Here is a 56694-nt window from a genome sequence, read left to right as displayed (position 1 = left end):
GGATCGGCCGACAAGTTGCACGCGTTCGCCTCGGTGGCGCTCGTCGGTGACAACGACACCGATCTGCTGCGCAGCTACCGGGCCGTGAGCGACGCCTTTTACATCAACGGTGTCGACGTGGAAGTCTCGGGGCTGCAGGCCATCGGCGGCACCCTCAACGACACCATCGCCACCGACGTCCACCGGATGGAACTGCTGGCCATTCCCGCGGTGGCGGTGCTGCTGTTCTTCATCTTCGGTGGCGTCGTGGCCGCCGCGCTGCCGCTGATCATCGGTGGGCTCACCATCTTCGGCGCCAACGGCATCGTCATGGCGATCACGAACTTCACCGACGTCAACTCGTTCGTCTCCGCCGTGGTCTCGATGATCGGTCTCGGCCTGGCCATCGACTTCGCGCTGTTCATCGTCAGCCGGTTCCGGGAAGAACTGGCCGACGGCTACGACACGCACGCGGCGGTCCGGCGCGCGGTGATGACGGCCGGCCGCACCGTCGTCTCCTCGGCGACGATGATCGTCGCCAGCCTCGGCGGCATCCTGCTGTTCCCCCAAGGTTTTCTGCGCTCGGTCGCCTACGGCACCATCGCGACCGTGTCCCTCGCCGCCCTGACCGCGGTGACGATCCTGCCTGCGATGCTGGCCGTGCTCGGGCCGCGGGTGGACATGCTCGGCATCAAACGCTTCCGCAAGACCAAGTCCGCCGAGGAGATCGAGAACGGCTTCTGGGGCAGGCTCCCCCGCTGGGTGATGCGGCACCCCTTGAAAGTCGCCGTGGCGGTCACGGTCGGCCTGCTGTTGCTGATCATCCCGATCAAGAACCTGGCCTTCGGCGGCATCAACGAGAAATACCTCCCGCCGGACAACGGCACCCGGCTCGCCCTCGAGCATTTCTACGAGGTGTTCCCGCTGAAGAAGACCGACCCGATCCAGCTGGTCTTCGTCGGCAAGGACACCACCGCCATCGGCGCGGCATGGAAGCAGGCGAACCAGGCGCCTGGGCTCGTCGGCCAGTTCGGCGTGCCGAGCAACACCGGCTCCAACGATCCGGCGGTGTACCGCACTTCGGCCACCCTGGTCGATCCGACCGGCAACGCCGAGCCGACGATCGACTACCTGCGCGCCATCGACGTGCCCGACGGGGTCGACATGTATGTCGCGGGTCAGCCCGCGATCATGGCCGACAGCATCGACACCCTGCTCGACCGGATGCCCCTGATGATCGCGCTGGTCATTCTGGTCACCACCCTGCTGATGTTCCTCACCTTCGGCTCACTGGTCCTGCCCATCAAGGCGGCACTGATGAACGCGCTCGGGCTCGGTTCCACGCTCGGCATCCTGACCTGGATCTTCATCGACGGGAACGGTGCCGGAGTACTGAACTTCACGCCACAGCCGATCAGCGCACCGGTGCTGATGCTGATCATCGCGGTGATCTACGGTCTGTCGACCGATTACGAGGTCTTCCTGATTTCCCGCATGGTCGAGGCGCGAGCCCACGGCGCGTCGACCACCGAGGCGATCCGCACCGGCACCGCCCAGACCGGCCGCATCATCACCGCGGCCGCGCTCATCCTGCTCGTGGTGACCGGCGCGTTCGCGTTCTCCGATCTGGTGATGATGCAGTACATCGCCTACGGCATGATCGCGGCACTGTTCATCGACGCGACGATCCTGCGCATGCTGCTCGTCCCCGCGATCATGAAGCTGCTCGGTGACGACTGCTGGTGGGCACCGAAGTGGGCCAAACGCATTCAGGAGAAGGTCGGTCTTTCCGAGCCCGTCCTCGCCGACGACCGCCCGAACCAGGACGCGATGGTCGACCTGGTGCAGACGACGCCGATCACCGACCCGCCGACCATGCAGCTGGCCGCGGTCCCCGACAGCAAGCTGGCACGGACTCCCCGCCGCCCGCGCACTGTCGCCGAGATCGAAGCCGAAGCACCGACCCATCGACTGGGCAGAGTCGCAGGCAGGCCGCCGAGGTAGCCGATCTGCCATGGCCTGCGACGCGGCCTAGCGCGGTGCGATGAGCGCCAGGGTGGCGTCGACCAGATCCTTCGCGTGGGCGGGGGTGAAACGCCCCGGCTCCACCGGATACAGCAATGCCCATCCGTCACCCATAGCGCTGAGCTGGTCGGACAGGATGTGCGCGGGAATGTCGTCACGGATCGCGCCGCGCTCCTGCGCGGCGGCCAGCACCGCGGCGTAGTCCGCGCGGAACTTCGCATAGCGCGTGACGATGACCTCGGCGATCCTCGGTTCGGACCGCGCCGAAATGAGCAACTCCGGCATCAACGGCCAGAACTTGACGTCCGTGCCCAGCTGGAACCACTGCGCGAGCAGCTCGCGGACGCCGGTCGTGTCGCGGATCGCCTCGATCATCGCGTCGTAGCGGTCGAATCGGCTCAGCACCAGCGCCAGGACCATGTCCTCTTTGTTGGCGAAGTAGTAGGTGACCGCGCCGGTGGTGTATCCGGCGTGCTCGGCAACGCGTCGCATCGATGCCTTGGCATATCCTTCGGTCGCGATCACCGCGGCCGCCGCCTCGAGCAACTCGGCGCGCTTGGCCGCGTGATCGCCTGCGGGTCGACCGCGCGGCGCGGTCGCATCCCGCGCCTCGACGACCGGAGCCTGCTCCGCCACGCTCCGCTGCTGTTTGCGCGCCACGTCCACAGTTTCGCACAGCGATTTCACACAACAGCCGCACGGTAAAACCACGGCGGGTCCCTGCGCGCGTTTGACAACACCCGAACGAGGGACCCATACTCGAATCCGATTCGAGATTCAGTTCAGCGCGTGCAAAGGAACGGCGAAATGGTCACAGTGTTCGAGGTCCTGCTCGTCACCTGCACGATCGCGATCGTCTGGTTCGCCTGCTATGTCATCTATCGCCTGGTGACCGACGACCCGCCCCAGCGCTGAGTGGTCAATCCGACCCGTCCGCCATGGCGCCTCGGCCCGATCTACCCAAGCGAGCGGCGACCAGCGGCGCGCCGATGCCATGCAGGAGAATGCTGGCGCACACGACGACCAGCGTTGCTCCCACCACCAGTTCCGTGTCCGGCGAGTCGGCCATGCTGTTCATCGCCAGCAGCCCGAAGACGATGGACGCGACTCCGCGTGGGCCCAAACAGCACAGCATGACCCGTTCGGCCCGCGTGAAACGCGACCCGATCAGGGCGATCCAGGTGGGCACCATACGAAACACGGTGAGCGCGAGCAGGCCGTAGACGACGACGGTCCAGTGCAGCCAGGGCCCGGCCACCGCGATCGCCCCGACAACGAACCACAGGCCCAGACCCAGGAACTGACCGAGGCGTTCGGTGAGTTCCAACGGTTCGTCGGGGATGTCGCGATGGGTGGCCCGGTAGGCGATTCCGGCGAGGAACGCAGCCACGAATCCGTTGCCGTCGATGGAGATGGCCATCGCGAAGGTGAGCACCGGAATCGCCAGGATGCCGCAGCGGACAGCGCGCGGGTCGGTCCAGCCACGCGCCGCTGCCGCGGAGAGCCCGACGCCTGCGGCGACCCCGATCGGGACGCCGACCAGCACCGACTTGACCACGGCCGACAGTGCGTGTCCGAGCGCCCCCAGCGCATCCTCGGAGTCGATGGCGCGCCGGTAGGCTTCCAGGGCGAACAGTATGACCGGCGCGACGAGCCCGTCGTTGAGCCCGCTCTCCACATTGAGCGTGTCGCGCACCCGCTTGGTGATGCGATTGTCCCGCAGGATCGATTGCGCGGGAACCAGATCGGTCGGCATCACGATGCAGGCCAGAATCAGCAGCAGCGGCCACGAATCCAGATTCAGCACGAACTTCCCGGCGACCGTGGCCAGCAGCAGACTGGCACCGAAGGCCACCAGCATCCTCGTCACCCCGGTGTTCGGGGCGATGCGCTCCCGGATCTCGGTCGCGTCACTGAACAGGAACAGCGCCAGCCCGAACTCCACGACGCGCAGGGCGGTGCTTGTGTCGATCGACTCCAGCAGCCACTCGTCGTCGGTCAATCCGACAACGGCGCCGGCGATGATCATGGCGACCGGCTCGGTCACGCTCCACCGGGTCAGGGTTCCCGACACGCACGCCCACGCCAAGATGACGGCCATCGTCAACGCGATCGCGAGAAGCATCGTCCTCCCGCACGTGCTCGAAATGGTCGTGACATTGCCGTCCACCACAAGGTAGCAGGACGCCCGGCAGCCTCCTGGCAAGCGAGCACCGCGTCGATCGAATCAGCTGACCAGCGGAATTGCCGCACGGGGCGCTGTCGGGGCACAGCGCTGACCAGATGGTGTAATCGGCGACCAACCTGGCCGCCGAGCAGCCGCAGGTGGGCGTCGGCGGCGCCGAAGATTTGCCCCGTTCGATTCACGAATTGTGTTGTACGGTAGGGGAAATACCGGCAGCCGGTCGCGCGGACACCTTCCGCGCGACCGGCTGATTCCGGATTCCGCCGGTCAGCCCAGGCTGAAGGGCTGGCCCCACAGCGTCACCCAGCTGGTGACGCTGTCGGTGACGATCTCGACGCTGACGAAGGCCCTGGCCTGGGCGTAGCCGCCACAACCGGTCAGGCCGATCGTCTGATCGGCCCAGGCCACCGAGCCGCTCCCGCCGGAGAACACGTTGTAGACCTTGTGCGACTCGTTGCCGAAGTCGTCGGCCTTTTCCCGATCGAGGATGTAGAACGACTTGGCCTGGCCCGGCCCGAGCGACAGTTCACCGCTGGTACTCGCCCCGACGCTCGCGTTACCCTCCCAGTCCGAGGCGCCTTCCACGCCGCCACCGGCACCGCCACCGGCGATATTGACCTGGCAGCCTACGGTATAGCCAGGGATGATGAGCCCGCCCGCTTCCGCGCCGGTGCCCGCGAGTTCGACCTGGGCGGTGCCCGAGACCCACGCGTTGCGGTGCACGGGTGTGGACCCCAGCGACGGATTGATATCGGCGGACTCACCGACGAGCCGGACCGTCACCACGGTGCCGTCGGAGAGGGTCTTGACCACCTCACCGCCCGGCAACGGCACGAACGTATCGGCGTCGGCCGGGGCGGTGGCGAGCAGGCCGATCGCCAGCGTGGCGACGGCGCCGAAACTGGTACGCGCGAGATTCTTTCGGTTGAGCACAGGAAACACCTTCGGATTCGGGTTCGCAGACGCGAAGGGACACAAGGAATGCGGGAAAAGACGTTCAGCCGATACTGAACGGCGCGCCGTACAGGGTGGTCTTGGAGTAGTGATCGCCGATGATCTCGACCACCGTGTAGGCGCGGGCCTGGGCATATCCCGCACAGCCCTGGATTTCGATTTCGGCGTCCTGATATTCCACCGAGTACCGGCCCGGCTTCAGAATGTCCTTGTAATCGATCTGGACGAATTTCACCTCGCCGGGACCGAGATTCACGCCGATCGAGCCGCCCGCGCTCACCCCGCCAGTGGAGACGCCGCCGGACACCCCCGCGCCGATCGCGTCGTCGGCGATGCTCACCTGGCAACCGACCAGATAACCGGTATTGAGCTGCGACGCACCGTGCGTGGACGAATTGTTGCTGCCCGGCAGACCCGCGGGCCCATTGGTCGGGCCGACCTCACCTTCGGGGGTCACGGTGACGTCGGCAGCCGCGTTCCCCGACACCCACACCACCCGGCCCGCACCGTTGGCGGCCATCGACGGCGAGACGATCGCGTGTTCGCCGGTGCGGGACAAGGTGACGCCGGGGCCCGCCTTCGACCCGTCCGGCAGTGGAACGAACGTATCCGCGCCCGCCATGGTCGGCATCAGCACACCGACGGCTACCGCGATGCCCCCGGATAGCCCGGCGACGGTGGCACAGCGACCGGATCGAATCCGGGTCCAGCGAGAACTCATGATGATCAAATCTCCTTCAACCTGCTGGGCCGCCAGCCATTTCGGAAAGGGCTGCCGGAAATAGAGTCGGATATGCCGCACGAAACGGCATGGAGAAGCCATTTCGGCATCGACCGACTTGCGCGAAGCGATCAGCGCTCTGCGCCGCTTCGTCTGTCACCCGCCGCTGTCGCGTATCAGGGTGGCGTGCATCACTGTAGTGAGGTCTACGGGTTCACACAACAGTTGTTGTGAAATTATTTCGGTGGGGTCTCCCCCAGCACCGGACGGAGGAACCCGGCGACTCGCGGGCCCAGGTCATCGGCACGGGTGACGAGGCCGAGATGACCGTCCGGGTAGATGTGCAGGGTCGACCGGGGCATCAGCCGGTGCATGATCTTCGCGTTGATCACCGGCACGATCGGGTCGTCGGCGCCGGCCAGGATCAGCGTGGGCTGCCGGATCATGGGCAGGAACGGCAGGCTGGACCAGCCCGCACCAGCGAGCAGCTGCAGCGCGTAGCCGAGGCCGGGGGCGTGGCCCGCGTGGCTGTACAGGATCTCCTCGGCGAGCCCCGGTTCCGCGCGCAAGCGGCCCCCGTAGATCGTCGGAGCGATCGCTGCCGCGTGAGCGGGATCGCGGTAGCGGCGCGGCGTGATCATCTTGCTCAGCACCCGGGGATGCGCCGGGATCATCAGCGAGCCGGTCGCGGTGGCGACGAGCACCAGGCGACGGCACCGCCGGGGATGCTGGAAGGCGAACTGCTGAGCGAGGCCGCCGCCCCACGAGATGCCGAGCACGTCCGTCTCCCCGTACCCCAGTTCGTCGAGGACCTCACCGAGCAGACAGGCCAGAGTCGCGAAATTGTAAGGTACACGCGGCAATTCGGAACCGCCGATGCCGGGCACATCGAATCGGATCACCGGGATCGCCGGGTCGAGCCGGTCGAGGAAGGGCGCCAGCAACTCCAGCCTCGCGCCGATCCCGTTGCACATCAGCAGCGGGCGGCCCTGACCCGCGCGCACCGCCACGCGCAGGCGCCGTCCGCTGATCCGCAATTCCCGAACGGTTTCGACCTCGGCCACGTGGCCTCCTTCAGGTTGGGGACGACGCTCTCAGGTGTCGAGTCGGTTGCCGAGCTCCGGAAACGCGCGGATGGCCTGCAGGGCGATGGTGAGGTCGCTCAGTACCCGCGGGTCGTCGAGCGAGCCACCCAGGCGTTCTTCGACGCGACGGATGCGGTGCCGGACGGTGTTCTCGTGGCAGTAGAGCAACCTGCCCGCCTCGGCGGCCGAGCCACGCGAATCGATCCATGCCGTCGCGGTGGCCAGCAGCGTCGTCCGTTCGTGGTCGGGCATGGCGAGCACGCCGTGCAACACGCGCACCACGAACCGGCGGGTGGTATCCCGGTCGCGCACAAGGAGATCGATATGCGGGTCGTCGTCGAGGCGCCGAATACCCTTCGTGCCGGGCGCCGAGGTCTCCAGAGCGACCTGTGCCAGCCGCAATGCCCTGGCCGCACCATCGAGCCGGTGGAACAGCGGGCTCACGCCGACGCGACCGAGCGCCACCTGCGCGACCGAGGCGAGCACCTCCGCCTGGTCACGGCGTTGTCCCAGAGAGAGCACCCCGATCTCGTGCTGCGGTTGGGAGCGCCATGCCGAACCGACGTCGAGCTGCCGGAGGCGGTCCTCGAGTCGCGGCAGCGCCGAGGAGTGCGAACCCGTCACCTCCGCGACGACCACGAGGAAGGTGCCGTCGTAGGGCAGGTCGAGCAGCTTCGCGACCTCCCAGGCGCTCAGCGAACCGGTAGCCGGCCCGTCCAAAATCGCCGAGATGATGCCCGATCGCCTGCGGTCGGCCGCGATCATCCGTTCGCTCATCGCCTCCCGGTAGGACTCGGTCAGGGCGAGGGAGAAGTCGTCGGCCAGTTCCCAGATCGCCGTCGCGGTATCGAGCAGCGCATCCACCGACTTCTGGCCCGAGTCACGGGCCGCGGCGAGCAACCGCTCCCACAAGAACGCGAAGCCGAGGCGATAGGCGCGCAGCACCTCCGGTAGCGGCATATCCTGCACGGCCCGGGTGCGTCCGATATGCCGGGGCGCCGAAAGGTCGGGCCCCAGTTCGCCGCTCAACCGGGCCAGGATCTGATTCGTGTTGGCTATCAGCGATGTGCGCAACTCGCCGCGGCCGACAATGCTCTCCATGCGGTAGATCTCGATCTGCTCGGAGATTCGGGCGAGCAGCTGGTCTGCCAGTTGATCGGTCTGCCCGAGCAGGTCAGCGGCCAGTTTCGCCACCGGCGGAGCGAGGCTTGAAGGAGGCACCTGGACAGGTTATCCACCAGGTGGCAGGCCGCGCCGCATCGAGCGAACAGACTGTGGGTACCGACACGGTCTCCGGTGATGCGTTGTCGGCGCCGACATTGGCTGAACCGGCGCGATGCGCGACTGTTTTAGTACGCGTTCGGCACGGTGGCCGCACTGAGATGCGGGTCATCGTGCGTTCGCCACCGAATTGCGAACAGCAGACCCACCACTCGGTCGTCGACCACCGCGCCACCGCGATCTGGCTACCAGATCGACGCGGACCCGACCAGTGCACGCTGCGCGGACTGTGCCCGCGCGGCCGACGAGAGTGGAGCGCCATCATCAATACCCGCACGACCAGTGACAACCCGGAGTTCGCGGTTCCCTTCGACCACATGCTGATCGACGCCGCGCTGGGGCCCGCCCACCGGTGGCTGCCCGGCAATTCGGGAGTTCGCTTCCTCGACGCTCTCGCCAAACGCCCCGACCGGGTCAAGACACGGGTCGGCAAGCTTGTCGACGAACTCGGCCGCATCGTCACCGGCACCTCCGAGCTCGCACCGCCACCGAAGGACCGGCGCTTCGCCGACCCGGAATGGTCGAACAACCCGCTGTTGAAGCGCATCGTGCAGGCCTATCTGGCCGCGAACGAGCTGGCCGAAGGGCTCGTCGAGGACGCGCCGATGGAGTGGCGCGACGCCGAGCGAATGAAGTTCGTCCTGTCCAACATCCTCGAAGCCGCAGCACCGAGCAATAATCCGCTGATCAGCCCCGTCGCCTGGAAGACGTTCTTCGCCAGCAACGGCTCCAATACCGTCTCGGGCCCACGCAACCTGCTGCGGGACTTCGCCAGCTCGCCGCGGATCCCGGCGATGGTCGAGCCCGACGCCTTCAAGGTGGGCGTCGATCTCGGGATCACGCCCGGCGCCGTCGTGTACCGGACAGAGATGTTCGAACTGATCCAGTACCTGCCGCAGACCGAAACCGTGCGCGAATTGCCGCTGCTGATCGTTCCGCCGACCATCAACAAGTACTACGTCCTCGACCTGGCTCCTGGCCGCAGCCTCGTCGAGTACCTGGTCCGGCAAGGCCAGCAGGTGTTCATGATCTCCTGGCGCAATCCCGACGAACGCCACCGTGACTGGGGCACCGATGCCTACGCCGAAGCCGTGATCGACGCGTTCAGCGTGGTCGACCGGATCGCCGGCGTCGGCGCCGTGCACACCATGGCCGCCTGCTCGGGTGGCCTGATCGCGTGCATGGCGGCGGCACACCGCGCGCAGACCGGAAGCATCGGCAAACTCGCCAGCCTCAACCTGCTCGTCACCATGATCGACCAGAACCGGGCAGGCGTCGCCGGCTCGCTCATCGACGAAAGTATCGCGCATGCCGCGATCGCCCGGTCGCAGAGCAAGGGATACCTGGACGGGCGCACTCTCGCGGAAGTCTTCGCCTGGCTGCGCCCCGCCGATCTGGTATGGAACTACTGGGTCAACAACTATCTGCAGGGCAAGACCCCACCCAAGTTCGACATTCTGTTCTGGAACGCCGACACCACCCGGATGCCCGCCGCACTGCACCGCGACTTCATCGAAATCGCCCTGCACAACAAGCTCGCCACCGCCGACGCGGTCACCGTGCTCGGCACACCCATCGACCTGGGCAAGATCACGGTCGACTCCTATGTCGTGGCCGGCTCGGCCGACCACATCTGCCCCTGGACCAACTGCTACCGCAGCGCGCAACTACTCGGCGGCAAGGTGCGTTTCGTACTGTCGACCAACGGCCACATCGCCGCCCTCGTCAACCCACCCGGCAACCGCAAGTCCAGTTATCAAGTGTCGGAGAGCAATTCACTCGACCCCACAGACTGGCGCGGCGCCGCGGCAACCGTACAGGGTTCGTGGTGGCCCGACTACGCTGCGTGGCTCGGTGACCGATCTGGACAAACGAAGCCAGCCGCGGCCACGCTGGGTAACGTCGACTTCCGCCCGCTCGGTGTCGCGCCGGGCAGCTACGTCATGGCCACCTGAGCGTCAGGCGCATTCATCGCCACAGTGATCGCGTCGAGATCGGTGGTCTCGGATTGGGCCGATGCCGGTTTCATCGGCCAACCCGCCTCGAGTAGCTGACAAGACGCACGATGGCGTCGCCGACATCGTGCTCGCCGGATGGCGCCGGGGCGGTGGCCGACCCGGCGTATTCGGACTGTGCGGTGTCGAGCACGACCGCGTCGACCCGTACGGTCGGCGAGAGCTCGACCGCCAATTGTTCGGTGAGGGATAGCAGCGCCGCGTTGGCCGCGGCGTACAGCCCGAGGCCGGCATCGGATCCGGTCTCGCCGATGGTGTTGACGACCACGCCGCCGTGCTCGCTCATCCAGGCGCGCGCCACGAGTGAGGTCCAGAGGATCGGCTCCCACAAGGTCACACCACAGGTCTTGGTGAATCGCAGGTAGTCCTGATCGATGATCCGGCCACGGGCGTGGTTGGTGCCCGCGGTGTTGATCAAGATGTCGATGCTGCCGAATCGCTCGATCGCCGCGTCCACACATCGTTGGGCTGCTGCTTGGTCGACGGCTCGGGCAGCCATGCCGACAGCGTTGCCACCCACTTCGGCGGCAGTGGCGTCCGCGGCTTCCTGGCTGCGCGCGATCAGCACCACGTTGCCGCCGGCGGCATCAATCGCTTTCGCCGCAGCAACACCGACGCCAAGGGAACCACCGGTAACGATGGCTGTGCGGCCGGACACAGTGGTGACCGGCGCTTCGCGTGTGCTCGCTACACCCATCGGGCCTTCTATCTGGTGATGCCGGACGATACCGCGCGACAGGCTCACAACGGACATCGTCGGACTTTTCTCAAAGTCGAATCGTGTTCGAGTTTACCGGCCCGGCGGTGCGTCGTCAACGGTCAGGCGCGACCTCGTCGCTCAACGCCCGCGGCCGCGGCTCTCCAGCTGTGGCGAGTACGTGTCGAGGTAGGCGGTGACCAGGCGTTTCAACTCGGAGATGGTGGGCCCGTCGCCGGACACCGACCGTCGAAATGCCACGTCGAACAGCCGGCTACCGGCTTCGAACGCGAGCTCGACGGCGAGCTCAGGAGTGTCGTCCGCGAGGAAGCCCCGGTCGATCAGATAGCGCCGGATCCTCTCGGCTTGCGCTTCGTCGAAGGCTTGGACGACCTCGCCGATCGCCGGGGAACGCCCGAAATACCAGAGTTCGACGAAGCTCGGGAACTCCCGGCAGTACGCGAGCGACAGGTCGACGATCGTGTCGATGGCCTGGCCCAGGTTCTTCGAGGACCGCTGCTCGAACGCAGCGGTGATACGGAGGTTCAACTCCTCCGAGTGACGGCGCGCCAACTCGACGTCGACATGGTTGCGATCGGCGAAGTAGTGGTAGATCGATGCCAGCGGGATGCCCGTCCGTTCGCCGATCGCCTTCAACGTCGCCGCTTCGTAGCCTTGCTCACGGAGCAGCGCCTCCGCCGCTTCCAGTATCGCCTGCACACGCTCGACTCCGCGGCGCTGCACCGGCGCCGGACGCGCGGAGGCCTTCGGACTCACCGAGTTATCGAACACGATTCCAGATCGTATCAACGAAACTCCTGACGGCGCCGGCATCGGATATCCGGTACCGGACGTGCAGGAGGGGCGGCTGGTCGGACCGCGTAGCCCAGGCGCTCACCGGACCACTGTCAGATGACTGGATCAACGCAAACGCTCGGCGGGGAATCCCAGCCGAGCGTCTGCGTGAGTCGACTCCGATTCGACAGGGGCACAGTGCGATTCGGCGAACGTAAACCTAACGGCCGACGCGGCGGTCACCGATCCGGTCGGCCAGCCAGGCCGCTCGCAGCACCGGGTTGTGCAGGTACAGCGAACGAGGGAAACGGTTCTCCGACTGCCACCACGGCATCATGTCCTCGTGGATCTCGTCGCTGGTCAGGTGATCGGCAAGCAGGCTCCCGAGGTAGGGCGCCTGGCCGAGACCGTGACCGTTGCAGCCGATGGCGTAGTAGACGTTCTTCGACGCCTTGCCGACCACGGGTGCCCGCGAGGACGTCATCGCGATCCAGCCGCCCCATGTCTTGGTCACGGCAACATCGCGCAGCGACGGGAACCGAGCACGGAAGGCATCGGTGAGGTCGGCGACCACGTCGGGATCCGAGATACGTTCCACGACAGGGTTCTTCCCGATCTTCAGCTGGCGAACACCCACTGCGATCGTGCCGGCCGGGGTCAGGTGGTAGCTCTCCATCACATTGTGCTTGGTCGCCAGGCCCGCGCGGCTGGTCCAACCGGTGGCGACGATGCGCTCGCGCTCGACCGGCGCGGTCTCGATCATGTTGACCCACACCGGCCGTGAGAGCCGTCGCGGCGTGATCGCCAACTCGGGAGCCCACGCGTTGTTGGCCAGCACGACCTTCTTCGCGCGTACCCGGCCCAGCGGCGTGATCACCATCGCGGCCGAACCGACGTCCTCCACCGACTGCACGGGTGACTGCTCGAACACCCGCACCCCCGAACCGAGAAGCGCCCCACGCAGACCCAGTGTGAACAGGCCGGGGTTCATGGTGCCCCCCGCAGGGGTCAGCATGCCACCGAGAAAGGTATCGGGCAGGCCGAGTTCGTGCTGGTCACCGACTTCCAGGTGCGCGCCGGCGGCGAGCAGGGCCTGCGCGTCGCGCTGTGCCTTGCGCATCTGGCCCTTGCTGACCGCGGCGCCCACGTTGCCGACCGCTTCGTATTCGCATTCGATGCCGAGCTGCTTGATCAGATCTTCGGCGAACCGCACCGAGGACGCGGAGAACCTGACCAGGTCGCGCAGCAGCTGTGGGTTCACTTTCGCCAGGATCTGCGGTTCGCCGGTCGGCTTGGCCGAGAGCTGTCCGGCATTGCGCGAACTCGCGCCATAGCCACAGAAATCCGATTCGAGCAGGACGACGTCGGCCCCGCGCTCGGCCAGCCGCAGCGCGGTCGCCATGCCGCCGAGACCGCCACCGACCACGGCGACGTCACAGCTCGTCGTGGCGTCCAACGGCGCGGTGCTGTCGGTCGGCCGGTCGACCCAACCGGTGAAGGTGGTGTACCGGGGGCCACAGTCCGCTAGTGGACTTCCATTCATGTTGTGCTCCTGTCCTTTTCGGATGACGGCGCGGAGGTTCAGATACCGAGTTGCACGGGGGTGTGCAGGCCGCCTGGCAACGACCCGAACGCGCCGGCGGCGTGCACGATGCGTGCCGCGGTACCCGGATACGGGTCGGGTGCGGGAGTGATCTTCAGGGTGCATGCGGAGCCGTCCCCGCCGGTCGCGGTGACGAACATCGACCGCTGGTAGCCCTCGAACGATCCTTGGGGCAGGCCCTTCCAGGCGATGCGGACACGTTCGCGACCGTCGTGGATCACCACGGCGGCCTGATCGAATCCCACCCGGTCGCCCGGGCTTATCTCGATCCCGATCACCTCGGTGGCGGCGTCGGCGACCACGAAGCCGCCCTCCACCTTCGTCTCATACCCGGTGAGGCCGAGGACGTCGGCGATCATCGCCGCGGACTCGTGCAGCACACCGCCCACCGGGCCGGGCGTGCCCGGGGTGGCCGGTGTGCCGAGACCCATTTCGTCGGCCAGCACGCCCCGGCCCCACGGGGTGATGTCGGACCGGGATTCGCCGACGATCGATACGGGCGAGGGCAGCGCGCTGCTCAGCAGCGCCGGCAGTACATCGAGCCAGAAGCCGGGCAGCATGCCGGTGCCGACGACCCGGGCCCCGGTTTCGGCGGCGCGCGTATTCCACCGGGTGTACAGCTCGGGATCGAGAGTCACCCGGGGATGGACGAAGCAGGCGTGGACAAGGTCGACGCCTGCATCGACGCACAGGTCGATCGCCCGGTGCAGAACTTCACCTTTCAGGCCCGCGTAGGCCAGGACGTCGAACTCTCCGGAACGGATCGCGCCCTCCAGATCGGTGGTCGCGGTGACGCCGAGGGCCGGGCCACCGGTCAGCGTGCCGATGTCGCGACCCGCTTGCTCGTCGAAGAAGACGATCGCGGTGGTCAGCGTGTGCGGACTGGCCGCGATCGCACCGACGAGCTGGGTGGCCGCGCGGCCGGTTCCGTAGAGACCGATCCGTCGTGCCTGCGTCGAATCCACTACCGCTCCTCAGTCGTTGGCGTAGGCGACGACGCGGACTTCGCACAGGAACTCCGGGCGGGCGAGGTGAGTGACGCCGATTCCGGTCCAGCACGGGTACGGCGCCTTGATGTACTCGTCCTTGACCTTGCCGAAAACCTCACCGTCGCGGGCCATATCGGTGTGGTAGGTGAGCAGTTCGATGATGTTGTCCATCGAAGAGCCCGCCGCTTCCAGCGCCTGCTTGATGCCCTCGAACGCGAACCGGGCCTGCGCCTCGATGCCCTCGGCGGGCGCCGAGGTGGCCGGGTCGATACCGACCTGACCGGAGACCCAGACCAGGTCGCCGACGCGGGTGGCCGTCGCGAAATGCAGCTCGTCGTGGTAGCGCTCGGCACGAGCTCCGGGATTGAAATACTGACGCTTGGACATCGAAAACTCCTGGCGGTGAGGGTCAGACGAGCTGCTGGAAGACTGGTGAGCGGAACGGGTCGCCTTCGTTCAGCTTCGCCATCTCCTCGGTGAAGAGCACGCCGTTGCGGACATAGCGGGGGTTGGTCCTCGGCAGTTCCCGGAATTTCGCGTCGTCACCGAAGAAGCGAAGAACGAGGGTGTGGCGGTCCGGGCAGTCGGCATCGACTGCCGCGCCACCGTGCAGCGACCGCGGGTGCAGGAACACCACGTCGCCGGGATTCACCTCGAACGAGACGAGATCCCATGAGTCGGGGTCCTTTTCCAGGTCCTTGTCGATCCACGGCAGCCGTGGCAGCGATCCGTCGCCGTAGAGCGGGTCGGTCGGATCGTCGGCGTTGGCGAAGCTGGCACCGTCGTACTCGATCCCCTTCCAGCTGCCACGCACGACCTCGAGCGAGTTCTTCTTGGGGATGTGCTGGAACGAGACCCAGGCATTGCCCCAGTGCGGGCCCGCCCACGGCAGATTCGAGGTGTCCTGATGGAAGGGCCCACGTCCGCTCGCGCCGTTCTCCTTGACGAAGACCTCTTCGGCGAAGTACCAGACATGCTCGGAATCCCACAGTTCGGCGAAGAACTCGCCGAACGGCAGCCGGGTCATCAGCTCGTCGAGCCGTTCCTTGGCAGCGGGATTGGCATTGTCGATGTGGGTCTGCAGGCTCGTCCCGTCGAGCCGCCGGAAAACGAACGGGCCCGGGTTGGCGACGTTCCACTGGAAGACCTCGTACAGCTCCGCTAGCTGTTCGGGGTCGAGGAAGTTGCGGACGACGGTCGCGCCGTCTTCCCAGAAGGCCTTCTTCACCGATTCGTCGATCATGGTGTCTCCTGACTGCTTTGGGGTGACGTCGACCACGCTAGCGACCACCCACGATTTGCACAACAGTTGTTTTGTAAATTATTCACGTCGATCCCGGCAGCGGCATCGCAGGCCACTACCCAGCGACGAGCAGCGACTTCTCCACTCCGGCCAGCGGGCGGCCGGCGGATCGTTCACGATCCCAGGCGACAACCACACTGACGGCGTCGACCACTACGACCCCGGACGCGGTCAGTAGCCGTTCACGCAACCTGACACTGGACGAACCGACGTGCTCCACCGCGAACGAGCCGAACAGCGTCCACTCACCCAGGGCGGCGGGGGCACGGAAGTCCACCTCCAGTCGGGCGACGACATAGTCCCAGTTCGACGTCTGCAGACCGACGACGCGCTCGAGCCAGCGACCCCGCCCGTCGTCGAGGAGCCCGACCAGAGCCATGTGCGAGACATGTCGATAGGCATCCACGTCGGTCCAGCGCACGGGAATCTCGATGAGCTGCGATGATCCCATTTCTCCCACCTCCCACTTTTCAGGACCGCGAGGCGAACGACGTGCGCCGGGTCGCCAGCGCGGCCGGTGGCCAGAGTTTACACAACTACTGTTGTGCAAATCACGGCCGCCGGTTAGTGTGGTGTGGGTCACCCGTTGAACCGAGGGGTATCGCCCCGGTACGGGAGGCCATTCCGCTCGCAGGCGTCCCCTTTCGTGCCGACGCCTCCATCCCCATCACGCCGCGAAGGCGTGATCGACTTCAGTGAGCACACCGTGACACAACAGCCCACCCTCACCGACCGTGTCAGCCCGCGTCCGCACGGACCCGACATCGTCGCCCGGCTCGACCGGCTTCCCGTGTTGAAGCCACACATCGTGTGGATCGCGCTGATCGCCGTCAACCTGATGATCGAGTACTACGACAACGGCCTGTTCATCTACATCGCGCCCGCACTCCAGTCCGACGCGAACCTCACCACGGGCCAGATCGGCACGATCGGCAGCGCATTCTTCGTCGGCATGCTCATCGGCGCGCTCATCGGCGGACGGCTGGCCGACCGATTCGGCCGCCGCACGGTGCTGGTGTGGGCGACAGTGGTCTATTCGCTGGCCTCCCTGATGTCGGCGGCCCTGCCCGAGTATTCCTGGATGCTGCTCTCCCGCATCATCACCGGCATCGGCGTGCAGGCGGCGACCTCGATCCTGCTGGTGTACATCGCCGAGATGTTCCCCGCGAGATCCCGGGGACGATTCGTCGCCGTCGCCACGATCGCCTTCACCGTCACCGCGCCGGTCCTCGGCGCGCTGGCGCTGTTCCTGCTGCCCAACAGCGCTCCCGGCACGTGGCGTTATCTGTTCCTGTTCGGCGCCATCGGTCTGATCATCGCTCCCGCCATCCGCTTCCTGCTCCCGGAATCGGTGCGCTGGCAAGTCGCCCAGGGTGACCTCGACGCGGCCGACAAGCAGGTCGCCGACCTCGAGGCTCATGCCGTGCGCGCGGGGAAGCCGTTGCCGGAGCCGATCGTCCGCGCCGAAGCCGGCACCAACTTCACCTTGCGTGAACTGCTGCGGAACCGGAACATCCTGCGCCTGGTCGCCATTGTCGGCTTCGGCTGGTTCGGCGCCACGCTCGGCCTGTACATGTATCAGAACTGGTCGGTGTATGTGCTGATCGATTCGCTGCACTACTCCGAGTCCGACGCCTACAGCCTCCAGTTCGTCTGGTCCCTCGTCTATGCGGTCACCCCGCTGGCCACCGCGCTCCTGATCGACCGGGTGGAACGCAAGACGCTCATTCTGTGGTCGTCGCTGGCCTCGGCTTTGCCGATCCTGGCGCTCGGCCTGGCCACCAGCAACCTCGTCGTGGCCATCGCGGGCGGCGCGGCGGGAATTCTCACCGGTGTCGTCTTCTCCGTGTACTACGCCTACATTCCCGAGACGATGCCGACCGAGGCACGTGGTCTCGGCACCGGCGTGATCTTCAGTATCGGCCGGTTCGGTGGCGTCGTGTCCGGCGTTCTCGGCGCCGCCATCTACAGCGCCGACGAGTGGGGGCTGGACCGATCCGGCCTGATGATCGGGGCTGCCGCGGTGTACGTCGTGTCCGCGCTCGTGGTGTTCGGGTTGGGTCCGAAGACAGCCAACAGATCGCTGGAAGAGGTATCGGCGAACGAGCTCCGAACGACCGACTGATCACGCCCCGACGCAGGTGGGCCGCCGGGCCAGGAAAGGCCCGGCGGCCCGTTGCCGTCGACAGCAGCTGGATCACATCGTCGTGCATTTCCTGCACCGCCACGTGCCCGAGAGTCGAACAGAGGCAACGACGATGTGATGATGTGAACCATGCTGACGCAGAACAGCCCGGAGGACCCCGCGCTACCGGCACGTCCGGCGCGGGGGCCCGGACGCCCGGTGGGCGATCACGAGGAGAAGCGGGCTGAGCTGCTCGCCGCGGCGACCAAGGTCATCGCCGAGCACGGGTTCGCCAAAACGTCCCTGCGCAAAGTCGCCGAACGCGCGGGATACACCACAGGCGCGGTGACCTACTATTTCGCCAACAAAGGCGACCTCGTCCTCGCGCTCGCGGAGAGCCGCTTCGACCGCTTTGACAAGCTGCTCGATTCCGTCGCGCCGGAGGCCGATATCCGCACGCTGGTGCAGCGATGGTTCGAGATGTCGGTCGGGGAACCCGAATTCTCCATCGTGATGTCGCAACTGCTGGCCAACCTGCAGTTCGACGCGAAATTGAAAGACACCCTGGTCCGGCGCTATGCCGACTACCGGGCGCGCTTCGCCGAGATCGTCCGGGAAGGCCAGCGCCGCGGCACGATCCGCGACGACATCCCCGCCGCAGTCCTCGCCGATCAAATCGGCGCGATGGGCGATGGATTCGCGGTCGTCACACCGCTGGAACTCCAGGATTTCGGACCCGAGAGGATCGACGAGATCCTCGACGGCGTGATCCGGCTCCTCGCTCCCGTCGGGAACGGATGAGCCGGACCGAATTCAGCCCCGGCGCAGCTCGCGCTTGAGAATCTTGCCCGTGGCGCCCTTCGGGAGCTCGGGCATCAGGTGGAACGTGCGCGGGTATTTGTAGGCGGCCAGATGCTGTCTGGTGTAGGCGGTCAGCGCCTGCTCGTCGACGGTGCTGCCGGGTCGCAGCACCACGAAGGCCTCGACCTCCTCACCGAGACGCGGGTCGGGCCGACCGATCACCGCGGCTTCCACGATGTCGGGGTGATCGTAGAGGACCTCTTCGATTTCGCGCGGATACACGTTGTAGCCGCCGCGCACGATGAGGTCTTTGAGCCGGTCGACGATGAAAAAGAATCCGTCGCCATCGCGATACCCCAGATCGCCGGTGTGCAGCCACCCGTCGCGGATGGTCTGCGCCGTCGCCTCGGGACGGTTGAAATACCCCTTCATCACGCAATGGCCGCGCACGACCACCTCACCGACGTGCTCGGCACCGGCAGGCAGCGCCGCGCCGTCCGTGCCGAGAATCGTCATCTCCACACCCCAGATCGGCTTGCCGATCGAGAGCACCTTGCGTTCGGCCGCACTGATGTTGAAGCACGCGCTGCTCGACGTCTCGGAAAGGCCGTAGCCTTCGAGGATCACCACGCCGGGGAATTTCTCCTCGAATCCGCGAATGACCTCGCCGGGGATCGACGCGCCGCCGGACACCGCCGCGCGCAACGAGCCGATCTCGCGGTCGGCGAGATCGGTGCCGAGGAAGGCGGTGAACATCGTCGGCACCCCGATCAACACCGAGACATTGTGCTTCTGCATCGCGTCGAGGGCGGCCTCCACCTCGAAACGCGGCAGCAGCGCGACGCTGCTACCGAACCGTGCGGCGGTGTTCAGCACGCTCGACAGGCCGAACACATGGAACAGCGGCAGCACGCCGAGGGTCACGTCCTCGGGGGTCATGCCGAAATGGCGGGGCGCCATCGTGCAATTCATGAAGAGCGAGAAGTGCGTGAGCTCAGCGCCTTTCGGGCGCCCCGTGGTTCCCGAGGTGTAGAGCAGGACCGCGGTGTCGTCCGCCGTCGCCGGATGCAGGCCGTCGAAAACCTCAGCCTCCAGCAGGCGATCGAAGGCTTCGGTACCGACCGACGGATCCTCTCCGACGACCACGATGTCGGTGACGCCGGCGCGTGCGGCGCCGTCCAGCGCCGAGGCGGTCGAGAACGTGGAGGTGACCAGCATTCGTGACCCACTGTCGGTCAGGTGGTGTTCGATCTCCCGCGCGGTGAACAGCGGATTCAACGGCACCATCACCAACCCCGCTTTGAGGATGGCGAAGTAGGTGGTGACGAACTCGGGGACATTGGGCAGCTGGACGGCCACCTTGTCGCCGGGCGCGAGACCGCGGTCCCGCAGCGATCGCGCGATCCGACCGGAACTCTCGTCCACGTCCCGGTAGGTCAACGTCCGCTCCCCCGCGTGCAGAAAGGGCGCGTCGGGCCGTTCAGCGGTCGAATCTCGCAGGATGGTGGCCAGGTTGAACGACATGTCGATGTCCTCTCCGATCAGATCCGAGCACCCGGTCAGGACAGCAGTAGTCAGTCATTCCCTCACCCGGCAAAATCACTAAGCGCTTGCTTAGCAATTAAGATAACACTCGATTCGTAAACCCGTCACAGGTTTCGCGCACCGATTCGGATGAGATGTGTTCGAACCATCGCTCACCCTCCTGAAGGTTCAGCGATGGTGCGAGATCGCGACACGCGGTCGCTCGGTTACCAGGTCACTTCACTGGTCATCTCGGACGGGTCTGTCCGGCCGTGTGGCATCGTCGTCGCCCTGCTTCGGCCCGATTCTGCGCGGCATCACCCTCGGCCGAGCACCCCTGGGCGCATCGTCGGTACCGGCACGTCGCCGGCGCGACGCGCCGAGGTCGATGACGTTGTGTTCATGCTCGGCGTTCTCGCCCGCCTGCGCCGCGGCGTCGACCGGCCACGAACCCGAGCTCTGCAACTCCGCTCGAGTCACCGGACGGGTAGGTGCCGGATCGTAGACAGCCTCCGGGGGCCAAGGCCGGCGCCGGGCTTCGCCGACATCCTCTCGGCCTCGGCGCGGCCGCCTCGGCAGCCGGACAACGTTCGACGCCCGGCCCTCGGACGCACCAGGACCATCTTCGGAGGCCTTCATCTCTTCTCACTTCCGCCGCAGCCGCTCCAGCGCATCGAATCGACTTCCGCCAGGTTCCCTCGCGAACCTGCCCCGGCATCCTGGTCCGACATCGAACTAACCGCTGACAGGCGTCGCGGCACCCGCCGTTCCCAGAACGGACAGTGCCTCGAACTTCGGCTTCGGTCTCTCGATCACCTCCACATTCTGCCTCAAAGCCCCTATCACCCGCCTTCGACCCGGTGGGAGCCTGCGGGCCGCCTGCGTCATCGCCGAGGGCTCACGCCCCGCTGTGACGGCAATTACGCAGCGCCGTGCGTAATCGAAGACACCGCTGATCAGGGCGAATACGGGGTTCGCCGGGCGGTAGCGTCGAAGCCATGCAGCTGACCGCGTCGACCGATATCGGCCTGCGCGCCGTAATGCGACTGGCCGCGGCCGACCAGGCGGGCGACCGGGTGACGATCAAGGCGATCGCCCACCAGGTCGGCGCCTCCGAACGCACCGTGTCCACCGTGGTGGCCCGGCTCGTCGAGATCGGCGTGATCGCGACGACCCGCGGCCGCGGCGGCGGGCTGGTGCTCACCGACACCGCGCGCTCGACGACGCTCGGGACATTGATCCGGCACTTGGAACAACGTCCCGAGGTCGTCGACTGCGCGGGGCCGCCGTCGTGCCCGATGATCGCGGGGTGCCGTCTGCGCCATGTCCTGGCGCAGGCCGCCGAGGCGTTCTATCGCGAGCTCGACCGGTTCACGGTGGCCGATCTCGTCGCCGGTTCGGCCGGACAGCTGCTGCCGTTGCGCGCGCGGACATCGCACCGCGCGCCCGCTGACGCCGAGGAGCCCTGATGACCGCACCCACCCGCTCACACCCCGAACTCGCTCCGGCGCAGGCCGAGATCGTGCGCGCGACACTCCCGGCGATCGCCGCCGCCGTCGACGAGATCACCACCGTCTTCTACCGGACCCTGTTCGGCAACCACCCCGCATTGCTGCGCGATCTGTTCAATCGCGGCAACCAGGCCCAGGGCAGTCAGTCCCGCGCGCTGGCCGCCTCGATCGCCACCTTCGCGACCTACCTCGTCGACCCCGCCCTGCCACATCCGTCGGCCATGCTGTCCAGGATCGGGCACAAGCACGCCTCCCTCGGCATCACCGCCGATCAGTACCAGGTGGTGCACGACAACCTGTTCGCCGCGATCGTGGAGGTTCTCGGCGCGGACGTGGTCACCGCGCCGGTCGCCGACGCGTGGGATCGGGTGTACTGGCTGATGGCCGACGCGCTGATCGATCTGGAGAAGCAGCTCTACATCGAGGCCGGGGTGCAGCCGGGTCAGATGTTTCGCACTGTGACGGTGACCGAGCGCAGCGACGATCCGGCAGGTGTCGCCGTTTTCCGGGTCCGTGCCGTCAACCCGGCCGAAGAACTCCCTGGATTCATTGCGGGGCAATACATCTCGGTGGGGGTGCGACTACCCGACGGCGCGCGGCAACTGCGGCAGTACAGCCTGATCGAGGCGGGTGGGGACGGCACGCTGGCGTTCGCGGTCAAACGGGTCGCCGCGACACCGGGATGCCCGGCCGGTGAGGTGTCGACCTGGCTGCACGAGCGGGTCGCGACCGGCGACACACTCGAGATCTCGCTGCCTTTCGGCGATCTGACGATCGACCCGGACGCCACCACACCGCTGGTGCTGATCTCGGCGGGCGTCGGCGTGACTCCGATGGTGGGAATCCTCGAACATCTCGCGGCCCGTGATCCGGGTAGGCCGGTTCAGGTGCTGCACGCCGATCGCAGCGCCGACACCCATCCCCTGCGCACGCGGGTGCTCGCCCTCGTCGACCGTCTCGACCGAGCTGAGGTCGCGTTCTGGTACGCCGAGGAAACAGACGGCGCGCATCGGGGCCGGCTGGATCTGTCGGCGATCGCCCTGCCCGGCGACGCCGAGATCTACGTGTGCGGTGGTGACGGTTTCCTCGATACGGTGCGCGCGCAACTGACCGCGGCAGGAATTCCCGCCCAGCGGGTGCACATCGAACAGTTCACCCCCACCGATTGGCGCCGATGAGAGTTACGCGCCCGAGACGTGGTGCGCGGCGGTAGCGCCGCCATCGCCTTCCGTCGTCTTCGCGAGGATAATTGTCAGCGGATGACGGGTTCGTCTACGACCAGGAGTCAGCGATGATCCACAGCCATCGGGCGTTCTCCCACCTGGTCCACGCGATGGGTGAGGAGTCGTTCGACGACGACCAGTTGCGTCATGCGGCCTGGATCGCGCGATGCGCCGGCCGCGGTCCGACCGCGCCACTGAACCTCGGTGAGTTCACCGAACTCGCCGACCGGGTCGAGATCGGGCCACTCGCGGCCGGGACGCTGGTGTTCTCCGCGGGTGCACCCGCCGACGGGGTGTGGATGGTCAAGCAAGGCCGGGTCGAATTGTCGGTGGGCTCCGAGCGGGGTCGTACGGTCGTCGATGTGCTTCGTCCCGGCGACGTCGACGGTGACATCGCCCTGCTGCTGGGGATGCCACTGGCCTACACCGCGCGCACGCTCACCGAAGCGAGCTGCATGTTCCTGCCGGCTTCGGCCTTCGAGGCGCTGCTCGCCAACGATCCCGCGATCGCCCGCCGCTGGTTTTCCAGCGTCGCCCAGCGGGTTTCGGCCGGTCAGGGACGATTGATCAACATGCTCGGCCGCCCGCTGCCCACCCAGGTCGCCCAGCTGCTGCTCGACGAGGCCGTCGACGGTTCGGTCCACCTCGCCCAGCGCACCCTCGCCGCCATGCTCGGTGTGCAACGCCCGTCGTTGACCAAGACCCTCAAAGAGTTCGAACGCCACGACCTGATCAGCATCGACGACGACACCATCAGCATCATCGATGCCGAACGACTGCGCCGACTCGAGTCGGCACACTGAACACACTCGGTTCACCCGTTCCGGGTGATGTCGCGACCGGTCTGTAGGTGGTTCGCTTGGCCTCGGATCTCTGTGGCCCACCCATCGAGGAGTGCTTGTGAGCGCGCACCCACCGACCGCCGAACACGGCGAACTCGATCGCGGCGTGGCCGGGACCAGACCGACGGCCGGGTGATCCGGTGTCGCGGACGAGCGGTCCCGAAGTCATGAGCGCCCCGCGCGGGGTGCTGATACCACTGGCTTCGGCGCAGTTCATCTGTAGCTTCGCGGGCTCGAACATGAATGTGATGATCAACGACATCAGCGTCGACCTCGACACCACCGTGCAGGGCGTGCAGGTGGCGATTACGGTCTTCCTGCTGGTGATGGCCGCGTTGATGATCCCCGGTGGCAAACTCACCGAGCGATACGGGCGCAAGCGCTGCTTTCTGGCCGGACTGCTGCTGTACGGCATCGGAGCACTGCTCAGCGCGGTGGCGCCGGGGCTCGGTGTGCTGATTCTGGGCTACTCCATTCTCCAAGGTATCGGCACCGCCCTGCTGATACCTCCCGTCTACATCCTGACCACCCTGTTGTTCACCGACACCGCATCGCGCGCCAAGGCATTCGGGGTGGTCATGGCGATGGGCGGCCTCGGCGCGGCGGCGGGACCGCTGATCGGTGGCCTCATCACCACCGCACTGAGCTGGCGTTCGGCGTTCCTGTTCCAGGCCACTGTCGTCCTGCTCATCGTGGTGCTCGGCCGCCGCATCGACGACCCGCTCCCACCGGATCCGAGCAAGCCCTTCGACATCACCGGCGCGGTGCTGTCGGCGGTCGGGCTGACTCTGATCGTGCTCGGAATCCAGTCCGCCGACAACAACATTCGACTGATGGTCGCCTCGGTGGCCCTGGGTGCGGCGGTACTCGCCTGCTTCGTGCTGAGCATCCGCGCCAAGGAGCGCGCCGGGCGTGAGCCGCTGATCGCGACGAGTATGTTCACCGATCGCGTCGCCGATCTCGGCCTGGTCACCCAACTCACGCAATGGATGCTGCTGATGGGCACCTCCTTCGTGGTGGCGGCCTATCTCCAGGTCGTGCGCGGGTACAACGCCATCGAGACCGGAGTGATCTTCACGGCCGCGACGCTCGGCCTGCTCGCGACGTCGCTGGCCGCAGCACGTCTGGCGCGCAGGCACCCTCAACGCACTCTGATCAGAGCAGGCTTTGTGGTCAGCGTCCTCGGCATCGTCGTCCTGCTCGCGCTGGCCGGCCGTTCCCTGAACCCGTGGGCCTTCGCACCGGGGCTCCTGTTGATCGGACTCGGGCTCGGACTCATGCTCACCCCGTCGGTCACGGTGGTCCAGTCCAGTTTCACCGAGGAGGAACAGGGCGAGATCTCGGGCCTGTCCCGCAGCGTGTCGAATCTCGGCTCCTCCCTCGGAACCGCCCTGACCGGCACCATCCTCGTCGCCGGTCTCACCGGCCGGGCCTACGCCGCCGCGATGATCACCCTCGCCGGTATCGGGCTCCTCGGCTTCCTCGCCGCCACGTTCCTTCCGGACCGCACCATCACCGATCCCCCGTAGCGCTGAGCTCAGCCCGGTGCGATCGGCTCGAAGGAACGAATCGCATCGGCACCGGCGCCCACCACCCCCGCCGACGATTCCGGCACTTCGTTCCACGCGCCCGACAGGTCGCGCAGCGGCTCCGAGACCACGAATCGGGTCTCGGAACCCAGCTCGCGCAGCACCTCGACCTCGGGGTGCAGTGCCCGCAACGCGGACAGTTCGGTCGAGAAGAACAGTGATCGCGATTGCCGCTCACTGGAATAGCGGAAGACCCACAGGAATTCGCCATTGGTGGTCGCAACGGTCATCTGCACCGGATGGTCGACTCCGTACGCGTGTCCGACGTCCTCGACGAAACCGACCGCGCGGGCGACAGCACCGAAGGGATCGTCGACGAGACCGAACGTCAAGGCCAGGTAGAACAGGGTTTCGGTGTCGGTCGAGCCCTCGATCTCGGCGAAGAGCGCCGGTTCGACGGCCGCCAGCAGGTCACGCCGGGTCTCGTGGAAGCCGCGCAGGGCGCCGTTGTGCACCCACAGCCACCGCCCGTGCCGGAACGGGTGACAGTTGCTGCGCTGCACGGCCGTCCCGGTCGAGGCTCGAACGTGCGCGAGCAGCATCGGTGTGCGCACCTGACCCGCGATCTCCCGCAGATTGCGATCGTTCCAGGCCGGTTCGATGCTCTTGTACACCGCGGGCTCGGCGCCGATGCCGTACCAGCCGACACCGAAGCCGTCACCGTTGGTGGTGGTCGCGCCCAGACGTGAGTGCAGGCTCTGGTCGATCAGCGAGTGTTCAGGGCGGAACAACAGATCCTCGGCGAGGATCGGCTCACCCGAGTACGCCATCCACCGGCACATGAATCCATTCAAGCAGAGATGACACCGTCGGCGACAGTAGTTCAATCGTCGCTCATCCTGTACAATGCGCGCTCGACCAAATCGTCCGTCGTCGCCGAACCCGGTTTCCAGGTGGTGCCGATATCCGTTGCGGCGCTATCGTTTGCGGCCGATCCCGCCGACGATGCAGTGTCGGACGTCGTTGAGCGGGGCCAGGTGCGGGCCGTCGGGCCACCAGTCGTCGCAGCGGACCAGGCCGGGTTCGACCATCTCCAGGTCGCCGAACATGGCTCCGATCTCGTCCCTGGTGCGGAAGCGGCCGCTGCCCATCGGGCTGTGGATGAACTTCTCTTCCATCTTGCGGGCCAGTTCGCTGTATTCGGGCGTCTGCGGGTCGTGGAAGTGGGCGATGGCCACGAACGAACCCGAGGGCAGTGCGTCGATGTAGGTCTGCATCAGCGCGGGGCCGTCCTCGCCCAGGTAGTGGTGCAGGGTGCCGATGTGGAACAGCGCCAGCGGGCGGGTGAAGTCGAGTTCGGTGCGGACCGTCTCGTTGCCGAGGACCTCGAGCGGGCGGAAGATGTCGGCCTCGGCGATCCGGGTGCGGCTGTTACCGGCCAGCAGGGCCCGCGCGTGCACGAGCACCGACGGATCGTTGTCGACGTAGACCACCCGCGACTGCGGGTTGACCCGCTGGACCACCTGGTGGGTGTTCTCGGCGGTGGGCAGGCCCGAGCCGAGATCGAGGAACTGGTCGATCCCCGCCTTGGCCAGGAATCGACACGCGCGGATGAGGAAATCGCGGTTGGCCCAGGCCAAGTCGTTGACCTGCGGTGCGACGGTGCGGACCTGGGCCAGCACCTCGCGATCCACCTCGTAGTTGTCTTTGCCGTTGAGTGCGGCATCGTAGACGCGCGCGATGCTCGCGCGCGTGGTGTCCACCCCGACCGGAACGGCGCTGGGGTAGGCGGCAGAGGATTGCGACATCGGGCGCCTCCGGGCTTCGGACCGTCTGTACGAATTCAGCGTAGAGCATCTATTCCGTTGGCACAGAAGCTAACCCGACTACGCTCACCTGCGCTCGAGCCACTCCTCGAAGGTCGGGCCCGCGATGACGGCGCCGGGTCCGGGCAGCAACGCACCCTCGGCTTGCAGGTGGTGATCCGGATCGGTGGCGTCGAGCACTTCGACCACCTGGGCCGGTGCGCCGCGCCGGGCGGCGACCCGTGCCACCGCGTCTACGAGCCGCCACTGCTGCGGGCCCGCGACCTCGACCACGGCGGGTCCGTCGGTGCGGACGAGCTCGGCCAGGTGCTCGGCGACCGTGCGCGCGGCGACCAATTGCGCCCGGTAGGCCGGTATTTCGGCCCGGTCGCCGACCGTGGTCCAGTCGAGCATCATCTCGGTGAACTCGTGGAACTGCGCCGCACGCAGAATGCGCACGGGCACCGGTCCCTCCTGGTAGGCGCGCTCGTGGGCGAGTTTGCCCGCGTAGTGGCCCGCGGCGAAGGCATCGATGCCGATGATCGAGACCACCGCGATGCGCCGCACGCCTGCCGCCGCCGCGGCCTGCTGGACATTGCGGGCGATCGTGCGGAAGAACTCGGTCACCGCCGCGGTGTCGGTGGTTTCGGCGTTCACCGCGTCCACGACCAGCTCGACCCCGGCGAGCGCGGCGGCGAGACCGTGGCCGGTCAGCACGTCGACGCCTGCCGTGCGGGTGATCTCGACGATGTCGTCGCCGTTGTTCTTCAGAACGTCGACCACCTCGCGGCCGATCCGTCCGCTCGCCCCGATCACTGCGATCCGCATTCGTTGCTCCTTCGTCGGTGTGTTGTTCGTGGAGACGACGAAAGACGCGGACGCAGTGTGACATCAGGCAGGTAGAGGGGCACGCGCGGCGGCCGCGGGTGTGCGGCAGCAGGCCGCCGCGCAGTACGCGCTGCCGGCGAACGCGCAGTAGCTCAGAGCTGGGCTTCGATCGCGGTGACGATCTCGCTCGCGTCCGGGGTGACGGTCGGGCGGAAGCGGCCTGCGACCGTGCCGTCGCGGCCGATCAGGAACTTCTCGAAGTTCCACTGGATATCGCCCGCGCTGCCGTCGGCGGCCGGGGTCTCGACCAGGCTGGTGTAGAGCGGGTGGCGGTCGTCGCCGTTGACGTCGACCTTGGCCAGCAGCGGGAAGTCGACGCCGTAGGTGACCGAGCAGAATTCCTGGATCTCCTCGGCGGTGCCCGGCTCCTGTCCCATGAACTGGTTGCAGGGGACGCCGACCACCGTGAAGCCACGCTCACCGTAGGTCTTCTGCAGCTCGACCAGGCCGGTGTACTGCGGGGTCAGCCCGCACTTGGAGGCCACGTTGACCAGCAGCACCGCCCGGTCACCCGCCAGCTCGCCCAGCGTGGTGTCGGCCCCGCTCAGGGTCTGCACCGCAATGTCTCGAATGTTCGCGCTCACCACAACACCACCAGATCTCGTCTATGTCGGTTCGATCGCCACCGTACCGGAGCCCGACCGGGGCGCAAGTGTCCCGCTGGGCGGGAAGTTCTGTAACACGTTCTTGTTTTGTCGCGCGGTTAGCGGCACCATTTCGGGTACGCACCCGAGCACCGGAGGAACACGTGACCGAACAGCCCCACCGGATCGACACCGTCCGCCCGCTGCGCGCGAACGCCGTGACGCACTGGGATTTCGAGGCCGACGTGGTGGTGGCCGGGTTCGGCATCGCCGGCGTGTGCGCCGCGATCGAGGCCGCCAGGGCGGGCGCGAAGGTGCTCGTCCTGGAACGGACCGGCGGCTGGGGCGGCGCCGCGGCGCTGGCGGGCGGCTTCGTCTACCTCGGTGGCGGCACCCCGCTCCAGCAGGCGCTCGGGTTCGACGACACCCCGGAGAACATGGCCGCGTTCCTCACCGCCGCGCTCGGGCCCGGCGTCGACGAGGCCAAGATCGAGGACTACTGCGCGGGCAGCGTCGAGCACTACAACTGGCTCGTCGAGTGCGGGGTGCCGTTCAAGGAGTCGTTCTGGGGTGAGCCCGGCTGGGAGCCGCCGCACGACGAGGGGCTGATGTACTCCGGCGGCGAGAACGCCGCGCCGTTCCTCGATGTCGCCAAGCCGGCGCCCCGCGGCCACGTACCGCAGATGGCCGACAAGAAGACCGGGGAACGGGGCGGCGGCTACATGCTGATGAAGCCTCTCGCCGACACCGTCGCCGACCTCGGCGTCGCCGTCGAGTACGACACCCGCATCCGCAGGCTCATCGTCGACGACCAGGACCGCGTGGTCGGCGTGCTGGCGACCACCTACGGCAAGCCCGTCGCCGTGCGGGCCGCGCGCGGTGTGGTCCTGGCGACCGGCAGCTTCGCCTACGACACCGAGATGATCGACCGCTACACCCCGCGCCTGAGCGGCAGGCCCGGCGCGGCCATCGAGGAACACGACGGCATCGGCATCCGGGTCGCGCACGCGCTCGGCGCCGAGCTGGCGCACATGGACGCCAGCGAGGTCGCCATCTTCGGCGATCCGCAGCTGATGGCGCGCGGCATCCTCGTCAACGGACGCGGTCAGCGGTATGTCACCGAGGACACCTACCCGGGCCGGATCGGTCAGGCGACGCTGCTGCAGAACGACAACCAGGCCTTCCTCGTCATCGACGAGGCCTCGCTCGAGGAAGCCCTGACGACCGAGAGCTCCACGCCGTTCTTCCGTGTCCCGCCGAAATGGGTCGCCGAGACCGTGGCCGAGCTCGAGTCCGAGATGGGCCTGCCCGAACAGACACTGCAGACCACCGTCGCCACCTACAACCGGCACGCCGAGAACGGCAGCGACCCGCTGCTGGGCAAGAAGCCGGAGTGGGTCCGCCCGATCACGCCGCCGCTGGCAGGCTTCGACCTGCGCGGGCTCACCGCCGGGTTCACCCTCGGCGGACTGCGTACCGATCTGGACTCGCGGGTGCTGCACGTCAGCGGTGAGCCGATCGAGGGCCTCTACGCGGCGGGTCGCTGCACGTCAGGGCTGTGCGCGTACGGCTACGTCAGCGGCGCCTCGCTCGGCGACGGCAGTTTCTACGGCCGCCGGGCGGGCAAAGCCGCCGCGGCGGCGGGAACCGACTGACGCGCGCGGCACCCCCGAAGCCGCACTGTCGCCTACGCTGCTTGCAGCGCGTCGGCCGGACGACGAGTCCGGCTGTGCTCGCGGGCTTTTCAGTCCGCGCGCCGACGCGACCAGTTGGCTACGACAGATGCAGTGCAGGATCGGAGTTGGACAGTGCAAGCAGGTGGGACGTCCGCGGATTACGTGATCGTCGGCTCCGGGTCCGCGGGGGCGGTGCTCGCGAATCGGCTCAGCGCCGACCCTGATACCACGGTTGTCCTGTTGGAGGCCGGTCCGGCCGACGACGACAAGTACGCCCATATTCCGGCGGCGTTCTCGAAGCTGTTCCGCACCGAACGTGACTGGGACTATCTGACCGAACCCCAGCCCGGCCTCGGCGACCGCCAGATCTACTGGCCGCGCGGCAAGACCTTCGGCGGCTCGTCGTCGATGAACGCGATGATGTGGGTGCGCGGCTTCCGCGCCGACTACGAGGAGTGGGGGCTCCTCGCGGGTGAGCAGTGGAACTTCGCGGCCGCCGTCGAGCAGTTCCGCAAGATCGAGAACGTGCAGGACGCGCAGTTCCCCGACGAGGGCTCGAAGGGACCGCTGCACGTGCAGCGCCAGCGCAGCCCGCGCGCCTCGACGCACGCGTTCCTCGAGGCCGTGCGCCAGGCAGGGCACGAGCTCGAGTCGCCGAACCGGCCCGCGCCCAAGGGCTTCGCGCAGACGATGGTGACCCAGCGCGACGGCAGGCGCTGGAGCACCGCCGATGCCTACCTGCGACCGGCGATGAAGCGCGCGAACCTGACCGTGCGCGCCGAATCGCTGGCCACCCGGGTGCTGTTCGACGGCACCAAGGCCACCGGCGTGGAGTACCTGCACGACGGGCAGACCCAGACGGTGACCGCGAACCGCGAGGTCATCCTGTGTGGTGGTGCGGTGAACAGCCCGCAGCTGCTGCAGCTTTCGGGCATCGGCGACAAGGAGGAGCTCGAGGGGCACGGCATCGAGGTCGTCGCCCACTCCCCCGAGGTCGGCGCGAATCTGCAGGACCATCTGATCGCCGCGCTCGGCTACAGCGTCGAGTCGGATTCGCTGTTCACGGCGGAGAAGCCGCTCGAGCTGCTCAACTATTTCGTCCGGCATCGCGGCATGCTCACCTCCAATGTCGGTGAGGCGTACGGGTTCGTGCGCAGCGAGCCCGAGCTCGAGCACCCCGATCTGGAGCTGATCTACGCGCCGGCGCCGTTCTATCACGAGGGTCTGGTCGAGCCGACCGAACACGGTGTCGTCGTCGGCGCCATCCTGCTGCGCCCGCGCAGCCGTGGCCGGATCGGCCTGGCTTCGGCCGATCCGACGGCCAAGCCGGTCATCGATCCGCAGTACCTGTCCGATGCCGACGGCGCCGACCGCGCCGCGCTGATGACCGGCCTGCGGGTCTGCGCCGGGCTCGTCGAGCAGCCCGCGCTCAAGAGCGCGCTGGGTGTGCTCATCTACCCGCCGGAGGCGCCCGCGGATCTCGAGGAGACCATGGCGCTGACCATCGAGAAGTTCTCGCACACCCTGTACCACCCGGTCGGCACCTGCCGGATGGGCACCGACGCCGCTAGCGTCGTCACCCCGGACCTGAAGGTGCGTGGTGTCGAGGGTCTGCGCGTCGCCGATGCCTCGGTGATGCCGTTGATCATCCGCGGGCACACCAATGCCCCGGCGATCTTCATCGGTGAGCAGGCCGCGGACTTCATCCTGGCCGAGTCCTGAACCCGTGGTGGGGGGGGGGGNNNNCCCCCACCACCACCTCACGCCAAGGCCAGTGCCAGCGACCCGGCCGCCAGCAGCAGATACGGCAGCGGGTAGCCCAGGTGCGCGTACCAGCGCGCCCGCAGCACGGTGAGCTCGGCGCCGACGAAGTACAGCACCAGCCCGGCCGCGGCCGCGACGGCCAGTGGGCGGTAGGCCAGACCGGCGAGCAGGCCCAGCCCACCGGCCGCCTTGATCACGGCGAACGGGGTGAGTGTCCACGGCGCGACGCCGTAGTGGCGCATGTTCTCGCGCACCCAGTCGGCACGGACGACATCGATCGCGGCGGCGGCGAGTGCGGCCAGTGCGGCGAGCACGGTGACGACGACATAGCTGGTGTGCATTGGACGGTTCCTCCGGTCTACGGTGATCGACGGCAGTCGCCGTCGTCGTGTGTGACGAACGGCCCGACCGAAAGGTGACCGATGCGCGCGGATTCGCTCGCGCTGGCCTTCGAGCAGCGGCGCACCCGACTGCGCAACATCGCCTACCGGATGCTCGGCTCGGCCGCCGAGGCCGACGACGCGGTGCAGGAGACCTGGCTGCGGCTGGATCGGGTGGCCGCGGCCGAGATCGCCAATCTCGACGGCTGGCTGACCACGGTCGTGACCCGGATCTGCCTGGACGCCCTGCGCGTGCGCGCGCAACGCGCCGAGACCACCGAGACGGCGGCCGTCGACGCGCGCGCCACCGGACCCGGCGCCGATCCCGAGGACGAAGCGCTGCTGGCGGATTCGGTCGGACGGGCCATGCTGGTAGTCCTCGATGTGCTCGGGCCGGAGGAACGGGTCGCGTTCGTTCTGCACGATCTGTTCGCCGTGCCGTTCGCGGACATCGCGCCGATGCTCGGGCGGACACCGGCCACCACCAAGAAGCTCGCCAGCCGCGCCCGGCTCCGGGTACACGCGCCGGCTCGCGTCGAGCAGGCCGAGTTCGCGGAACAGCGCGTCGCGGTGGCGGCGTTCCTGAAGGCGGCTCGCGAGGGTGATCTGGGCGAACTGCTGGCCGTGCTCGCACCGGACGTGGTGCGCACGGCCGATCCGGCGGCGCTACCGCCCGGGATGGCGGCGCTCGTCCGTGGCGCCGCCGCGGTCGCCGAGGGCACGCTGGTGCTGCGGCAGCGGTCGCGTGACGCCGTGCTGCTCCTCGTCGACGGGCGGCCCGGACTGGTGGTGGCACAGGGAGGCAAGCCGCTGTTCGCCGTCACGTTCACCGTTCACGCGGGCCGGATCGCGGCCTACGACGTGGTCGCCGCCCCGGATCGGCTCGCCGAACTCACGCTGGCGCTGCTGCCCGACCAGTCCTGAACCCATGCGGCAGCGCCGTTTTGGCACTCTGTGCAAGTTTGCACCGGTTGCGATGCCGCAGCCGGTGCGTAAACGCAGCGCGCGCAGGCGAACTCGCGTCGGTCAGAGCGCGGGCACGCGCGCGAACCCCAGCGGCGGGGTCGGCACCGGGCCCGAGCGCAGGTCGTGCCGGAAATCGGGCAGCAGCGGCAGCATGTCGACATTGCGGGCGGCATAGCAGCGCACCATCGGCAGCGCGCGCGAGACCTCGGCGCGTTCCACCGGCTCGGCGTCGAGGAACGCCATCCCCTCCAGGCCGAGCCCGAGGGTGTCGGCGATCCGCACGATCGAGGCCGACTTGCGGCCCCAGCCCACCTCGACCGCCGAGAACATCTCGTACAGCCCGTGCCGGTAGAGCGTCCGCAGCGTGCGCGAACGATCACCACGTGCCGCGACAGCATGCAGCACACCGCGCTCGCTCAGCTTGGTGAGCGTGCGCAGTGCCTGCGGGCGCAGCGTGGTGCTGGTCGCGTCGTGGACCACACCGTCCCACAGGGTTTCGTCCAGTTCCCAGACCAGACAACGGACGGCAGGTCGCATGGTGGTGCCCCCTATCGGTTCGTTCCGGCGCGGAGAACTCTACAACCACTCATACCGATGGACCAGCCTTGTGATCGCTCACCAAGCAGGCAGGCAAGCATGGGTCCACGACCCATTACCTGACGTTCCATTCCGGCATCGGCGCCGGTTGGCTAGGGTGAAGTCGCTGGACAGCGGGGGCAGAGCCGAAATTTGGGCGAAGGGAACACAGATGTCCGTCGATAATCCACCCCGGCAATCGCTGACCATCTCGGGTCAGCCGATGTCGTCGCCGTTGAAGGACGTCCGTGCCCTCTCCCGGCAGATGGTCGGCCACTTCGTCGCCAATGTCGTCCCCTGCGGCACGCTGCCCGGCGACGCCATCTCCGGCGACGTCACCACCATCACCCGGATCTGCCTCGAGTTCGCCGTCAGCATGCTCGACGGCCGCGACATCCCGAACAAACTGCAGCGCCTGCAGGACGCGGCCAGCGGCTGGGCCCGCGAGGGCGTGCCGATCGACACGATCCACCACTCGATCGCCGAGGGCTTCAAGATCGGACTGGACCTGGTCGTGGCCAACGCGTCGGTGAAGGACTACGACAACCTGGTCGACGGCGTGAAGATGGTGATGGAAATGCTCGACACCATCACCGCGCAGGTGTCGCTGGCCTACGTGCGCGAGCTGCGCGGTGTCGTCAGCGAGCACCACACCGCGGTGCACACGCTCACCTCGGCGCTGCTCGGCGGGCACAGCACCTCCACGATGGCCCGCGAGTGCGGCATCGCGATCGCCGAAACCTACGCGGTGCTCGCGCTGGCGATCCCGCCGCACCGCGAGGAGGCCAACCCCGCGCTCGACGCGAAGGTGGTCGCCCGCCGCAAGCTGCGTCGCGTACAGGCCGAACTGGCCAAGCGCTGCGGGGATTCGGCGCTGTCGCTGCTCAGTGTCGACGGCGGCACGGTGCTCATCCCCGCCGACACCTTCGACCGCGAGGGCCTGGCCGCGCTGGTCGCCCAGCTCTCCCAGGCCGCCCAGGTCGGGATCACCGCGGCGATGGTCGAGACCTCGACGACCGGCGTCCCCGACGCCGCCGACCAGGCCCACGAACTGCTCGACATGGTGCAGCGACTCGAGGTCACCTCGGGGCTCTACCGCTTCGACGAGCTGGCCCTGGAGTACCAGCTGACCCGCCCCGGCCCCGGCCGGGAGTTCCTCGGTTCGCTGCTCGACCCGCTGGATCAGTACCCCGAGCTGCTGGAGACCCTGCAGCGCCACATCGCCAACAACCTCAACCGCCAGCGCACCGCGCGGGTGCTGCACGTGCACACCAACACCGTCGACTACCGGCTCAAGCGGATCGGCCAGCTCACCGGTTTCGATCCGACCCAGCCGTCGGGTCTGTGGTATCTGCGCTCCGCGCTCGTCGCGCGCAGCTACCGTTCCGCCGCCTGACCAGACCCCCGGAACGCCGAAGGCGCTGCCCGCCGAATGCGGGCAGCGCCTTCGTGGTTTCTCACAGCGAGCCGCTACCCCCGATCAGCCAGGGGTTGAAGGTGCACACCAGCTCGTGGTTGCCCGCCGGGTCGATGGCCCGCAGGGCGATCGAGAGCGCCCGCGGGGAGTACATCATCGTCAGGTGGTCGGAAACGTCCTGTTCGCAGCCCTCCTGCAGGGTGATGTTGTGGACCGTGGCGCCGGGACCCGGCTTCAGGAAGGTCAGATCGTAGGGGTTGGTGATCTCGTCGTAGCGGGTGCCCACGACCGTGTAGTCGACGCCGGCGACGGTGTCACCGTCGGCGTTGAGCTGGTTGACGAAATCCGAGCCGATGGTCTGCTGGATGCCGGCGTGCCCGACGAAGATCTCGATGAGACCGAGGATGTCGATGCCGAGGTTGTTGATCGCGCGGCCGAGGGCACCGATGCCGTCGAGACTGGTGCCGTGGTGGGTGGCGCCGTAGGTGACCAGGTTCTTCACCTTGGCAGCGCCGCCGTCGAACTTGGTGTACCAGTTGGCCATCGCGCCGCCCTGGGAGTGGGCGACGATGTCGACCTCGTCGGCGCCGGTGGCCGCGAGCACCCGGTCGACGAAGACGGCGAGCTGATCGGCGGAGTCCTGGATGTAGCCGGTACCCATGACGCCGGGCAGGACCGACCCGAGGCCGCCGCCTTCGACCAGGCCGGAGCGGCCGTAGTTGAAGGTGAACGTGCACAGGCCGGCGTCCTTGATCGGCTGCCCCATGAACGCGTACCCGTTGTAGGCGTTCATCCAGGTGCCGTGCAGCAGCACGACCGGGCGAGGCTTCTCGGCGGTCGGCTTGCAGGCCCAGTCGTTCGCACCGGGCGGGGCGGCGTCGCCGTTGGCGAGGCCGTAGGCGAAGGCGCCGAGGAACGAGGTCTGGGCGGGGCCGTAACCGACTGTGTCGGTCGACTTTCCGCCGGAGGAACCGGAGCTGGAACCGGAGCCGCCGTAGCAGTTCCCCGATCCGTTGCCCGAACCGGCGCCGCTGCCGGAGGTGCAGGCGGAACCGCTACCCGGACCGGCGACCTGGCGGCCCTCGGAGATGAGATCGGCGAGGGCCTGCTCGGTCGGCGCCGGCGCCGGGGACGCGCCCGCCCCGGGTCCGGTGAGCGCGACGGCGAGCGCGCCGACGCCGGTCAGCACCGCCGTCTGTAGCGTCCGTCTGCGACTGGGAGATTTCATTGTTGGCGTATCTTCCTGTGCGATTCGAGAAATACGAATGGCTTTGTCGAAACCGCACTGAACATAAGGCGGCGAAATCGCCGCTTTTCCAACGTCTCCTGGTTTCTGGAAAGATCACCACCGGTTGTCGAAAACCGCCATGAAGCGGCACAGGAATTTTGCCGTCAGCATTCGCTGCGCGCGGCGACCCCTTGCAAACGCTCGTCCAGCCACAGCATCGCCTCCGGATAACCGGTGACCGCACCGATCACATGTTCACCGAACACGCTGCGGTACACCGCGTTCGCGCCGAGTGCGCACTGCTCGTTGTAGAGATTGCGCGCGCCCGCGGCGGGGATCCAGAACTCCTGCTCGCCGTTGTAGATGTAGAGCGGAGCGGCCGAGGGCATCCCGGACATCCGGGTGATCTCGTAGATCGTGGTGGCCAATTCCGAGCGCAGCGGGTCGGCGATGTTGGCGCCGACATCGATCGGCAGGTGCAATACGCCGGGAATGGCGAACACGCTGACGCACTGGTCCTTCATCACCGAGGTCGCCACCCAGCGCGCGAGATTGTTCATCGCGGCGAGGATTTCCGGGCGTTCCCGGCCGATCGCGAACGTCGCCGCCATAAAAATGCCGGAAGCGAGGTTGGCATTCATACTGCGCGAGAGAATCTCGAAATCGGCAGGCACGCCACCCAGTGCCGCGCCGACGATCACGTCGGCGAGTTCCGGTGCGTAGGAATCGATCAGCTTGGCCGCGCCGTGGGTGGCGATGGCGCCGCCGGAATAGCCGGTCATCGCGAATCTGCTGTCCCCGAACGACACCGGGTCGATCCTGCGGACGGCGCGGATCGCGTCGAGCACCGCGTGCCCGGCGACATACGGCTCGGCATAGGCCATCCAGGGGCCCTCGTGATCGGGCACCAGCACCGCATAGCCGCGCAGCGCCGCCAATTGCGTGGTCGGCGGGACGAATTCGGTCGTGCTCGAATGCAGATTGAGGCCGTGCGCCAGGGTGTATCCCGGCGTGCAGTCGCGTCCCAGCGCGTCGATCGGCAGGTTGTTGACCAGTACGGGGCGGTCACCGGGGCCGGTCCAGTCGGTGGCGGGCACGAGCAGGGTCGCCGTGGCGAAGGACGGGCGGCCGTGTGAGTCGTCGGTGCGATACTTGAGCAGGGTGGCCGACCGGATCGACACCAGGGTGAGCGGGGCCGCGGTCGCCATGACATCGCGGGTCTCGATGATGTCGCCCGGCGCGAGCTCGGCCAGGCCGTCGGGCCAGTGGTCGAACATCGGGTCGCCGACCGCCGACGGCATGACCGCGGCGTGCAGGGCGGCGAGTTCGGCATCGGGGTCGTCGGTGGGCTGGATCGGCGAGGGCAGCACCTGATCGATCCAGCGTTGCAGATCGGGCAGGAATCCCGGCGTACCCGGATGCGGCACCGGGAATTCCGTCGTCGGCGGCGGTTCGGCCGCGGCCGCGCCGACGGCGAACGAACAGAGCAGGAGCATCGAGCAGACCAACACACGCACAGATCGCATGGCACACACGCCTTCGGGTGGCAACGTCGGATTCGTCGTGACGTGCGGCGATGCGGTGCTTCGAATTCCGCCGAACCTCCCCCAGTGCGCCCCTCGTCAGATCACTGACGGTACGCCGCAACCACCCCGCCGAATCGGCGTCGTGCCCGAGTCGTGACGCAATGCGGCACGATCGCAACAACGAACGACCCGGATCCGCGTCGGGGCAAGCGGATCCGGGCCGATCGACACCGGGCTCAGCAGGTGCTGGGCGCCGGTTCCCCCTGCAGCCGCGCATCGAGCCATCTCAGCGCGGAAGGTAGTCCGAGCACAGCTGCGGTCAGGTGGTCCGGGGTTGGCGTCGACTCGGTGACCACCGGGGCACCCGCCGCGCACCAGCGGTCCATGGTGGTGGTGATCGCGTCGACCGGGATGAGTCCGTCGATGGGCGAATGCCATTCGAAGACAGGCATGGTCGGTGTCCCGGGGTAGAGCTCGAGGCTGTTCTCCTCCACCACGGCGCGGGCCTCCGGATCGTCGACCATCGACGTCGTCGCGGCGAAGTCGAGGATGCCGCGCCCCGCGCCCGTGCCGAGGATGTCGTTGGTGCAGGCGTCGGCGATCGCGGCGCGGGCCGCGAGGCCGCCGGCGTTCATCTGCTCGCTGATCGGAAAGCGTTGCGGGTATTCCCGTTCCAGGCCGATCCCGGCCGCCAGCGCGAGCCCGAACACGGGATGCGACCCGAAACCTAGGCCCTCGAGCATCGACACCAGATTCATCGGGACCCCGCCCATCGCGGCGCCGGCGATCTCGACCTCGGGCGCGTAGGTGGGCTGCAGCGCCGCCGCCCACGCCGTCGCCATGCCGCCGCCGGAGTAACCCGCCATCGCGACCCGGCTGCCCGAGACCTGCAGTTCCTCGACCTTGCGCACGGCCCTGATTCCGTCGAGGGTCACCTGTCCGCCCAATTTTGCTGCGCCGTAGGCGAAGTTGGGGCCCAGGTGATCCGGTAGCGCCATCGTCCAGCCGCGCCGCAACGCCACGTTCCAGGCGATCGCCTCGCGCACCATCAGATTCGGGTCCTCGGTGTAGAGCACCTTCGACACCGAACAGCGCACGCCGAGGCCGTTGATGATGTGCTGGTAGGACAGCACGGGGGCGTCGCGGCGATGGCTCGTCGGCTGCAGCACCGTCGTCGTGGCCGCGATCGGGTCGCCCGCGGAGTTGGTCGACCGGAATCGCACCAGCGTGATCCTGGTGTCGGGGAACATCGCCAGCGGCGGCATCGGCCGCACCGCCAGCACGTCACCGGGCTGGGTACCCGACAGGTCGGCGGGCTGGGCGTAGAAGGGGTCGGGATCGGCGGTCGGGTAGAGCGGCGCGCTGTGGCTCGCGGCCGCCGGAACGGTGGCCAGCACCAAGGCCGCGGCCACCGCCGACAGTGTTCTGCGCGGCCGAGTCCGTCGTGCCGCGGCAATCCGGATCATGCGGCTGTCCCTCCCGTGTCGCTGCCGTCGGTACCGATACTGGCCGGTACCGTGGCTCGTCGGAACCGCATCCGAGAGACATCGGCGGAGCTCACAACAGCCCTGCGGCGAGGTTGTGATCGGAGGCAAGCTGCCGGCGCACCCGGTTGGTCGGCGTACGGCCGCGGCGCCGGGCAGTCTGTGAGATCTCCAGCGGAATCCAGAACATGTTCTCCTCGATGGTCCGGGTCCTACCGTCGAGCAGGAAGGCGCTCACGAGTGCCGGGGCGAAAAGGAGCACGCCATGATTCCCCTCGACGAGAACATCGCCGCCACCCCCCATCGCATCGAACGGACCGAGATACCGACCCGCCGGATCACGGTCTACTTCGACGGCCCGACACCGCAAGACGCCCTGATCCTGGAATACGCCGCGACCCCGTCCGAGGCCTGGGAGTTCACGACGGCGGCGGTGCACGCGGGCCTGCTGGTGACCGTCGACGGCCGGGTCGGCCCCGAACTGCGCAGACTCCCCTGCCGATCGCTCTGGCACTGAGCCCACCGGCACCGCCCGGCCCGCCGCACTAGGCTGGCCGGGCGGCCGCGTCTCGGCCGCACTGTCCGGGACAACGGAAGGGGCCTCCGTGACACGGTGGCGCAACGGTGCCGCATACGCCGCGATCGCGCTGACCGCCCTGACAGGTTGTGGGTCGGCAGGCTCCGACGACGCGGCCGCACCGGCCCCGACGACGACCACCATGACACCGCGCCCGACCAGCAAGCCACCTGCCACCATCGCGCCGCCGACCACCACCGTCGATCCCTATGCCGGTCTGCCGCTCATCGACCACGTGACCTGGACCGAGACCATCGACGGCCCCCGGCTGCTCGTCGTCCCCACCGTCGCGGGCAGGAAGACCTCGACCCCCGGCACCGACGAGCTCGCCTGGCAGGAAGTCCTCGCCCTCGACGCCGACGCCGACGCGCCGGGGATGCGCGACCAATTCATCTGCCACTGGGTGTGGGCGAGGATGGTGGCGCCCGACAAGCCGAGCTGGAACCTCGAACCGTGGCGACCCGACGTCGGCTATTCGGCCACGGTCTCGGCCAACTGCAATCCCGGCGGCCCGGAACGCTGACGGCCGCCGTCCCGTCCGAAAGGAGCACCTCGCATGCGCATCGTCGTCGCCGGTGGACACGGCAAGATCGCCCTGTTGCTGACCAAGCTGCTCACCCGTCGCGGTGACCAGGTCTACGCCCTGATCCGGAACCCGGGCCAGGCCGCCGACATCGCCGCGACCGGCGGCGTCCCGGTCATCTACGACATGGAACGTGATACTCCCGACGACCTCGCCGCCGCCGTCGCGGGCTCCGACGCGGTGGTGTTCGCCGCGGGCGCAGGCCCAGGCAGCGGGGCCGCGCGCAAGTACACCGTCGACCACAACGGCTCGGTCCAGCTCGCCGACGCCGCCGAGCAGACCGGGGTCCGGCGATTCGTGCAGATCTCGACGATGGGCGCAGGCGCACCACCCGCGCCGGGAACCGACGAGGTGTGTGCCGCCTATATCGATGCCAAGACCCGCGCCGAGGACGATCTGCGCGACCGCGCCCTCGACTGGACGATCCTGCGGCCCGGCATGCTCACCGACGCCGAAGGCAACGGTCTGGTCACGCTCGGACCGCCGCCGATTCCGCGCGGCCCGGTACCGCGCGCCGACGTCGCCGCGACACTCGCGTCGATCTTGGTCGCGGACAACACTTTTCGGCACACCCTCGAGCTGGTCTCCGGTTCGGAGCCCCTCGCGTCGGCCGTTGCCGCGATTCATTAGCCGAAAATTAACTATCACAACCTATTTCGACCGGAAGGTCGATTCGGGCGGACCGGCGGTACCCCCGTTGCCACAGGGCGGCGACGGCGAACCGCCGGTCACGACGTTATCCATGCCCCGCCACTCGCGAACACAGTGGCGCAAACGTGGATTCGCCGCTCAGAAGCCGGGAAAAACGCTGCATCGAGACGGAATCGATCGTGCAGATGTGCTTGCATGTGAAAGTGTCCCCGTCCTAAACTCAGGGCCGCAATACAATTCAGGGGATAGTCAGGGGAGGCCGCGAGCGGCACACCTGGGGCTATATTTGCCTTGGGTTTGCCACTGCCTAAACACAGGGGCGTTCACATGAACAACACCAACGGCCGTTCCGGCCTCGCTGATCGCGCAGCGACCACCACCCACCCCGACACCGCAGGGTGCTCCAGGGAAACCGCGGTCGCCTATGTCATCGATGCCGTGGAGTCCACCGGCGCGGCGACTCGCAACGACTTCGATATCGACCGCATCGTGACCACCGCGCACGAATTCGCCGACGACTGGGATCTGCAGACGCTGACCCCCGACACCTTCTGGCGCATCGCCGCGGGCTGTATCAAATACTGAGCAGTTCCGGCCTCAGGCCCGGTCGGCGTACTCCAGCAGGATCGCGCGCGAGCGGTCGGGCTGTTCGGCCTGGACGCTGAGCTGGTCCATCACGGACTTGTACAGCGCCAGGTCCTGCCTGCGCTCGAGGTAGAGCGCGCTGGTGAGCTGCTCGAGATAGACGATGTCGGGCAGCTCGGGCTCGGCGAAGCGCAGGATGCTGAAGGAACTGCCCGCGGCGGCGTGCCCGCCCGCGGAGTACGGCAGCACCTGCACGATCACGTTCGGCAGTGCCGACAGCTCGGCCAGGTATCGCAGCTGTGCGCGGTGTACCTCGCGCCCGCCGATCGGGCGGTGCAGCACGGCCTCGTCGATCACCGCCCACACCACCGGCGGCTCGGGCCGGCGCAGGACGTCCTGGCGGCGCTGACGGACCTGCACGCGACGCTCGGTATCGGCGTCGTCGAACCCGAGGGTGACGATGGCCCTGGTGTACTCCGGCGTCTGCAACAGGCCGGGCACCAGCTGGGCCTCGTAGGTCCGGATCTGGCTGGCCGCCTGCTCGAGCCCGAGGTAGGTGCTGAACCACGAGGGCAGCAGATCGCTGTAGCGATGCCACCAGCCGGGTTCACTTGCCTGCCTGGCGAGTTCGAAGAAGGATTCGCGCTCTACGGTGTCGTGGACACCGTAGAGCGTCAGCAGATCGCGGATATCGCGTTCCTTGAATCCGGTGCGTCCCAGTTCGAGCCGGCTGATCTTCGCGTGGGAACCACGAATCGCGTCACCGGCCGCTTCGCGGGTGATGCCTTTGCTCTCGCGCAGTTTGCGCAACTGGCCACCGAGTGCGATGCGCAGCACGGTAGGGCCGCGGTCGACAACCGGTTGCACGCGACCGATCTCGTCGGGTTCAGCCGTCATGGCTGCCGATATTACCGATCACTTGGTCAGGTAGTCGAACTCTCCGGCCTTCGCGCCGCGGATGAACGCGTCGATCTCGGGCCGGGTATAGAAGATGACCGACCCGTGCGGGTCGCGCGAGTTGCGCACGGCGACCGAACCGTCGGCGGCTTCGGCCACCTCGACACAGTTACCGCTGGGGTTGCTGTAGGTGCTCTTACGCCAGGCGCCGTCGGCCGGGCGTTCCCGCTGATCATGGTGCATTCCGGACACGCCACACTCCTCGTTCTCGAATGATGCCCATCGCTACGAAAGTTGCAGATGCACGCACAAACGTTCTTGCAGATGTACTGTGCGATCGGGACATTAACACGCCCCGGATGCCCGCGCACCGGTCGGTACTTACCCGACGACACGACCTGGGCGGGGCCTGGATCGGTGACGTCCAGCCCCCTGAATTCGCAAGCGCCGCAAGCCCTTCAGCCGCCCGACACGCCCGGAAAGACTGTGCAGATGTTCTTGCATCTGCAAACGAAGCAGCCGTAGACTCAGGCCGCAAGATCACCGGAAGGTAGGTCGGCAGCACCAGCCGGATCCGCCTTCCGCTTGCCGGATGCGAGGGGCCTCGAATGAGCACGCCGTTTCGACCACCCCGCCGGGTCTCGGCCGGAACCGCCGGTCTCGAGGTCCCGCGATACCTCGGCGCGGCAGGAGCACCGTCGGGGTCGTGTAGCGACGAGCCATACGGGCTCACCTACCGCCAGGCCCGCGAGATGCTGCGCCAGCACGACGTCCACGGGCCGCAATGCCGCCAATGGCTGGCCGCTGCCGCCTATCTGTCGGCGGGCCTGGACGACGAATAGCCGGTTGTAACGTCTTCGTGCTGGTCACGGAGAGGTCACCGGGGGCATCCTGGAGGTGAACATCGGCGCGGACACGGGTGAGCGGCATATGCGGATAGCGGACATCCTGCGCAACAAGGGAACGGCAGTGACCACGGTGCCACCGCAGACGACGGTGCGCGCCCTGCTCACGGTGCTGGCCGAGTGCAATATCGGCGCGGTGGTGGTCTCCCCCGACGGCGCGGCCATCAGCGGCATCGTCTCCGAGCGCGATGTGGTCCGCCACCTCGACCGGCACGGCGCCCCGCTGCTCGACCGGCCGGTCACCGAGATCATGACCGACCGGGTGCGCACCTGCGGGCCCGACGATCACACCTCCTCGCTGCGCGCGGACATGACCGAGCACCGGATCCGGCACATGCCGGTGGTCGAGGATGATCGGCTGGTCGGCATCGTCAGCATCGGTGACGTGGTCAAGAGCGAGATCACCGAGCTCGCCACCGAGCGCAGTCACCTCGTCGACTATCTGCAGGGCAAATACTGAGCCGCGACACGAAAAGCGTTGTCCGCGACAAATCTTCGTCAGCCGTACCAGAAATGTGCGTATCGTTGATCGGGTGCACCCCCTCCGGCCCGAGCCAGCCGCCGTTGCGGTGACCAGGCACGCGCCGACTCCGGTGCCCGCGACGATCCGCGACCGCTTCCCCGCGCTGGCCGATCCCGCGGTGGTGTACCTCGACAGCGCGGCCACGACGCAGAAGCCCGACACCGTCATCGCGGCCGTCACCGCCTATCACCGCGAGCACACCGCGAACGCGGGCCGTGGCAGCTACGGCTGGTCGACGGCGCTGACCGCGCGGATCGCGGCGATCCGCACCCGCGCCGCCGGTTTCCTCGGCGCGCAGTACCCGGATGAGATCGTGTTCACCAGCGGGGCGACCGCCGCGCTCGGGACGATCGCGCACAGCTGGGGTCTGGCCACCCTGGAGGAGGGCGACGAGATCCTCTACAACCCGGCCGATCACGCCGCCAATGTGCTGTCCTGGCATCACCTGCGCGACACCATGGCCCGGTTCGGGCGCCGCATCGTGCTGCGCCCCTATCGCAGCACCGCGGCGGGTGAGGCCGACATCGACGACATCCTCGCCCAGGTGGGGCCGCGCACCCGGTTGATCACCACCAGCCACCTGCATCACGTGTACGGCGGGCTGACCACGCTCGAGGAACTGCGCGGGCGCATCGACCCCGAGATCCTGCTGTGCTTCGACTGCTCGCAGAGCGGTGGGCACCTGCCGGTCGACGTGATCGACCTCGGCGCCGATTTCGCGGTGTTCGCGGGGCACAAGATGTTCGGGGCGCCGGGCATCGGCCTGCTGTACTGCCGGCGGCGCGTACACGACCGGCTGCGGCCGTTCCTGCCCGGCGGGCACTCCGGGATCCGGGTCGGCGAGGACGGCCTCGTCGGTTCCGGGATGCCGCAGCTGCTCGAGGGCGGAACCCAGAACATTCCCGGAATACTGTCCCTGGCACCGGCTTTCGACCTGCTCGACGAGCTCGATCCGACCGCCGTCGCCGCGCACAACCGTGAGCTCACGCTGCGGCTGATCGAGGGCCTGCGCCCGATTCCCGGACTGGACTTCCTGCCGGGGCCCGCGCACGCGCGCTGTGCGGTGGGATACGGGATCGTCTCGTTCACCCTCGACGGGATCAGCGCCGCCGATCTCGGGTTCGTGCTGGCCGAGTCCGGTTTCCTGGTCCGCACGGGGGCGCATTGTGTGCCGTCGGCCGATCCCGATGCCGGGTCGGTGCGGGTGAGCACCCACCTCTACAACACCCTCGACGAGATCGACCGGTTCGTCGCCTGCGTGGCCGGTATCGCCGGTCACCGGTGACGAACACTCCCTGACCCCGAGCCGAGGAGCAACGATGGGCACGTCTCCAGCGCCGCACTACGATCGCCGCGCCGCATCCCGGGTACTGGCCCGGCTGGCGGCCCCCGGACTGTTCGCGGCCGCCGAAGCCCCGTCGGCGGCCCGGATCACCTTTCGCGCCACCCCGTTACGCCCCGAGCCGGGCAGCTCGCTGACGCAGTCCCAGCGGATGTACCTGGAACGCTTCATGCGGCCGTGCGGCCCGGAGCAGGTCACCAGCGCGACCCACCGCATCACCTGGACCGACAGCGCGGGTATACCCAACACCGGGTACTTCCGCACCGGCGGCGCCGGTCCCGAGCTCGCGGTGGTGGCCAGGGAAACCGTGCTGGCGCTGTGGAGTTCACTGGCCGCGTCGGGTCTGGTCGAACGGTCGGCCGCGCTGACCGCTCCCGATCTCGCGGTGCTGGCCGCCACCACCACCGATCACGATCCACACGAGATCTTCCGGGTCGGGGTGGAGGCCACCGGGCGCGCACTGACCCAGCACGGGCTCGTCGCGGCCGACACGCCCTATCGGGACATCATCGAATTCGCCAGGGGGATGCGCGATTCCGGCATCTTCGCCGCGGTGGCGACCCGCTGGTTCTGGGAGTTGCAGGCCTCGACCTTCCGGCGCGGGATGATCCCGGTGCGGCTGGTCACCCAGCCGGACGGCAGCGTGCGCTACACCACCGATTCCATCACGGTCCTGCGGGCGATGAAGGACGCCACCATCGGCGACGCGCGCGCGGTGATGCGCCGCGCCACCACCGAGGAAGGGCTCGACGTCGAGGCGGCCGTCGCCAAGTACCACGACGATCTGGATCTGATCTCGCGCCAGTACGCGCTGCTGCCCGCCGATTCCCGGCCCTCCTGCCTGGCGGCCGCGCCGCAGGCGGTCGACGGTGCGGCGGTGCACGTCCTGGCGACGGTGGTCGATCGGTTCGTCGAGACGTTCGCCGCGCTGGCGGGCACGGTGGAGGTGGTCGAGGACACCGCCGAGCAGGAGCCGGACGCTGCGCCGCACGGGGACGACGGCGTCTTCTACGTCCCCGACATGAGCTGCAAGCACTGTGTGCGCACGATCACCGCGCTGCTCGAATCGATGGACATCCCGGTCGTCGAGATCGACCTGGAGTCCAAGCGGGTGATCGCCCGAATCCGCAGTCCGCGCAATCGCTTCCGGGTGTTCGAGGCCTTGCGCGACGGCGGCTACAACCCGGTCGACGACGTGCAGGCGCAGGCGCCGGGCGCGGCGGTGGGATGACGCCGCCGCCGGCTGTTCCCGCCGCGCTCCATCCACTGGTCGCCGCGTTCCTCGACGACCGAGCTGCCGTGCGCGCGGCGCTGCACCGGTTCGGGTCGCCGGTGCATCTGGTGTTCCCGCAGGTGTTCACCGCGAATCTGGCCGCCTTGCGCGGCGTGCTGGAGGGAGCTGCCACCAGGTACCGGATCTGCTACGCGCACAAGGTGAATCGTTCCGCGGCATTCGCGGGCACCGCCGCCGCGGCGGGCATCGCGGTCGACGTGGCCTCGGCGCGGGAACTGCTGTCCGCGCAGACCGCCGGGTTTCCCGCCGACCGGATCGAGGTGACCGGACCCAAGGGCGCGGCGATGCTGCGGACCGCCCTCGCGGCGGGCGTGACGATCAATGTCGACAATCTGTGGGAGCTGGAGACACTCGCCGCACTGAGCGACCCGAAAACCACTGTGCCTGTGCTGCTGCGTATCTCGGGGTTCCCCGGCAGCTCCCCGAGCCGGTTCGGGATCGACCTCGGCGATGCCGGGGCAGCGTTCGACCTGCTGACCCGCCACCGGGATCGGCTGCGGCTGCTCGGTTTCGCCTTCCACCTCGACACCGCGGCCACGGTGGAACGCGTGCAGGCGGTGGCCGAGTGCCTCGATCTGGTCGAGCGCGCCTACGGGCACGATCTGATGCCGACGGTGCTCGACATCGGTGGCGGGCTGCGGCAGGTCTTCACCGCCGACGCCGCGGGCTACGACGCCTACGATCACGCGCTACGTGCCGGTCTCCTCGGCCACGGTCGCGCAGTGCATTGGGGCAGCAATACTTTCGGCTACCACGTGGCCGACGGCGCGGTCCACGGCGGACCGGTGTTCCACAAGTACGCCAATACCGAATCGGCCGCCGACATTCTGGCCGATCTGCTCGGCGCGCCGCTGCCGGGCCACGGCGGGCGGGCGCTGAGCCGGGTGCTCGCCGACAATCTGCTCGAGCTGTGGCTCGAACCCGGCAAGGCGCTCGTCGATCAGGCCGGGATCACCCTCGCCCAGGTCGAATTCGTCAAACGCGCGGGCAACGGCGCGACGCTGGTCCATCTGGACCTGAGCCGCGACACGGTCACCGCCGCCGACCAGGAGGTGCTCATCGATCCGATCGTGCTGGCCGAACCTGTGGTGCCCGATGCCGTCGGGGTGTATTTCGCCGGTCACCTGTGCTTGGAGCGGGATCTGATCACGCAACGGCAGGTGCGGCTCGCCGGTGTGCCCGCGCCAGGGGACCCGGTGGTGTTCGCCAATACCGCCGGTTATCACATGGACCTGTCCGCGGCGCGGGCCAGCATGCACCCGGTGCCGGCGAAAGTCGCTGTGCTGCACCGGGACGGCGAGTTCGACCTGTGCCCCGACGCCGACTATCGCCCCGAGGTGCGGTGATGGTCTACACCCACATCACCGAGCTGATCGGCAACACTCCCCTGCTGCGCCTCGACCCGGCGATCCACGGACTCGCCGACGTCGACCTGTACGCGAAACTGGAGTCGCACAATCCGTTCGGCTCGGTCAAGGACCGGGTCGCCTGGGCGATGATCCGCGCCGACCTGGACCGGATCGCCGCGGACGGGCAGTCGTTCATCGAGGCCTCCAGCGGCAACACCGCCAAGGCGTTGCGGGTGCTCGGCGCGCTGCACGGCATTCCGCTGCGCGCGGTCACCAACAGGATCAGAGTGAGCGAGGTCAGGCAGCTGCTGCAGCTGCTGGGCACCGAGATCGTGGAACTGCCCGGCCTGTCCGAATGCCCCGATCCCCATGCGGCCGACGATGTCTCGGCGGTCATCGCGCAGACCACGGGCCAGGCGCCCGGCCGGTGGTTCCATCCATCGCAGTACACCAACGACCGCAATATCGAGGCGCATCTCGACGGCACCGGCACCGAGATCGCCGACGATCTCGCCGAGGCGGGGATCGCGCACCTGGACTATCTCGTCGGTGGCCTCGGCACGAGCGGCTCCACGCGCGGCACCGCCACCGCGCTGCTCGCCCGTCATCCGGGGCTGCGCACGATCGGGGTGGTGTCGGACCGGTTCGACTTCATCCCCGGCATCCGGTCCGAACGCGAGATGTGGGATGTCGGCCTGTTCCGGCCCGACTTCTACGACGACATCGTCACCGTCGACTCCGCGGCCGCCATCGAGGCCACCCTCGAGCTGGTCCGCGGCTATGGCGTGCTGGCCGGGCCGACCAGCGGCGCGGGCTACGCCGCGGCCCTGCGCACCCTGGCCGACGCGCCCCGCCCGCCTGACCGGCCGCTGGTCGCGGTCCTCATCGTGTGCGACCGGCTGGAGCCGTACCTGTCCTACTTCGCCAAGCGCAGGCCCGACCTGTTCGGTAAAGCCGCCGCACCCGCCGCACCGGGGCCGGACGACACCGACGCCGCCCCCACGCTCACCCCCGCCGCGCTGGCCGAGCTCGACCGCACCGGGCGTCCCACCGTCGTGGATACGCGCGGCGCCATGGCCTATCGGGTCGGGCACGTACCCGGCGCGCTCAATATCCGCGACGACCAGCTCGACGAGATGCTCGCCCAGGGCGTGCCGTTCCCCCGATCACGGCCCGTCGTGTTCGTCTGCCCGGTGGGTGAGACCTCGCTGCGGTTCGCCGCACTGGCCCACCGCGCGGGCTATGACGCGTTCAGCCTCGCGGGGGGCATCGTCGCCTGGCGCGACGCGGGCTATCCGCTCGAACGCGGCAACTGATCACACCAACAACCGTGCTGCCCGGCGGGCCGTCGACAGCGGGCTGCACCTGCCCGCGGTCGCCAGCAGGGCAGGCAGCGGGCCGCGATAGCCGTCGGCGAGCAAGCCGACGACCGCCCGGAACCGGGCGACGAACCGTTGCGCTGTCTCCTCGTCGAACCGGGCGATCGGGTAGATGAACGAGCCGTCGATCCCCGCGGGGGCGCCGTGCGGATCGTAGTGATCGGCCAGACCGAACTCGAGATCGTGTTTGGCCCTGACCACGCCGGTCGGTACCTCGGTGATCGAGATACCTTGCGCGGGAGCGGGTTCGGGTGTGCTGTGGGGCGCCGGGCCGCGTTGCAGGATCAGCGTCGCCTGGAACAGGGGCAGCGCGGCGTCCTGGAGCAGGCAGCGTTTGAGTCGGGGGTTGGGGGTATCCGGGTGTGCGTAGGCGTTGAGCGCGACGCGGCGCACCTGGTCGATCAGCTCGTCGACATCGCCCGCGCGGTCCAGGCGCACCCGCATCAGGACATCGTCGGAGAAGTTGCCGACGAGGTCGTCGAGCAGGCGGTGATCGCGGCCGGAGACCGCGGTGGCGACCGTGACATCGGCGCTGCGCGCGAACGCACCGACGGTCACCGCGAAGGCGGCCTGCAGAACCATGAACAGGCTGGCCCGTCCGTCCTGAGCCAGCCGCAGCAGACCGGCGTGGGTCCCCGCGTCGAACGAGATCGGCACCAGCGCGCCCGCGGCGGGGTCGATCGGCGATGACTGGTGTTCCCGCGCAGGCAGATCGAGCAGCGCGGGACGTCCCGCCAGCGCGTTGGCCCAGTACCGCAGCTGGTGCGTGGCGCGGCTCCACTCGTCGGTGAACTCGCCGAGCTGGGCGTGCTTCCACAGCGTGTAGTCGGTGTAGCTGACCGGCAGCGGCGCCCACTCCGGGGCACTGCCGCTGCGACAGGCCAGATAGGCGGTGACGAGGTCGCGGATCAGCGGGCCCATCGACCGGCCGTCGACCGAGATGTGGTGCACCACCAGCGCGAGCACGACATCGTCGGGGCCGAGCACGAACAGCCGCGCCCGCACCGGCAGGTCGCGGGTGAGATCGAAGGGGCGCGCGGCCAGTGCGGCCACCGCGGCGTCGAGTTCGGCGGCGGTGACAGCGCGTTCGGTCACGTCCAGCGCGACGTCGGCGGGCTCGACGACCCGCTGGGCCGGGCCACGGTCGGTCGCCGGGTAGGTGGTCCGCAGCGGTTCGTGCCGGGCGAGAAGGCATTCGAGCGCGGACCGCAGCGCGCTCACATCGACGGCGGCGCCGCGCAGCCGGATGGCGCGGGCCACGTTCCAATCCGCGGATCGGCCCAGCCTGGCGGCATGCCACATCCGCTCCTGGGCAGGCGCCAGCGGCACGTGCGCCGGGCGTGGTCGCGGCGCCAGCACGGCCACCGGTGGTGCCGGCGGCCGGAAACACACCGGCTCCGACACCGCACGCGACGGTGCTGTCAGGACACCGCGCGCGGCATCGTTTCCCCCCGACCTCATCCCCGACCCGGGGTAGAACACTCGTCACAACCTCCACAGACCCGTACCGAACAGATTCGGAACGCTAACGAGGCGATGTGAACGAACAGTTGCCGGATTGTGACCATGCCCGGTCGGTCCGGCCGCGGGCCGGCGTCCGGCCGCCGCGGTCTGCCCACTTTCCGGGAAAAACGCCCAAAAGCCGCGTTAGAGTGACTTCGGGAAGCGGAGCGAGGAGCTGGTTGGTGTCCATCGGGAAATTGGTGTCGTTCGACGGGTCACGGGGTTTCGGGTTCATCCGGCCCGACGACGGCGGGCCCGATGTGTTCGTCCACGTCAACGACATCGGGCTCGACGAGGACGAGCTGCGCCAGGGCAGGCTGTTCGAATTCGACGTCACCGAGGGCGATCGCGGCCCCAAGGCGATCAACCTGACCGCGGTGGGCCACGCCGCGCCCCCGCCGAAATCGCGCAAGGACCGCGCGGGCGGCGATCGGCTCGCCGCCGACGAACTGCGCAGGCAGATCACCGAACTGCTGCTGGAGGCCTCGCCCGCGCTCACCGCGGCCGAGATCATCACCATCCGCGACCGCTTCACCCTCTTCGCCGACGAGCACGGCTGGCTCGACGGCTGAGCACGACACCGCCGCGCTCGATATCCGCGCGCTGTCGGTGGGCCGCCCTACGATCGAACGGGCACCGATGAATCGGGTGCGCTCGCGCCGTCGACACGGGTGAACCCACCCGCGAGGAGGATCGGATGGATCTACCGGTGATGCCGCCCGTGCGCCCGATGCTGGCCAAGTCGACGCCGTCGCTGCCCCGCGAACCCGGGCTCGCCTACGAACCGAAGTGGGACGGATTCCGCTGCATCGTGTTCCGCGACGGCGACGAGATCGAACTGGGTTCCCGCAACGACCGCCCGCTCACCCGGTACTTCCCCGAACTGGCCGAGCTCCTGAAAGCCGCACTGCCGCAGCGCTGCGTCGTCGATGGGGAGATCGTCGTCGTCACCGATCAGGGCCTGGATTTCGACACACTGCAGCAGCGGCTGCACCCGGCCGCCTCCCGGGTGAACAAGCTGGCCGTGGAGACACCGGCCAGCTTCGTGGCATTCGACCTGCTCGCCCTCGGCGACCGCGACCTGACGAAGGAGCCGTTCACCGAGCGCAGGCGCGAACTCGAGTCCCTGCTCGAGGCCGCGCCGGGGCGAATCCACCTGACGCCGATCACCCACGATCCCGATGTCGCGCAGGACTGGTTCACCCGGTTCGAGGGCGCGGGCTTCGACGGGGTGATGGCCAAGGCCGACGAGCTGCCCTACCTGCAGGACAAGCGGGTGATGCTCAAGATCAAGCACGAACGCACCGCCGACTGCGTGGTCGCCGGGTACCGGCTGCACAAGGACGGCGAAGGGGTCGGTTCGCTGCTGCTCGGCCTGTTCGACGACAAGGGCAACCTCAACCACGTCGGGGTCGCCTCGAGCTTCACCGCTGCCCGGCGGCGCGAACTGCTCGGCGAGCTGGCGCCGCTGCGGGAGAACGCGCTCGACAATCATCCGTGGCGCAACTGGGCCGACGCCGTCGCCCAGGCCTCTGCGGACGGCAAGATGCCCGGCGGAGTGAGCCGCTGGACCGGCGGCAAGGACCTTTCGTGGGAACCACTGCGACCGGAGCTGGTCGCCGAGGTGCGCTACGAACACGTCCAATCGGGACGGTTCCGCCACGGCGGGCGTCTGGTCCGATTCCGCGCCGACCGCACCCCCGACTCGTGCACCTACGCCCAGCTCGACGAGGTCGCCCCGGCCGAACTGGACGCGATCTTCGGAGCCGAGCGATGAGCGCCGCCGTCGAGATCGAGGTCGACGACCGCACGCTGTCGATCAGCAACCCGGACAAGGTCTACTTCAGCAAGCGCGGCGAGACGAAACTCGATCTGGTCCGCTACTACCAAGCCGTGGCCGAACCGCTGCTCGGCGTGATCGGGGGCAGGCCGCTGCTGCTGGAACGCTATCCCGACGGCGCGTCGGGCAAGTCCTGGTTCCAGAAGCGGGTACCCAAGTCGGCGCCGGAATGGTTGCAGACCGTCGAGGTGACCACCCCGAACGGCACCACCAGCGACGCGCTCGTCGCGCACGACCTCGCGCACATCCTGTGGGCGGTCAACCAGGGCTGCCTCGGCTTCCACGTCTGGCCCAATCACGTACCCGATCTGAAGATCGCCGACGAACTGCGGATCGACCTCGATCCCTCGCCCGGCATCGGTTTCGACGATCTGCGCCGCGCGGCCGTGCTCACCCGCGACCTGCTGAGCGAACTCGGCATCGACTGCCGGATCAAGACCTCGGGCTCGCGCGGGCTGCACATCTACGCGGCGCTCGAGCCCCGCTGGGACGGCTACCAGGTGCGGGCGGCCGCCGTGGCGCTGGCCAGGGAACTCGAGCGCAGGCATCCCGAGGAGATCACCGCGCAGTGGTGGAAGGAGGAACGCGGCTCGCGCGTGTTCGTCGACTTCAACCAGAACGCGCCGCACAAGACGGTATTCGGCGCCTGGTCGGTCCGTCCGAAGGTCGGCGGGCAGGTCTCGACTCCGATCACCTGGGCCGAACTCGACACCGTCGTCCCCGACGAGCTCACCCTCGCCACCGTTCCCGCCCGGCTCGCCGAACTGGGCGACCCGTGGGCCGATCGCACACCGCAATCGATCGAACCGCTGCTGGCCATGTCGGAACGCGACATGGCCGACGGTCTGATGGACGCGCCGTGGCCGCCGCAGTATCCGAAGATGCCGAACGAGCCGCCGCGGGTGCAGCCGAGCCGGGCCAAGAAGGGCGACTGAGGCCTACTCCTCGGTCCAGGGCACCCAGCTGCCGGTGCCTGCCTTGCCCTCGCAGACCAGCGCATGGTTGTCGGAGGTGCGCCCCGACTTGTCGATCGACGGATCGCAGCGCTCACCGGCGGTGTAGTACGACCCGGACACCTTGAACGGGCCCGACCAGGTGTAGTTGCCCTCGGCCCGCAGGCACAGCAGGGTCGCACCGTCTGCCGCCACCCCGAGCAGTCCCGCGCGGTCGGCCGAACAGGGTGTGCCCTTCTCGACGACGCCACCCGCCGCCGGGCTCACCACCGGGACGGTTCCGGTCGCCGTCGGCGCGCCCTGTGACGGCAGCGTCGTCGTTGTCACCGACACCGCTGTCGTCGTCTTGGCCAGCGTCGGCACCTCGAGCTCCAGCCCGCCGAACACGACGAGCCCGACCGCCGCGACGGCGGCCACCTCCGCGATGCCGAGCAGCAGCGCGAACAGCGCCATTCCCCGGCCCCGTGGATGCCCGAACGACAGCAGCCCGAACACGATCGCGATCGGGAACAGCAGCACCAGCGCGGCGGCGAGCGCGACCATCGCGTACGGGTTCACCCGCGGCTGGTCAGCGCGGCGACCGCCCTGGCCACCGTCTTCCGGTGTCGCGTGCGGCCAGCGCTGGCCGTTCCAGCGCCGATCCTCGGCTTCGTCCTCGGGGTCGTCGTCCCATTCGTCGTACCGTGCCATCAACCCCGGGTCCCTCTCCGATCCCCCCGACGCGGAAAACATAACAACCTTGCAACGCCGGGTTACGCGACGAGGATAGGGACTTTGGCCTGCTCGGTCAGCACAAACGGCAAATGCGCTCCTACTGCGGTCCGCGCAGGGTCACGGGGCGTGGCTACCGGTAACGAACCGGCAAACCCTTTGCCTCGTCACCCGCATCGGGTACATGCTGGTCATGCGGTACCAGTGCGCGCATTTCCGAGCTCGCGAGGAGGACCCCATGCCCGGCAGCACCATCTCGGCAGACGAGCCCGGCTGGCATGCCCAAGCCGGCGATCTGCTCGCCGACGACTACAACGTTCCCGGCATCATCGCGTGCGCGATCGGCGTCATCAGCCTCGCTTGCACCCTGGTCGCCGCCGGGTCGGGGTATGCCGGGTACGCGGTGCTCGCGGGTGTCGCCACGGGCGTATTCCTCCTCGGTGGCGCCGCGGCGCTGCTGTTCGAGCATCACCGGGAGGAACAGATCGAGCAGCTCTACGGGCGCAGCGGGCACGCGCCGGGACATATCGACCCGCAGCGCTACGGCGCCAGGGAGATCGCGGTCCCCAACCCCGCCCAGCGCAGGCTCGGTTCCTAGCCGGCCACGTCCGACCGCGGTTCCACGCTGGGCATGGTCTCGGTGATGACGGTGAGCAGGGTGTCGGCGAGCAGACGGTGCACCTGATCCCTGGTCAGTGTGCCGCGGGTGATCCACTCACGACCGGCCACCTTCACCAGCCCGGCGTAGGCCAAGACCAGTGCGCGCAACGGTGCACTGTCTGCCACATCGGGGCGCCCGATCATCACCAGCATGCGTTCGGCGGCGGCGTCGTCGGCCTGGTCGAGGATCTGCTGCACCTCGGGATCGTCACCGACACCCTCGTGACTGGTGACCTTCACCCAGGTGGTGCCGTGTTCGGCGATGGTGTCGAGCAGCCAGGCGACGATCGCGTCGACCCGCTCGCCCGGCGTCCCCTCGGGGATGGACACCTTCTCCGGCCGCGGCAGCGTCACCATCCGGCGCACGACCGCCAGGTACAGGTCGCGCTTGTTGCCGAAATAGTGGTTGATCAGCCCGCGGGCGACACCGGCGCGCTGGGCCAGTTCCGCGGTCGACACCGCCGCGTAGGGCCGTTCACCGAACATGTCGATGGCACAGGCCAGGATCTGCGCGCGTCGCTCGTCGGGTTCGAGCCTGCGCCTGCGCGGCGCGTCTGCGGTGTCGGTGTCGAGCGGGGAAATCGGGCTGCTCCGTCGGGTTCGGTGGCCACCGCGCGGTTGCGGCAGCGGTGCACCACGATACCCAGCGGGTCCGTCGAGCGGCCAATGCGACAATAAGTGTCGTCCCCCGCTCCCGCACGAAGGAATGCCGCACTCCCCGATGACCGAGAACATGATCGATCCGGACGAGTTGGCGACCTGTCTGCGGGTATTGGAACAAGCCGGACAGCTGGAGAAGGAACACCCCGATTCGATGGCGGTGCAGCGCGCCGTCGGGCACATGTTCAAGAAGCTCAAGCAGCGCCGTCGCATCGAGGCCAGGGAGCAGGTCGCCACCGCCGACCGCGCGGTCATTGCGGCAACGGCCACCGGCTCGCCGCAGCGCATCGACGACGAGACCGCGGGCATCCCGATCAGCTCGGCCACCACCGGCGCGAGCGCGGGCACGCTGCTGCGTGCGCGTCCCTGCTACATCTGCAAGCAGCGCTACACCCAGGTCGACGCGTTCTACCACCAGCTGTGCCCCGACTGCGCGGCCGCGAGCCACGCCAAGCGCGACGCCCGCACCGACCTGACCGGCAAGCGCGCCCTGCTCACCGGCGGCCGCGCCAAGATCGGCATGTACATCGCGCTGCGGCTGCTGCGCGACGGCGCGCACACCACGATCACCACCCGCTTCCCCAACGACGCGATCCGCCGCTTCGCCGCGATGGAGGACAGCGCCGACTGGCTACACCGGCTGCGCATCGTCGGCATCGACCTGCGTGATCCGGCGCAGGTCGTCGCACTGGCCGACGACGTCGCCGCACAGGGCCCGCTCGACATCCTGATCAACAACGCCGCCCAGACCGTGCGCCGTTCGGCAGGCGCCTACAGCGCGCTGGTCGACGCCGAGACCGC

General features: G+C 68.1%; 56 protein-coding genes (2 of these 56 cut by a window edge). 27 read left to right on the top strand and 29 right to left on the bottom strand.

What is annotated here, in order from left to right:
* Window positions 1–1983, top strand: the 3' portion of a protein-coding gene (locus IEY60_RS14415) for an MMPL family transporter (protein WP_189028224.1). It extends 375 nt beyond the left edge of the window; 1983 of the gene's 2358 nt are visible here — the last part of the coding sequence; its start codon lies beyond the left edge, outside the window; it ends in the stop codon at window positions 1981–1983.
* Between the two features lie 27 nt (window positions 1984–2010).
* Here the strand turns inward: IEY60_RS14415 and IEY60_RS14410 are convergent, their stop codons facing one another.
* The 6 genes from IEY60_RS14410 to IEY60_RS14385 all read right to left on the bottom strand — a co-directional run bounded on the left by IEY60_RS14410 (window position 2011) and on the right by IEY60_RS14385 (window position 8170).
* On the bottom strand, window positions 2011–2664 hold the full coding sequence (locus tag IEY60_RS14410) for a TetR/AcrR family transcriptional regulator (protein ID WP_189028222.1): 654 nt from the start codon (window positions 2662–2664) through the stop codon (window positions 2011–2013).
* A gap of 259 nt (window positions 2665–2923) precedes the next feature.
* Complete coding sequence (locus IEY60_RS14405) at window positions 2924–4129, bottom strand: cation:proton antiporter (protein ID WP_189028220.1); 1206 nt, start codon at window positions 4127–4129, stop codon at window positions 2924–2926.
* A 327-nt stretch (window positions 4130–4456) separates the two neighbouring features.
* Entirely contained in the window at window positions 4457–5122 is a 666-nt protein-coding gene (locus tag IEY60_RS14400) for an MspA family porin (RefSeq protein WP_189028218.1), read from the bottom strand.
* 64 nt (window positions 5123–5186) lie between these two features.
* On the bottom strand, window positions 5187–5864 hold the full coding sequence (locus tag IEY60_RS14395) for an MspA family porin (protein ID WP_189028216.1): 678 nt from the start codon (window positions 5862–5864) through the stop codon (window positions 5187–5189).
* A gap of 236 nt (window positions 5865–6100) precedes the next feature.
* On the bottom strand, window positions 6101–6928 hold the full coding sequence (gene phaZ, locus IEY60_RS14390) for a poly(3-hydroxyalkanoate) depolymerase (protein WP_229739825.1): 828 nt from the start codon (window positions 6926–6928) through the stop codon (window positions 6101–6103).
* A gap of 30 nt (window positions 6929–6958) precedes the next feature.
* A complete protein-coding gene (locus tag IEY60_RS14385; RefSeq protein WP_229739824.1) occupies window positions 6959–8170 on the bottom strand; it encodes a PucR family transcriptional regulator in 1212 nt (403 codons plus the stop codon).
* 377 nt (window positions 8171–8547) lie between these two features.
* On the opposite strand from IEY60_RS14385, the gene IEY60_RS14380 reads away from it, so the two are divergent.
* On the top strand, window positions 8548–10185 hold the full coding sequence (locus tag IEY60_RS14380; RefSeq protein WP_189029369.1) for a PHA/PHB synthase family protein: 1638 nt from the start codon (window positions 8548–8550) through the stop codon (window positions 10183–10185).
* Between the two features lie 70 nt (window positions 10186–10255).
* Here IEY60_RS14380 and IEY60_RS14375 read toward each other — a convergent pair whose 3' ends face one another.
* The 7 genes from IEY60_RS14375 to IEY60_RS14345 form a co-directional block, all read right to left on the bottom strand.
* A complete protein-coding gene (locus IEY60_RS14375) occupies window positions 10256–10999 on the bottom strand; it encodes an SDR family NAD(P)-dependent oxidoreductase (RefSeq protein WP_373291716.1) in 744 nt (247 codons plus the stop codon).
* An 84-nt stretch (window positions 11000–11083) separates the two neighbouring features.
* On the bottom strand, window positions 11084–11734 hold the full coding sequence (locus tag IEY60_RS14370; RefSeq protein ID WP_229739822.1) for a TetR/AcrR family transcriptional regulator: 651 nt from the start codon (window positions 11732–11734) through the stop codon (window positions 11084–11086).
* Between the two features lie 223 nt (window positions 11735–11957).
* Window positions 11958–13280, bottom strand: coding sequence for an NAD(P)/FAD-dependent oxidoreductase (locus tag IEY60_RS14365; protein WP_189028212.1), 1323 nt, complete (start codon window positions 13278–13280; stop codon window positions 11958–11960).
* A 38-nt stretch (window positions 13281–13318) separates the two neighbouring features.
* Complete coding sequence (locus IEY60_RS14360; protein WP_189028210.1) at window positions 13319–14305, bottom strand: hypothetical protein; 987 nt, start codon at window positions 14303–14305, stop codon at window positions 13319–13321.
* A 9-nt stretch (window positions 14306–14314) separates the two neighbouring features.
* Entirely contained in the window at window positions 14315–14716 is a 402-nt protein-coding gene (locus tag IEY60_RS14355; RefSeq protein WP_189028208.1) for a RidA family protein, read from the bottom strand.
* A gap of 22 nt (window positions 14717–14738) precedes the next feature.
* Window positions 14739–15572 (bottom strand): phytanoyl-CoA dioxygenase family protein, encoded by an 834-nt coding sequence (locus tag IEY60_RS14350; RefSeq protein WP_189028206.1) that lies wholly within the window; start codon window positions 15570–15572, stop codon window positions 14739–14741.
* A 115-nt stretch (window positions 15573–15687) separates the two neighbouring features.
* A complete protein-coding gene (locus tag IEY60_RS14345; RefSeq protein WP_189028204.1) occupies window positions 15688–16083 on the bottom strand; it encodes an acyl-CoA thioesterase in 396 nt (131 codons plus the stop codon).
* Window positions 16084–16338: 255 nt separating this feature from the next.
* On the opposite strand from IEY60_RS14345, the gene IEY60_RS14340 reads away from it, so the two are divergent.
* Window positions 16339–17757 (top strand): MFS transporter, encoded by a 1419-nt coding sequence (locus IEY60_RS14340; protein WP_229739821.1) that lies wholly within the window; start codon window positions 16339–16341, stop codon window positions 17755–17757.
* Between the two features lie 150 nt (window positions 17758–17907).
* On the top strand, window positions 17908–18558 hold the full coding sequence (locus IEY60_RS14335) for a TetR/AcrR family transcriptional regulator (protein WP_189028188.1): 651 nt from the start codon (window positions 17908–17910) through the stop codon (window positions 18556–18558).
* Between the two features lie 12 nt (window positions 18559–18570).
* Here IEY60_RS14335 and IEY60_RS14330 read toward each other — a convergent pair whose 3' ends face one another.
* Complete coding sequence (locus IEY60_RS14330) at window positions 18571–20082, bottom strand: long-chain-fatty-acid--CoA ligase (protein WP_189028186.1); 1512 nt, start codon at window positions 20080–20082, stop codon at window positions 18571–18573.
* Window positions 20083–21080: 998 nt separating this feature from the next.
* Here IEY60_RS14330 and IEY60_RS14325 point away from each other — a divergent pair.
* The 4 genes from IEY60_RS14325 (at window position 21081) to IEY60_RS14310 (ending at window position 25187) form a co-directional block, all read left to right on the top strand.
* Entirely contained in the window at window positions 21081–21551 is a 471-nt protein-coding gene (locus IEY60_RS14325) for an RrF2 family transcriptional regulator (RefSeq protein ID WP_189028184.1), read from the top strand.
* Window positions 21551–22771 (top strand): globin domain-containing protein, encoded by a 1221-nt coding sequence (locus tag IEY60_RS14320; RefSeq protein ID WP_189028182.1) that lies wholly within the window; start codon window positions 21551–21553, stop codon window positions 22769–22771. Before IEY60_RS14325 ends, IEY60_RS14320 begins: the two co-directional genes overlap by 1 nt.
* Window positions 22772–22884: 113 nt before the next feature.
* Complete coding sequence (locus tag IEY60_RS14315; protein WP_189028180.1) at window positions 22885–23619, top strand: Crp/Fnr family transcriptional regulator; 735 nt, start codon at window positions 22885–22887, stop codon at window positions 23617–23619.
* A 206-nt stretch (window positions 23620–23825) separates the two neighbouring features.
* Window positions 23826–25187 carry an MFS transporter gene (locus IEY60_RS14310; protein ID WP_189028178.1) on the top strand — a complete coding sequence of 454 codons (1362 nt, stop codon included), beginning with the start codon at window positions 23826–23828 and terminating at the stop codon, window positions 25185–25187.
* An 8-nt stretch (window positions 25188–25195) separates the two neighbouring features.
* Here IEY60_RS14310 and IEY60_RS14305 read toward each other — a convergent pair whose 3' ends face one another.
* The 4 genes from IEY60_RS14305 to IEY60_RS14290 form a co-directional block, all read right to left on the bottom strand.
* On the bottom strand, window positions 25196–26017 hold the full coding sequence (locus IEY60_RS14305) for a class II glutamine amidotransferase (RefSeq protein WP_189028176.1): 822 nt from the start codon (window positions 26015–26017) through the stop codon (window positions 25196–25198).
* 147 nt (window positions 26018–26164) lie between these two features.
* Window positions 26165–26995: an SAM-dependent methyltransferase gene (locus IEY60_RS14300; RefSeq protein WP_189028174.1), complete on the bottom strand. Its 831-nt coding sequence runs from the start codon at window positions 26993–26995 to the stop codon at window positions 26165–26167.
* 84 nt (window positions 26996–27079) lie between these two features.
* Window positions 27080–27820 carry an SDR family oxidoreductase gene (locus IEY60_RS14295; RefSeq protein WP_229739820.1) on the bottom strand — a complete coding sequence of 247 codons (741 nt, stop codon included), beginning with the start codon at window positions 27818–27820 and terminating at the stop codon, window positions 27080–27082.
* Window positions 27821–27972: 152 nt separating this feature from the next.
* A complete protein-coding gene (locus IEY60_RS14290; RefSeq protein ID WP_189028171.1) occupies window positions 27973–28467 on the bottom strand; it encodes a glutathione peroxidase in 495 nt (164 codons plus the stop codon).
* A 161-nt stretch (window positions 28468–28628) separates the two neighbouring features.
* Here IEY60_RS14290 and IEY60_RS14285 point away from each other — a divergent pair, with 161 nt between their 5' ends.
* Window positions 28629–30119 carry an FAD-dependent oxidoreductase gene (locus IEY60_RS14285; RefSeq protein ID WP_189028169.1) on the top strand — a complete coding sequence of 497 codons (1491 nt, stop codon included), beginning with the start codon at window positions 28629–28631 and terminating at the stop codon, window positions 30117–30119.
* Window positions 30120–30272: 153 nt separating this feature from the next.
* On the top strand, window positions 30273–31862 hold the full coding sequence (locus IEY60_RS14280) for a GMC family oxidoreductase (RefSeq protein ID WP_189028167.1): 1590 nt from the start codon (window positions 30273–30275) through the stop codon (window positions 31860–31862).
* A 38-nt stretch (window positions 31863–31900) separates the two neighbouring features.
* Here IEY60_RS14280 and IEY60_RS14275 read toward each other — a convergent pair whose 3' ends face one another.
* Window positions 31901–32245, bottom strand: a complete 345-nt coding sequence (locus IEY60_RS14275) for a DoxX family protein (protein WP_189028165.1) — start codon at window positions 32243–32245, stop codon at window positions 31901–31903.
* Between the two features lie 81 nt (window positions 32246–32326).
* Between IEY60_RS14275 and IEY60_RS14270 the strand changes: the two genes are divergently transcribed.
* Window positions 32327–33208 (top strand): sigma-70 family RNA polymerase sigma factor, encoded by an 882-nt coding sequence (locus IEY60_RS14270; RefSeq protein ID WP_189028163.1) that lies wholly within the window; start codon window positions 32327–32329, stop codon window positions 33206–33208.
* A 102-nt stretch (window positions 33209–33310) separates the two neighbouring features.
* Here IEY60_RS14270 and IEY60_RS14265 read toward each other — a convergent pair whose 3' ends face one another.
* Window positions 33311–33787: an HAD-IIIC family phosphatase gene (locus IEY60_RS14265; RefSeq protein WP_189028161.1), complete on the bottom strand. Its 477-nt coding sequence runs from the start codon at window positions 33785–33787 to the stop codon at window positions 33311–33313.
* A gap of 211 nt (window positions 33788–33998) precedes the next feature.
* Here IEY60_RS14265 and IEY60_RS14260 point away from each other — a divergent pair, with 211 nt between their 5' ends.
* Complete coding sequence (locus IEY60_RS14260) at window positions 33999–35222, top strand: PucR family transcriptional regulator (protein WP_189028159.1); 1224 nt, start codon at window positions 33999–34001, stop codon at window positions 35220–35222.
* Between the two features lie 61 nt (window positions 35223–35283).
* On the opposite strand, the gene IEY60_RS14255 is transcribed toward IEY60_RS14260, so the two are convergent.
* The 4 genes from IEY60_RS14255 to IEY60_RS14240 form a co-directional block, all read right to left on the bottom strand.
* Window positions 35284–36471 (bottom strand): esterase/lipase family protein, encoded by a 1188-nt coding sequence (locus tag IEY60_RS14255; protein ID WP_189028157.1) that lies wholly within the window; start codon window positions 36469–36471, stop codon window positions 35284–35286.
* Window positions 36472–36635: 164 nt separating this feature from the next.
* Window positions 36636–37997 carry a lipase family protein gene (locus tag IEY60_RS14250; protein WP_189028155.1) on the bottom strand — a complete coding sequence of 454 codons (1362 nt, stop codon included), beginning with the start codon at window positions 37995–37997 and terminating at the stop codon, window positions 36636–36638.
* A 236-nt stretch (window positions 37998–38233) separates the two neighbouring features.
* A complete protein-coding gene (locus IEY60_RS14245) occupies window positions 38234–39463 on the bottom strand; it encodes a lipase family protein (RefSeq protein ID WP_189028153.1) in 1230 nt (409 codons plus the stop codon).
* A 91-nt stretch (window positions 39464–39554) separates the two neighbouring features.
* Window positions 39555–39743: a hypothetical protein gene (locus IEY60_RS14240; protein ID WP_189028151.1), complete on the bottom strand. Its 189-nt coding sequence runs from the start codon at window positions 39741–39743 to the stop codon at window positions 39555–39557.
* A 3-nt stretch (window positions 39744–39746) separates the two neighbouring features.
* Between IEY60_RS14240 and IEY60_RS14235 the strand changes: the two genes are divergently transcribed.
* The 4 genes from IEY60_RS14235 (at window position 39747) to IEY60_RS14220 (ending at window position 41877) form a co-directional block, all read left to right on the top strand.
* Window positions 39747–39998: a hypothetical protein gene (locus IEY60_RS14235; RefSeq protein WP_189028149.1), complete on the top strand. Its 252-nt coding sequence runs from the start codon at window positions 39747–39749 to the stop codon at window positions 39996–39998.
* Window positions 39999–40086: 88 nt separating this feature from the next.
* Entirely contained in the window at window positions 40087–40581 is a 495-nt protein-coding gene (locus tag IEY60_RS14230; protein ID WP_189028147.1) for a DUF2599 domain-containing protein, read from the top strand.
* Window positions 40582–40614: 33 nt separating this feature from the next.
* Window positions 40615–41271 (top strand): NAD(P)H-binding protein, encoded by a 657-nt coding sequence (locus IEY60_RS14225; protein ID WP_189028145.1) that lies wholly within the window; start codon window positions 40615–40617, stop codon window positions 41269–41271.
* A gap of 348 nt (window positions 41272–41619) precedes the next feature.
* A complete protein-coding gene (locus tag IEY60_RS14220) occupies window positions 41620–41877 on the top strand; it encodes a hypothetical protein (protein ID WP_189028143.1) in 258 nt (85 codons plus the stop codon).
* A 12-nt stretch (window positions 41878–41889) separates the two neighbouring features.
* On the opposite strand, the gene IEY60_RS14215 is transcribed toward IEY60_RS14220, so the two are convergent.
* Together IEY60_RS14215 and IEY60_RS14210 are read right to left on the bottom strand one after the other, a co-directional pair.
* Window positions 41890–42774 carry a Sco1979 family transcriptional regulator gene (locus IEY60_RS14215; protein WP_189028141.1) on the bottom strand — a complete coding sequence of 295 codons (885 nt, stop codon included), beginning with the start codon at window positions 42772–42774 and terminating at the stop codon, window positions 41890–41892.
* Between the two features lie 18 nt (window positions 42775–42792).
* On the bottom strand, window positions 42793–43017 hold the full coding sequence (locus IEY60_RS14210; protein ID WP_189029361.1) for a DUF397 domain-containing protein: 225 nt from the start codon (window positions 43015–43017) through the stop codon (window positions 42793–42795).
* Between the two features lie 365 nt (window positions 43018–43382).
* Here IEY60_RS14210 and IEY60_RS14205 point away from each other — a divergent pair, with 365 nt between their 5' ends.
* The 6 genes from IEY60_RS14205 to IEY60_RS14180 all read left to right on the top strand — a co-directional run bounded on the left by IEY60_RS14205 (window position 43383) and on the right by IEY60_RS14180 (window position 49503).
* Window positions 43383–43616, top strand: coding sequence for a hypothetical protein (locus IEY60_RS14205; protein WP_189028139.1), 234 nt, complete (start codon window positions 43383–43385; stop codon window positions 43614–43616).
* An 88-nt stretch (window positions 43617–43704) separates the two neighbouring features.
* Window positions 43705–44139 carry a CBS domain-containing protein gene (locus IEY60_RS14200; protein WP_189028137.1) on the top strand — a complete coding sequence of 145 codons (435 nt, stop codon included), beginning with the start codon at window positions 43705–43707 and terminating at the stop codon, window positions 44137–44139.
* A 73-nt stretch (window positions 44140–44212) separates the two neighbouring features.
* A complete protein-coding gene (locus IEY60_RS14195) occupies window positions 44213–45487 on the top strand; it encodes an aminotransferase class V-fold PLP-dependent enzyme (protein WP_189028135.1) in 1275 nt (424 codons plus the stop codon).
* A 34-nt stretch (window positions 45488–45521) separates the two neighbouring features.
* Window positions 45522–46775 carry a heavy-metal-associated domain-containing protein gene (locus IEY60_RS14190; RefSeq protein ID WP_229739819.1) on the top strand — a complete coding sequence of 418 codons (1254 nt, stop codon included), beginning with the start codon at window positions 45522–45524 and terminating at the stop codon, window positions 46773–46775.
* Window positions 46772–48184 carry a type III PLP-dependent enzyme domain-containing protein gene (locus IEY60_RS14185; RefSeq protein ID WP_189028133.1) on the top strand — a complete coding sequence of 471 codons (1413 nt, stop codon included), beginning with the start codon at window positions 46772–46774 and terminating at the stop codon, window positions 48182–48184. The genes IEY60_RS14190 and IEY60_RS14185 overlap by 4 nt, the downstream gene beginning before the upstream one ends.
* Window positions 48184–49503, top strand: coding sequence for a pyridoxal-phosphate dependent enzyme (locus IEY60_RS14180; RefSeq protein WP_189028131.1), 1320 nt, complete (start codon window positions 48184–48186; stop codon window positions 49501–49503). Before IEY60_RS14185 ends, IEY60_RS14180 begins: the two co-directional genes overlap by 1 nt.
* Here the strand turns inward: IEY60_RS14180 and IEY60_RS14175 are convergent, their stop codons facing one another.
* On the bottom strand, window positions 49504–50970 hold the full coding sequence (locus tag IEY60_RS14175; protein WP_229739818.1) for a condensation domain-containing protein: 1467 nt from the start codon (window positions 50968–50970) through the stop codon (window positions 49504–49506).
* Between the two features lie 278 nt (window positions 50971–51248).
* On the opposite strand from IEY60_RS14175, the gene IEY60_RS14170 reads away from it, so the two are divergent.
* The 3 genes from IEY60_RS14170 (at window position 51249) to ligD (ending at window position 53844) form a co-directional block, all read left to right on the top strand.
* The gene (locus IEY60_RS14170) at window positions 51249–51641 is read left to right on the top strand and encodes a cold shock domain-containing protein (RefSeq protein ID WP_229739817.1); all 393 of its coding nucleotides are present in this window, start codon (window positions 51249–51251) and stop codon (window positions 51639–51641) included.
* A 125-nt stretch (window positions 51642–51766) separates the two neighbouring features.
* Window positions 51767–52846, top strand: a complete 1080-nt coding sequence (locus IEY60_RS14165) for an ATP-dependent DNA ligase (RefSeq protein ID WP_189028127.1) — start codon at window positions 51767–51769, stop codon at window positions 52844–52846.
* Window positions 52843–53844 (top strand): non-homologous end-joining DNA ligase, encoded by a 1002-nt coding sequence (gene ligD, locus IEY60_RS14160; protein ID WP_189028125.1) that lies wholly within the window; start codon window positions 52843–52845, stop codon window positions 53842–53844. The genes IEY60_RS14165 and ligD overlap by 4 nt, the downstream gene beginning before the upstream one ends.
* A gap of 3 nt (window positions 53845–53847) precedes the next feature.
* On the opposite strand, the gene IEY60_RS14155 is transcribed toward ligD, so the two are convergent.
* Entirely contained in the window at window positions 53848–54552 is a 705-nt protein-coding gene (locus IEY60_RS14155) for a hypothetical protein (protein WP_189028123.1), read from the bottom strand.
* Between the two features lie 259 nt (window positions 54553–54811).
* Between IEY60_RS14155 and IEY60_RS14150 the strand changes: the two genes are divergently transcribed.
* Window positions 54812–55171 carry a hypothetical protein gene (locus tag IEY60_RS14150; protein WP_189028121.1) on the top strand — a complete coding sequence of 120 codons (360 nt, stop codon included), beginning with the start codon at window positions 54812–54814 and terminating at the stop codon, window positions 55169–55171.
* On the opposite strand, the gene IEY60_RS14145 is transcribed toward IEY60_RS14150, so the two are convergent.
* A complete protein-coding gene (locus tag IEY60_RS14145) occupies window positions 55168–55908 on the bottom strand; it encodes a TetR/AcrR family transcriptional regulator (RefSeq protein ID WP_373291715.1) in 741 nt (246 codons plus the stop codon). The two genes, IEY60_RS14150 and IEY60_RS14145, sit on opposite strands and share 4 nt — an antisense overlap.
* 46 nt (window positions 55909–55954) lie before the next feature.
* Here IEY60_RS14145 and IEY60_RS14140 point away from each other — a divergent pair, with 46 nt between their 5' ends.
* Window positions 55955–56694 carry the 5' portion of an SDR family NAD(P)-dependent oxidoreductase gene (locus IEY60_RS14140; protein ID WP_189028117.1) on the top strand. Its footprint extends 691 nt past the window's final position, so 740 of the gene's 1431 nt are visible here — the first part of the coding sequence; it begins with the start codon at window positions 55955–55957; its stop codon lies off the right edge, out of view.

It is taken from the genome of Nocardia rhizosphaerihabitans (assembly GCF_014646295.1).
Taxonomy (GTDB): domain Bacteria; phylum Actinomycetota; class Actinomycetes; order Mycobacteriales; family Mycobacteriaceae; genus Nocardia; species Nocardia rhizosphaerihabitans.
This window is presented reverse-complemented; position numbering and strand designations above follow the sequence as displayed.

What these genes read in the sequence shown, in the direction of transcription:
- IEY60_RS14405 (WP_189028220.1), bottom strand. Translation starts at nt 4,129, where the DNA reads ATGCTTCTCGCGATCGCGTTGACGATGGCCGTCATCTTGGCGTGGGCG.
- IEY60_RS14395 (WP_189028216.1), bottom strand. Translation starts at nt 5,864, where the DNA reads ATGAGTTCTCGCTGGACCCGGATTCGATCCGGTCGCTGTGCCACCGTC.
- IEY60_RS14380 (WP_189029369.1), top strand. Translation starts at nt 8,548, where the DNA reads ATGCTGATCGACGCCGCGCTGGGGCCCGCCCACCGGTGGCTGCCCGGC.
- IEY60_RS14375 (WP_373291716.1), bottom strand. Translation starts at nt 10,999, where the DNA reads ATGTCCGTTGTGAGCCTGTCGCGCGGTATCGTCCGGCATCACCAGATA.
- IEY60_RS14365 (WP_189028212.1), bottom strand. Translation starts at nt 13,280, where the DNA reads ATGAATGGAAGTCCACTAGCGGACTGTGGCCCCCGGTACACCACCTTC.
- IEY60_RS14355 (WP_189028208.1), bottom strand. Translation starts at nt 14,716, where the DNA reads ATGTCCAAGCGTCAGTATTTCAATCCCGGAGCTCGTGCCGAGCGCTAC.
- IEY60_RS14350 (WP_189028206.1), bottom strand. Translation starts at nt 15,572, where the DNA reads ATGATCGACGAATCGGTGAAGAAGGCCTTCTGGGAAGACGGCGCGACC.
- IEY60_RS14345 (WP_189028204.1), bottom strand. Translation starts at nt 16,083, where the DNA reads ATGGGATCATCGCAGCTCATCGAGATTCCCGTGCGCTGGACCGACGTG.
- IEY60_RS14335 (WP_189028188.1), top strand. Translation starts at nt 17,908, where the DNA reads ATGCTGACGCAGAACAGCCCGGAGGACCCCGCGCTACCGGCACGTCCG.
- IEY60_RS14330 (WP_189028186.1), bottom strand. Translation starts at nt 20,082, where the DNA reads ATGTCGTTCAACCTGGCCACCATCCTGCGAGATTCGACCGCTGAACGG.
- IEY60_RS14325 (WP_189028184.1), top strand. Translation starts at nt 21,081, where the DNA reads ATGCAGCTGACCGCGTCGACCGATATCGGCCTGCGCGCCGTAATGCGA.
- IEY60_RS14320 (WP_189028182.1), top strand. Translation starts at nt 21,551, where the DNA reads ATGACCGCACCCACCCGCTCACACCCCGAACTCGCTCCGGCGCAGGCC.
- IEY60_RS14315 (WP_189028180.1), top strand. Translation starts at nt 22,885, where the DNA reads ATGATCCACAGCCATCGGGCGTTCTCCCACCTGGTCCACGCGATGGGT.
- IEY60_RS14310 (WP_189028178.1), top strand. Translation starts at nt 23,826, where the DNA reads ATGAGCGCCCCGCGCGGGGTGCTGATACCACTGGCTTCGGCGCAGTTC.
- IEY60_RS14305 (WP_189028176.1), bottom strand. Translation starts at nt 26,017, where the DNA reads ATGGCGTACTCGGGTGAGCCGATCCTCGCCGAGGATCTGTTGTTCCGC.
- IEY60_RS14300 (WP_189028174.1), bottom strand. Translation starts at nt 26,995, where the DNA reads ATGTCGCAATCCTCTGCCGCCTACCCCAGCGCCGTTCCGGTCGGGGTG.
- IEY60_RS14295 (WP_229739820.1), bottom strand. Translation starts at nt 27,820, where the DNA reads ATGCGGATCGCAGTGATCGGGGCGAGCGGACGGATCGGCCGCGAGGTG.
- IEY60_RS14275 (WP_189028165.1), bottom strand. Translation starts at nt 32,245, where the DNA reads ATGCACACCAGCTATGTCGTCGTCACCGTGCTCGCCGCACTGGCCGCA.
- IEY60_RS14270 (WP_189028163.1), top strand. Translation starts at nt 32,327, where the DNA reads ATGCGCGCGGATTCGCTCGCGCTGGCCTTCGAGCAGCGGCGCACCCGA.
- IEY60_RS14265 (WP_189028161.1), bottom strand. Translation starts at nt 33,787, where the DNA reads ATGCGACCTGCCGTCCGTTGTCTGGTCTGGGAACTGGACGAAACCCTG.
- IEY60_RS14260 (WP_189028159.1), top strand. Translation starts at nt 33,999, where the DNA reads ATGTCCGTCGATAATCCACCCCGGCAATCGCTGACCATCTCGGGTCAG.
- IEY60_RS14255 (WP_189028157.1), bottom strand. Translation starts at nt 36,471, where the DNA reads ATGAAATCTCCCAGTCGCAGACGGACGCTACAGACGGCGGTGCTGACC.
- IEY60_RS14250 (WP_189028155.1), bottom strand. Translation starts at nt 37,997, where the DNA reads ATGCGATCTGTGCGTGTGTTGGTCTGCTCGATGCTCCTGCTCTGTTCG.
- IEY60_RS14245 (WP_189028153.1), bottom strand. Translation starts at nt 39,463, where the DNA reads ATGATCCGGATTGCCGCGGCACGACGGACTCGGCCGCGCAGAACACTG.
- IEY60_RS14235 (WP_189028149.1), top strand. Translation starts at nt 39,747, where the DNA reads ATGATTCCCCTCGACGAGAACATCGCCGCCACCCCCCATCGCATCGAA.
- IEY60_RS14225 (WP_189028145.1), top strand. Translation starts at nt 40,615, where the DNA reads ATGCGCATCGTCGTCGCCGGTGGACACGGCAAGATCGCCCTGTTGCTG.
- IEY60_RS14220 (WP_189028143.1), top strand. Translation starts at nt 41,620, where the DNA reads ATGAACAACACCAACGGCCGTTCCGGCCTCGCTGATCGCGCAGCGACC.
- IEY60_RS14215 (WP_189028141.1), bottom strand. Translation starts at nt 42,774, where the DNA reads ATGACGGCTGAACCCGACGAGATCGGTCGCGTGCAACCGGTTGTCGAC.
- IEY60_RS14210 (WP_189029361.1), bottom strand. Translation starts at nt 43,017, where the DNA reads ATGCACCATGATCAGCGGGAACGCCCGGCCGACGGCGCCTGGCGTAAG.
- IEY60_RS14205 (WP_189028139.1), top strand. Translation starts at nt 43,383, where the DNA reads ATGAGCACGCCGTTTCGACCACCCCGCCGGGTCTCGGCCGGAACCGCC.
- IEY60_RS14200 (WP_189028137.1), top strand. Translation starts at nt 43,705, where the DNA reads ATGCGGATAGCGGACATCCTGCGCAACAAGGGAACGGCAGTGACCACG.
- IEY60_RS14190 (WP_229739819.1), top strand. Translation starts at nt 45,522, where the DNA reads ATGGGCACGTCTCCAGCGCCGCACTACGATCGCCGCGCCGCATCCCGG.
- IEY60_RS14185 (WP_189028133.1), top strand. Translation starts at nt 46,772, where the DNA reads ATGACGCCGCCGCCGGCTGTTCCCGCCGCGCTCCATCCACTGGTCGCC.
- IEY60_RS14180 (WP_189028131.1), top strand. Translation starts at nt 48,184, where the DNA reads ATGGTCTACACCCACATCACCGAGCTGATCGGCAACACTCCCCTGCTG.
- IEY60_RS14165 (WP_189028127.1), top strand. Translation starts at nt 51,767, where the DNA reads ATGGATCTACCGGTGATGCCGCCCGTGCGCCCGATGCTGGCCAAGTCG.
- ligD (WP_189028125.1), top strand. Translation starts at nt 52,843, where the DNA reads ATGAGCGCCGCCGTCGAGATCGAGGTCGACGACCGCACGCTGTCGATC.
- IEY60_RS14155 (WP_189028123.1), bottom strand. Translation starts at nt 54,552, where the DNA reads ATGGCACGGTACGACGAATGGGACGACGACCCCGAGGACGAAGCCGAG.
- IEY60_RS14150 (WP_189028121.1), top strand. Translation starts at nt 54,812, where the DNA reads ATGCCCGGCAGCACCATCTCGGCAGACGAGCCCGGCTGGCATGCCCAA.